Raw genomic sequence first — 57,043 nt, 5'->3', positions numbered from 1 at the left:
CCGTCTCTTCCTTCGCCTCCCGGACCATGGCATCTGCTGGCAGCTCTCCTAATTCGATCGAGCCGGCGATTAATCCCCACTGGGACTCCCGGTGCTTACGCCCAAACAAAATATGACCTTGTTCATTCCGGATAATACCTGCCACGCTTGGCATAAAAATCAGCTGGTTCCCAATCTTCTCTCTCAATGCTTTGTAATAATCCGACATTCCCATTGCTGTGTTCAGCTCCTCTTTTGCAAGTTAAGATTTCTCCTCGAAAAACACGCTCAGAATAAGGACGGATTAAACACCGTTAACGGCAATATATTACCAGCCAGAAGATTGTCGGAAATCTGCCGCATTACCCCCGCGTCCCGATAATCGATGTGTCCACTAGTAAGATCCTGCAGTCGTACCCAGCGGCTATCCTGAATCTCATCCGGAGCAGGCCGAAGAGCCTCCCCTGCCATTTCCCCGACAAAGTGAAACAGGACGACATGACTGTTCAAGCTGCTAATAAACTCATATACGCCGGTGGTTCCCGTCAGCCGGACATCATATCCGGTCTCTTCCTTGACTTCCCGTACGGCAGCCGCTTGAATAGGCTCTCCCTTCTCGATTCGACCGCCTGGAAAGCTCCACTTATGCCTTACTAAAGGTTTATTCTCCTGAATGAGAAGTACCCTGTCTTCATGGACGATGGATACGTTGACCACCATTACTCTCCCGTTGTCTGCCATGTCTGATCCTCCTAGCGGCCTCATACCATAAAAAAACCGCCTATGGCCAAATGTCACGGGCGGGTTCTGAGGTGAGTTTTCATTATAATTGTTCGTCAAACTTCCTAGTTCTAAATAATTGGATGGATATCGCCAGTTTACCTTTAACAAACATGAATCGCAAGCATTCTCTCGATCCCCTATAGGAATCGGGCAGCCCCCGACCCTTCTTTCCTTTCCCCTCAGATCGTCTCCTTCTCACGAAGGAGCATCCACTTCCGGCCGAATGGATCGATTACATCCAAAAACCAGGCAAAGCCTTCATCCCGGCTCTCCTCAACCGCCGCACCAGCGGCTGATAGATAAGTGCGCAGCTCCTCGATTTCCCGATTGGTTTTGAAAATAAATGAAGCCTCGTAGGATGTGGCATTGTTACCCCGGGGAGCACATTCCAAGATCAGATTTGGACTGTTATATAATGTGAGCATGTAAAAGCCCGGTTCTTCCATTAATGTCTTGAAACCAAAGTATGTACGATACCAGTCCGCAGCAGCGTGAAGCTCCGTCTCAGGAAAGGTCATGCGGATATCCTCTAAAGTCTCAAGAACAGGCTCATCCGTTTCTTCCTCCATCGCATATGACAGAGGGATCGGCTTGAATCCCCCCTCATAGAACAGGGCCTTCACCTCGCCTGCATGAAGCGCTCGATTGTAAATACGAAGATCGTCAATACTGCCCCGAAAGAAGAAGTAAGGTTCGTCCGTCGATTTTCTGCCAATATACAACGGCTCTTGATGACAAGGCGTAAAGCTTCCTGGTCGTTCTGAGCTCAGAATGCCGTTTACGTACATCCGATACCGGGAGACTGAATAGGTAACCACCACATGATACCACTGATCCTTTACAATCTTGGCCGGGAATGAGAGATCCGGCTCACGCAGGAAGCCGTGTAAGACGATGCCCGTATCCTTCGTGCTAAGCTGAAGAACCCGATTCCGGTTATGCCCGTCCTGAGAGAGGATAGCGCTATGCCAGCCCCGGAACACGGTCTGCTCGTCATAACGACACCACACGGAGATCGAGAATGCTTCCTGAGGAAGAGTCGGCGGCTGCCTAATCTCAACGAAACTTCTCTTCCCATCCAAAGTCAAGGCACTCTCTTTTCGACCGAACCGATCCGGGCCGTAGCTTACCTCTGACTGCAAACCATGGTGCCCGCCGCCGCTGCTATCCTTAACCTCCTTGTTAAACAGATATTCAAGGATAAGCCCGCTGCGCAAATCAATGGCATATTCCGACCTGCCGAATAATTCATCAATCGTGATGCCAAACAGATCAGCAAGCAGCGGGATGAGCATAATGTCCGGACAAGACTGTCCATTCTCCCACTTACTGACCGCTTGATAGGTAACCCCGAGCCTCCCGGCCAGCTGCTCCTGTGTCAAACCGAGCTGTTTTCTGAGTCTGACAATATTTCCGCTTATCACATTGTACGCCTGATCCATCTTGCAAGACCACCACACTTTCCTTTGATGAATCCACTATTACCAATGCCTAATCGAAGGTGTATAACGCGGAAGTAGAGCAATCGCTCTCCCCTTCTCAACTTCCGGTTGAACTGTTGCAAACAAACAGCCGCCCACAGGTTCCCTCCTTCAAAAGCTCTCATACCTGTTCCAGCAGCTCCGGCAGCATGTCCAAATGCTTCGCAAGCCAGTCCATTTCCCATGCAAAACGGGCAGGCGGCCCTTGATGCTCAAGAATGTTAGCGTTGACCCACCACACGCTCTCCATATACCACAGCCAGCGAATGCCTTGAACGAGATAGCCTTCCGGCACTTCCCGTTCTTCACGGTAGCCTTCCATAAAGGCGGAAACCAAGACTACATCCAGCTCCGAATGGAGCGCGCATGATAGGACGGCGCGTGCGATATCCAGCTGCGGATAATCGTAGTTGAGCCGGTCAAAATCAAGAATGGCCGCCACCCCTGCAGGTCGAAACAACAAATTATCGACCCACACATCGCGATGAGCCCATCCGGGCTGCATGGGGTTCAACTCATCCCGAAACCGTTCCGTTGCAGTATACTGGGTTTCCAGGGCCGTGAGTACTTCCGGGATCTCACTCTCCGCGGCTTGCTCCATGACTCTCTTCCAATAGTCAAGACGCTCCATGCGGCTAGGGGGAACGAATTGCGGCTTGTCCTTCACTCCGAGCGAGCCATCGTTCAATACCCGATGCATGAGGGCGACCTCTCTCCCCAACGCCCGCATTTGATCGGCATTCGTTCCCCCGGGAGCAACCAGCTGCCCTTCACAGAATTCCATAACCATGAAACGCTCGCCCTGATCCGACTTCAGGAAATAACGTCCCTCATTCGTAAGCAACGCCGGGCATTTCACCCCTCTAGTTCGCAAGCGGATCTGCTGTGAGAACGCCATCAGCAGCACTTCCTCATCATACAGCTTAAATCGTTCCCGGTTATATTGCTTCAGAAGATATGTCCCCTGATCCGTCTCCAATTTCCATTTCAGATTCAGCCAGCCCCGGCGAATCGAAATCGCCTCATGAACGACAAGACCCATGTCGCGTTGAATCGAAACAAGTAAATCCTCCAAAATCATCCTATCCGCTTGAACCTGCTCCACCGTTATAACCAACTCCTACCGAGCATGTTTTTTTATCACACAGGACCTATTCTTCATGGAGACGTTCCGCTCCTTCTGATCATTAACGTACCTGCGAAGCTTACAATATATAAAAGCGGTCAAAACCTAAAAAAATGTAAATACGACGCCCCGCCAACATGGGTTATGATAAGGGCGAATAAGAAAGGAGGTGGGCCTTCGTCATCGGAGTGATCGAACGTCCATAAGATAAAAGGAGGAAGAGGATGAATGAAGTGGGCAAGGAGGATAACCCCAATTATGATCGTGCTCATGTTACTTTCGACCGGATCGCTGGCTGCAGCAGGAGAACCGTATGCAGCGGAAGATACAGAAGCTTCATCTGGCCCCTTGCGGATTATGAGCTTTAATCTGCGCTATGCGGCCAATGACAGCCAGCCTTGGGAGAAGCGGCGTCCCGTTATGAAGCAACTGATTTTGAACCAGCAGCCGCACATCATCGGGACCCAAGAAGGCCTACACCGACAAATCGTCGATCTTGAGTCTGACCTTCCCGGTTATGACTGGATCGGCGTTGGACGGGAGGGCGGAAGCTTAGGGGAGTATATGGCGATTTTTTATAACAAGGAACGGCTGAAGCCCCTGGAGCAGTCCCACTTCTGGCTGTCGGATACGCCTCAGATCATCAGCTCGGCAAGCTGGGGCAACCAAATTCCGCGCATGGTCACTTGGGTTCGTTTCCAGGACCTGCGCAGCGGCAAAACCTTTTATATGGTGAATACGCATCTTGACCATCAATCGGAGAACTCCCGTCAGAAAAGCGCTGAGCTGATCATGGATAAGCTTGCAGCCTTTGACAAGGACATCCCGGTTGTGATCACCGGGGACTTCAATACGCGGCCGGGCAGCGAATCGCATTCGATATTTACCGGCAGCGGACTGATGGACGGTCATCTCAGTGCCAAAAAACGGACCAACGATCACTTGGGAACGTTCCACAATTACAAGGATCCCACCGGTGGAGGCAGCGATAACCGCATCGACTGGATTCTGCACAGCACAGGGTGGAATGTCCTGCACAGCACGATCATCGACGAGCACGAGAACGGCCAGTATCCAAGCGACCACTATCCTGTCATGATCGAAGCCATCCTGCAAAAAGCAAGCAAAACAACCGAGGATACGGTGCCGAAACAGCCCTTGACGCCCCCCCTTCACATCACCGAGGTGGTTGCGAACTCGAACGAGCAGGGGAACTACAATTATGTCGAGGTGTTTAATCCGACGGACCGTACCATCGATTTGGAAGGATATCAAATCTATTACTACTACGATCCTGCCCGGCCATTCGATAAATCCAAATCCAATCGCTGGACGATCACGAAGGATCAGTACAGTACGGACACGACCCTGCGCCCAGGTGAAACCAAGGTCATCTGGATTAAGAAACAGCCCTGCTGTTATGAGCTGACGATGCAGGATTTTCTAGAAAACTACGGAATTACCGAAGAGACATTGGACCCGTCGCAGCTGCTGGCCGTCTTCACGCCCGGGAATAATCAAGGTTTGAACGGTACGGCTACGAACGGCCGCGCATTAGGGATTGCGTCCCCGGCAGGCACTCATCAGATTGGGATTATGTACAATAACGGAGGGCTCGATGTCGGAGTCAACGAATCCGTAACCTATCTCGAGCCCGAGTCGCTGTCAAGCCTGATGCAAAAAGGCGCAACGCATCAGCTTCCTACGCCGGGAACACCATAATCCTCCCGGATACGCCCTGTCCGAAGCAGGCTTCAGCCTTTCCCTTTTTAAAAGGAAAACATCCCTAAACTTTCAATCCCTGCAGGGGAGCTAAGGGAAAGCGGATCCTTAATAAGAGCCTAATAATGACTAAAAAGCAGGCTAACACAAACCTCCCCCTCAGCGGTCGAATCGACCCGCTGCAGGGGGAGATAAGTGTTCCAAGCCATCCTGCCGCCAGCCATTCATTGCATTGTTCAACCCGCATTTAAGGTTTTCATAAAGCCTCGTTTGGCTCCGGCAAATCCGATCGACTCATAGAAGCGATGGGCATCCGCCCGCTCGTTGCTCGAAGCCAGGATCATATAATTGCACTGATGCTCTTCGGCAAAACGCTGCAGTTCCTGCATTAATCCTTTCCCGACTCCTTTCCCTTGGGCATCTGGTGAAACGACGACATTCTCAATGAGCAAGAACGGTTTGCAGTTCCCCACAAGATCTATGCATACGATACCCATGGCAGTCCCGACCAGCTTCTCATTCCGATAAGCGCCGGCTACATAATATTCCGGCTTCGCGGATAGTCGTTCGATTTGCTGCTTCATCGCTTCTATATCGGATTCCTTCCCGACAAATTCTGTGAACAATGCGGATAAAACCGCTGCATCTTCTGTCGTTACCCGATGATACGCTATTGTCATAGTTTCATCCTCATTTCGCATCAATCTAGTTGTCCTTCGATTCATTTCCAGCGCTCAGGCTGCCCGAAAGATCAAGCTTGGCCACAACCTCCCCCATCGACCAAGGCATGATTCCGATTTCCTCGAATCCCGCTTGCGCATAGAGTGCGCTGGCATGCTTGTTATCCGGGTGATAGCTCAGCATGATAACATCGGTTCGGTCTGGTTTCGATCGAATTTGATCGACAACCTGATGGAGGGCTTGCCTGCCATACCCGCGCCCTTGGTATTTCGCATCGATCATCAATCGATAAATCCAGTAGTTACCGTCATCCTCATCCGGTCCATACATCGTAAATCCGACCATCGTCTCTTCCGCATAAATAGCCATCGCCACAAATCCCTCGAGAAACTGAACCTGGGCGATTGAATAAAGATTAGAGGCAATAAAGCCGGCCTGCTCCGGCTTGGCTTTTAGTTGAATACACGCTTCCCAGTTGTTCGCATCCACCGGCCTAAGCTCGATATTCATGGAATCCCCCTTGATATGCGATCATGTGTTTCAGCCGCGATCACGTTCATTTATTCCAATGAAGGAAATCGGCCTTTAAGCACATCATAGCATAAGGGAGCCCTTCAAAGCCGGGATCAAACGGTTTAAAAGATACCTAACCTGTGTGCAAGGAGAATGAAATATCCAGGGTATCTTTTCAACAACAAACCGATAAATCAACATCTGGCCAAAATACATCGTTCCGTCCCTCTGCAGATCTAATATCGTCGTGTTGTTTGTTCATGATTATCCAATTTCCACCCTAGCGTAGCACATCTTCTATAAACCTCTCATTTAATATATGGAAATCCTATTTTCATATATTGAGGTGAAGCCAATGAGTCAAGTCAATGCCGTTCCTCAGCCAGACCTGGTGCTGATCAGCTGGTCAAGAAACCCTCTGGTTCCCGGCTCCGCCCGCCGAATCGTCGCAGCCCGCGTGATCGGCAGCGCTGCCCCTTGCCGCAGCGATTTGAGACCGAATGCCCTGCTTCGTACAGCGCTGGCCTGCTTACTGGATAACGATGTAGGATTTAAAATCGTATTCCGCAAGCAAACCTCCCCGATTAGCGGGTACCTGTTGTTACAGCGTGAAAGATAATCACAGAAGGAGCAGCATGATGCTGCTCCTTCCGCTGTTTAAGGCTGCAATCCAATAGACATCCAGGGACGATGCAAAGGAGGTCGTGAGCAACTCCTCCTACCTCAAATAAGCGTTCGCCTCATCAGGCAGAGTCAGTTTAGGAGGCTCGTTCGTAGGCCTAGTCGACATTTGTTCATGGAAATCTCTGAGCTATTCTTTACGATTCAAATCCTGCAGTTGTTGATTCAGCTGGTCAAGCGAACGCTGCATCCGCTCCATTCGGCGCAGCCCGGAATATTGGTTGCTTATGATGCCTGCCAATCCTACGAACAATAAAATAACAATTAAAGTCATCATTTCGCATTCATATCCTTTCTATCAATCGTTTCTATTAAAATACTAAATTTACAACATTATGCAAATTCTACCCTTCCATTACATTACATCATATCATACTTCCTTCCCAAATTTGATTCAGATTGCCCAGGAAATATTACGTCAAAAAAAGCCTGCAAGGCTAACCGTTTCAGGTGCTTGCAGGCAAATTTTCTCCATTGAAATGGGTCTCCGTTATTTCGTTTTGACAACATGGACCGCAATCTTTTCCAGCTGCGATTGACTTAGAGAGTGATCCGGAGAGCTAAGCGTGACGAATCGGTCATCCAATTGAAAACCGAGCAATGCGGTATCGTCCGGTGTATACCATTTTGCCTTCGTACCGTTGGATAAAGTGACCGGCTTGCTATCATAACCGTGCGAATAGTCTCTTGGCGAGATATTGACCGTCATGTGCTCGAACATGATGTTAACTCCATCCCCCGAGGCCCCCGTTTTACGATAGGCGTCCCCTTTCACCATTTGAGCAGGAGCATACGCTGTTTCAAAGCCATCGAATTTTGCGAACGCATTCCGGATTTCCCGCAGCTGCGTTTCACTGTATTGTACAGGTACAAGCTCGTTGGACTGACCTTGATCCGTCCCGGTCCCGATCACCACTTGCCGGTTCATTGCATCATACCGAACCGGTACGTCCAGCACATCCGCAATCGCCCGCACCGGCAGATAGGTCGTATTTTTATACGTGATTGGCGTCATATTTTTGCTCGTATCATAGACCTTGCCATCCACTTTGATGCTGATGCTGTGGTTCAAGTACGCAGTAATTTTCTGCAGATTTGCCCCTGCAAATACGCCAGCAGCTCCACTTAAGGTCATTCCCAATACAGCCAGTGTTATGATCGATTTTTTATGCTTCATGATCTCATCATCCCTTTCTGATATAAATATAATCCATATTTTTACATTTTTTTATTTTGGAACAATCATCTAAACTCAACAACCTGTGTCACCAGCAAGCTCTCCTTATCCTCCGTCGTAATTCCAAGTTTCTTTCCGGAGGGGCTCCAGCTGAGTGGGTATACAGGGTGCGCTGCCGGATGAACCGATGAATAGTAAGGGGCCAGCCAAGTCACCTTCCCGGAAGCCGTGTCGAACACATATACGCCATTCATCCCGCTCTCATTCTCGGAATACACATCGAAGGCAAGTTTTGTTGAATCCGCTGACCAAGATACATAGGATATCAAGTTCCCTTTGCCGATCAGGGAGCCCTGCAAGCTGCCGGACGCGTCATAGATCAACAGCTCACTGCCCTCATCCCCAGCGGACTCCGCCGTCGTCGTTACCGCGATATATTCGCCATTCGGGGAGATTTCGAAGCTCCACACATGATCGATCAAATGCACCGGCTCCGTCTGACCAGGTTCAATAACCTTAAGAACATGGTTCATATCCGTGTAATAGATCCGCCCCTTGCTCGCACCGAACGAAAGGTAGGATTCAACATGCTCATCCTCAATTTGCATGACCGAATAGGAGCCGTCTGATGCAATAAGCCGGACATCCCCTCTCCCTTGCATTGAACCGGCAGCCAGCACGTACGTATCTGAATCCAGCCAGCCACCGATCTCCATGTAATTGTCGCCTTTGATCGTTATAAGCTCTCCTGTTTGCAGATTCTTGATAAAATTGTCGGCCGTGTACTTATCCCTCCACTTCTGGATGAAGCTGTGTTTTCCATCCGGCGAAACTTGTTCTTTGACGAGTTGTGATGCGGGCGGCTGTATCTCCCGCTTCGAAAGCTCGCGGTGTTCACCGGTACTTAAATTCACGGTCGCCGAGGTGTACGCAAATTCCGGCTCCTCCGTTTCGGCAGCCTCCTTTACCATTTCCGTCACTGTAATTCGAACCTCGTCCTTCGACAGCCATGCTTCGATATTTGCAGCTGATATCCGATGCGTTCCGTCCACTATTAGCTGCTGATCATTTGGCCCGGACGATCCCTCCACGACCGTAAGTTTACGATCCCCTTGCCTGCCTCCCGAATCCGGTGCGCTCTGCTCTGGAGGTTGACTGCCGCCCGGTTCGACAACGGTCAGCCGTCCCTGCGACTGGCATGCTGCGATCAACGACATGACGACAAACGTGGCGAGCAGCCTCAAACCAAGTGGTCCTACATGACGCTTCATAAGCTGGTTCCTCCTATGCCCTTTGCCAAGGAGCTCGGCGCTGTCCTCTTAATCCGGCAGCCGCCGTATGTTTCCCTGCCTGAGCTTAAGTATAAAGAACGGATATCTCCAAAACATATCCGGCTTGTAACGAACTTGTAAACATCGCTGATCATCCAGCGGTAACGATCCAATAAAGATAAAAAAAGCCCAGACCTTAATACAAGTCTGAGCTAACTCTCGAGCAAATAATCCGGTGCTGTATCGGGCCGGTGAATCGGAAGGGTAACGGCAAAGGCAGATCCTTCTGGGCCTGAATGCATCAGCTGCACGGTGCCGTGCTGTTTCTCGGCCAGGCTGCGTACAAGCGACAATCCTAACCCCGTCCCGCCGCGGGCTCTCGACCGGTCGCTGCTTACCGTGTAGAACGGATCGAAAATCCTGTCCTTGGCTTCCTCCGGTATGCCGATTCCCGTATCTTTGATCGTAATGACCATTTGCTCCGCGCCTTGCGGGTCCACAGCGCGGTGATTGGCAATCGTTACGGTTCCGCCGGGCTTGTTGTATTTCACCCCGTTATCCAGCAGATTCAGCACGATATGCATCAAATTGTCCGGATCTGCCCAAACCGTTCCTTCCGTCAGCGAGGTATGAATGGTCACGCTCAGTTGCTCCGCCTTGGCTTGAAGTCGTTCAGCAGCCTCATGCAGGATGGGCACGATCTGAACGATTTCGGCCTTTGTTTGAAAATCATAAATATCCAGAGACGACAGCTGAAGCGACTTCTCCACCAGGCTGTACAGCCGGCCCGCCTCCTCGCGAATCCGCTCCCTCGCTTCCTCCAATAAATCCGAATCGTCCCGGTACATTTCAAGCAGATCCGCGTATGCGATAATGGAGGTGAGCGGGGTTTTCAGTTCATGGCTGATGTTCCCGATAAATTGCTTCTGCTGCTGTTCCAGCTCCTCCAATCTTGCAACGGCCTCAAGCAGCTTCTGCTTCTCCTCCGTCAGCTGACGGACCGAGGAGGAGATTCTGCCGCTCATCTCGTAGATGCCTTGAGCCAGCTCGCCAAGCTCATCCCCCCGCCTTACCGTCGGTTCGTTCAGATACTCTCCTTCGCCGATCTTCTGTGCGGCCCTATTCAGCTTGCCGATGATATGCGCCTGACGCCATACGTACAGATAGCCGATGAGGAATCCGGCAATCAATACCGCCGCTCCGGTGACGACAAACAATCTCTGGATCCGATGATAGAATGCATGCTGCTCCGCAAGGGAGGCGTGAAACTGAATGGTACCGATCTGCTCGTCCATCAGATAGAGGGGGGCCAAGTATAATAGCTGGTCGCCTTCCGTTATGTAAGCCGACCTTCCTTTCGCCGTATAGGTCAACGCATCCTGAACATCCGCCTTCGGCTGAAACGGCAGCGACGTGCCGGCAAGCGTACCGTCAAGCTTATACAGCGTGACCGCCATCCCGCTTCGGGCGCCGAGATCCACCGCCAGCTGCTGGCCCGACAGCTCCATATAGTCGTCCGGCGAACGGTTGGCGTTCACTAGATAGTCCTGATGCGTCCGTACATTGGCCGCCTCCGCTTCCTGAGCGAATGTATGCTCCAGACGGACGCGCTGGTCCTCCCTTATGCCTGCGAGCACCAGCGAGCTCAGCACGACGAGAATCGAGATGAGGAGCAGGGCAAGCAGAAGCGCCGCCTTCCATTTCAGGCCAATGCGCAGCCGGGCTTGGCTCATGACGGGTTCTCCGTGCTTTTGTAGCCGATCCCGTATACGGTCTGAATGACTTCATGCCAATCGCCCAGCTTTTTCCGAAGGCGCTGTACATGAATATCCACCGTTCGCGTTCCGCCCGCAAATCCCATATCCCACACCTGCTCGAGCAAATCTTCTCTGGAAAATACCCGCTCCGGATTTCGCGCCAGCAATGCCAGCAGGTCGAACTCCTTCGGCGTCAGCTCCAGCTGCTTGTCATCGGCCTGAACGGTACGGCTTAACAAGTTAATCGACAGGCCGGCAAGACGGACGAGCTTCTCTTGAGAAGCAGGCGCTTCTGCCGTTTCATGCGCTCGGCTGCGCCGGGACAAGGCTTTAACCCTGGCAATAAGCTCCCGCATATCAAACGGCTTGGTCATGTAATCATCGGCGCCGAGCTCCAGGCCCAGCACTTTATCGACAATGTCATCTTTTACCGTCAACAGCAGGATCGCCGGCCGCTGACGATCGCCAAGCCGCCGGCATACATCATATCCGTTAAGCTTCGGCATCATGACATCAAGCACCATGACATCCGGATCGAACGATTCGACGCGATCAAGCGCCTCCTGACCGTCTCCGGCCGTTTCAACCGTGTGGCCTTCCCTGCGCAATGCATAAGCAATCGCGCTGGCTATACTAAATTCATCATCTACGACAAGTATTTTTGTCATCAGCTTAATGAGCTCCTTTTTACTCGCCTTTCGTTGCTCTATGTATAGCATATTTGTGAGCGGATTTCATCTTTCGTTTGTTACGCATCCTTTGACCCACCAGACAATTCGACATACAGACGGGTTCCGCGTACAGCAATAAGTCCTTTCTCCACACGATCAGGATATCCCCCGTTTTCGGTTGTTGGCATGCTACTCCCCTCCGATATCAAGCTGGCGCACCCAATCCGAATCTTGCCTGGCCCTCTCAATGACGGAGCGGATAAAATCATCCTTCCCGTTCGTATAGCTTACCCGGTCATGCTTAAACTGTGCCTCAAGCTCCTTTTTTAAGTTAAAATACTGTTCGCGCGTCGCAGTATCCTTTTTCAAATACTCCCTAAATAAAAGTTGATCAGCCCAGTGCTTCCCTTGATACCGGTAGATATGCAGATGATGCGTCCCGGCCCGCCACAGGCCCCGTCTAAAAAACATACGCTCAGGGAACTCCGGTTTGGGGACATATTCGTAACCGATCTGCTCCAGGCGCCGAATATAGCGCTCATCCACTAGCCCCAGTTCACTAACGCCTGCCATGATATCAATCGTCGGCTTGGCTCCCAATCCTTGAACCGCTGTACTGCCGATATGTTCGATGCGGACCTCAAGACCTGTCATAGCGGACAATATCTTTATTTTTTCTTGCGCAAAAGCATGCCGCCATTCCGGCTCGTAGTCCATGACTACAACCTCTTCCATATTAGTCCTCCTATATTAAAGAGCGCTTGATTCGATCACCATCATTCTGTGAGCTCCTGACAGCCCAAAAAAATTCTTCACATCCGCCTCCGTCGTATCTTCAACCGCCTCCAGACACACCCTTGGACATTCCCTTGGAACATAATAGTGCGGAGCGTGATGGGCATCGATCGCCCAGGCTCATCGTGCTGGCTGTATAGGACTCTCGGTTCGAACCTCGTAATACCCGAATCCTCACTGAAATGATAAAGCACCTCATTCCCCCTCTTCTTCTGATTGCTCTTCCTGCTATTTTAAATCGTACGCTTTAGCTTCATTTCAAATGACGGCTTCGTTATGTATTCCATATAAGCGATCGTACCGGTAAACTCCAGATAAGCTTGGAACCGTGTACGGATCGCCGGTGCCGTTATGTATTGGAGAACGTCCGATTGCGGTACCCAGCGGCAGTCCGATGTCTCATCCGATGTGCACAATTCCCCTCCGCTATAGGTACACACGAAATCCATCATGACTTTTGTCGGTACCATGTCCACCCCGTTGTATCCCGGGTAAGTTGACGTATTGGAATACACACCGATCAGATGGGAAACGGTGATATCGATACCGCTCTCCTCCTTGATCTCCCTCATTAATGCTTCGATCAGATTTTCTCCGACTTCGACTTGCCCTCCGGGAAAGACCCAGCCATTTCGGACCTTGACCAGCAAAATCTCGCCTTTCTTATTCTCAACGATTCCGCCAACGGCAACAATATGGGTTGGCATGATCATGGCATTCGCCTCCGCTCGTTATTCTTGCTTATCATCAGCTTTTCGAGGAATAAACCTCATTGTAATTCACGATGGCTCCAGGGGAATGCTCTTCATCTAAAATGCGAAGCAGATGTTCTCCAATCTCGGCAGTAGACAGCAGCTGCCCTGATTCAAAGGCCTGGGAAAATGCACCGGCCAGCTCAAACTGCTTCTCATCCTGTCCTCTGGCCATGCTCTGCATTTCCGTATCCACCATGCCGGGATTGACGGCAATAATCTGAACCGGGTTCTCTCGGCTTGCTTGCTCTGCCCCTACGCACTGCGTGAACATATTCAGCCCGGCTTTTGCGGTACAATATGCGCTCATGGAAGGAGCGGGGTATACCCCCGAACCCGAAGAAATATTCATTATTTTCCGCCGTGCCTTATACCTGTTTGTTTGGTTCAAAAAGCAAGAGGTTAGAATCATCGGCGCAATAAGGGTGATTTGGACATTCTTCGCAATCTCGGCTGCGCCGCATTGTTCAATTTTCCCGAGTGGTTCCAGCATCGAGGCATTATTAATGAGGTAGAGCGTATCTGTATCCGCAAGCTCAATGCTTCTTATGATATTCTCCATGAGCTGCTCGAGACCCGAGGGGTCACTCAAGTCATACACATAATGAGTGTAACGCTCATAACGATCCAGTGTCATCGAATGGTTTCTCGCAATTCCGTAGACGGCATGTCCCTGCTGAAGAAGCATCAGTGCAAGCTGTCCTCCGATCCCTCTCGACGTGCCCGTTATAATATAGTGTCTTTGGCTCATCTTTCGCACCTCCATTTTATCTCATCCAACCGCCTTGCATGCTTTTCATCAAACATGTTGCCCTCGCGCTGGATGGAGACCTTCTGATTGGATGAATATTCCACACCATATGGATTTCCAGTTTCAATTGCTATTCTCCTGCCTGTGGCCTTCGTAGATTTCGATGTCGCCCTTAATCTTGGGCACCCTGCGAGATACATTCTTAGCAATTTAGAAGAAACCGCCGTGCTGCGGCTATGGTACGATGGGATCAGTAGAAACCCATTCCCGTAGATTCGAAAGGAGCTGCATCTGATGAATCCCACCATTCAGAGGATATCGCCAAACCTGTGGTTCAACAACGAAGCTGAGGAAGCGGCACGTCATTACGTTTCAATCTTTAACGATTCTAAAATTACAAGAGTTACGCGTCACGGGTCGGAGCAGAACGAACATCACCCGGTGGAAGAAGGCAGCGTCATGACGGTGGAATTCCAGCTGGAGGGCCAGCAATTCGTCGCTTTGAACGGGGGGCCCCAGTTCCATTTTACAGAGGCGATTTCATTTATCGTCCATTGCGAGAGCCAAGAAGAAATCGATTATTATTGGGAGAAGCTTGGGGAAGGCGGAGATGAAAAAGCCCAGGTATGCGGCTGGTTAAAGGACAAATTCGGCGTGTCCTGGCAGGTTGTCCCTGCAAATCTGAGCACGATGATCACCAATCCGGATCGGGCGAAAGCGGAGAGAGTCATGAGCGCGCTGCTGCAGACCAAAACCAAAATTGACCTGCGAGCATTAGAGGAAGCTTATGAAGGGTAAGCGATGAGTAAAGGGTGCCGAGCGGCACCCTTTACTTTTCCAGATCATATTACGGAACGCCTGCAGCTGGCAAACGGCCCATGGCTTGTCATCGATTATAAGTTTCGATTGTGTAGAATCGGTTCCCTTCACTTTGAAAATATTCGCAAACGAGAGCAATCGTTCCGCATCAGCCGCTGTAATCATCTTGTCTCTGTCCTCCCAGCTTAAGGCAATGGGTAATGTTCAAGTGCTGCGGAGATTCTGAGAAACCCAAGCTGATGTAGAAATCCCCGGCCTGCGTCTGATCCGTTCGCAGAACCAGCCAGCTGTAATGATCAGCGGCCGCTTGGATGACTGCTTGCATCAGCATTCTCCCGACCCCCTGTCTCCGAAATTCCGGCAGCACATACATTCTCCGCACCCTGCCGGTGTCCCCGCCCGAATCGGGCGTTTGATTCAGCCCGCAAATGCCGATGATTCGACCTTCGGATCTGCATACGAACAATGCTTCATGATTGCGGTCAAACCGGTTAACACCAGAGATATACTCATCCACGAGCCGGCGGATATGCCTGAAACCTTCCCTGCTGCTTTCGGATACCAGCTCATCTAATTCACCAGGATGGAATCCCTGAACTTGATAGACCTGCATCTGCTTCCCTCCTCTAATCAGCCTTATGTAACCGTCCATGGTTCCGCCCCCTGTTCCATCTTGATCTGCAACGGTGAATCATCCAGAGCACACGTGTATACGGTATTATTATACTTCTTCTTTAATTACGAAATGGCTTCCGATATCACTGCCAGGTCAATCGCTTGTTTTTGAAAAAAAACTCCTCCAATAAACCTGGCGGGCAGCCCACGTTTATTGTAAGGAGTGCTCTTCATTTCTTCCGGTCATAGCCGGATCTTTAGCTCATGAATATTCTTCCGCAGCCATCGCGGCTGCCTTCGTCTCATGCACGGTGCCAAAGGGATGCTCCGGAGGCGCATAGATTACATAGACTTTCAGAGGCTTATTGCCTGTATTTGTTACGTTGTGCCACTTTCCGGCCGGGATCATGATCGCATCATCGTCACGAGCTTTCTTCACAAAGCTCAAGTTGTTCCTCGTATCCCCCATTTGGACAAGCGCTTCGCCCTCTTCGATTCGAATGAATTGGTCCGTCTTTGGATGGACCTCAAGACCAATGTCACTGCCAACATCTATACTCATCAAGGTGACTTGAAAATATTTCCCCGTCCATATCGCTGTACGAAACGTGTCATTTTGTTTTGTAATTTTTTCAATATCGACAACGAAGGGTTTCATGCCCTGATCCGTCAATACCTCCTCGTGCATAGCCCCAAACCGTTCCGCATACTCGATCTCACTGGTGGCAGCGTGCACAAACACCTCTTGAATAGCAGGGTTACGATAGGATGATCCCTGCTCCTGGTATGTTTTATACCCCTCGATTCCCGACTCGTACGCCATGTTCAACCCTTCTAAATAATGACCAAACGCAGCGTGATTAATGATCTCGCCATCAGGCTGATTGCCGGTAAGCGCAACATAAAGATTCATAAATTGATTTAGCTGCCTGTTTCTGTGCTGTAAAGCCTGAGCAATCTGCCTCTTATGGTTGGGAGTCGGCGCTGCTTCTGCCAATTTCGTATACAGGTCAATCACGGCGCGCTCTCTTCGTACACTCGAAAGAATTGCCTCCGATATTTGATAGAGCTGATCGGATTCGATTTTATTCATAATGTGATTAATTCATTCCTCTCCGCGGGTGTTCATAAACCCATCGTATGCCTAGTTTTTGCAAATGTTCCTTGAATTTCAGGTTCCGACGGGCATGGCCATCCATTAAACGGTTGAAATTTGTATTTTCATACAGAATGTTTGTAAAATTTCGCATAGTCATGTACTATAGGCTTGATTGCCAAAAAGAGAAAACAAAGGAGGTCTTCAATGGACGACATGATGTTTGAGGTTGGAACCGCTTTAATTTTGGTTGCCATCGCCTCCGTTATTGCCGGAAAGCTTAAATTTTCCATCATCCCCTTCTTGATTGTTCTCGGTATGCTGGTGGGTCCGCATGCGCCGACCATCGGTATCCTCGACTTCAAGTTTATTGACAGTCAAGGCGTTATTGATTTTTTAGGACAAATCGGTATTTTATTTCTATTATTCTATCTGGGACTTGAATTCTCGGTTCAGAAATTAGTGAAATCTGGGCGAAACATTGTGACTGGAGGAACAATCTATGTCACGTTAAATTTCGTGCTGGGGCTTGCTTACGGTTTTTTGGTCCAAATGCCGCTTTATGAAACGCTGATCATCGCAGGGATGCTCTCCGTTTCTTCCACGGCGATCGTCGCCAAAGTACTGGTTGATTTGCGCAGGACCGGTAACGCGGAGACGGAGCTCATCCTCGGCATGATTTTATTTGACGATATTTTCCTCGCTGTGTTCTTGTCGGTCATGTCCGGCTTATTGCTCGGGGGAACGGCTTCGATCGGAGCCACCATCTTGTCCGTTGGCATCTCCATCGGATATATGCTGCTGTTCTTCGTGATCGCAAGGAAAGGACCGCCTATCCTAAACAAATTGCTGCGTATTACATCGAATGAAATTTTTATCATTGTTGTTTTCTCGACCATGATCTTTATCGCAGGCTTCTCGGAAAAGCTTCACGTTGCAGAGGCAATCGGCGCGCTGCTATTCGGGCTTGCGTTATCGGAAACGGAGCACAGTGAACGGATTGAACAGCTCGTCGTTCCGTTCCGCGATTTTTTTGGAGCGATATTTTTCTTCAGCTTCGGGCTCAGTATTGATCCGTTATCATTAGGCAATGCGTTCTGGCTTGCGATCGGCGCCGTGATTCTAACGATTATCGGCAACCTGATTGCCGGAATGATCGCCGGGCGGAAGGCGGGACTGTCGCATAAATCTTCGCTTAACATTGGACTCACCATCATGGCGCGCGGCGAATTCACGATCATCGTAGCCAATTTGGGTGTGGCCGGCGGATTATCTGCCTTGATCAAGCCATTTTCCGCACTATATGTTCTCGTTCTCGCTATTTTGGGACCGCTCTTGACGAAAGAATCGAAGCGGATCTACCGCGGCGTAAACCGGATATTCAAATGGAGCGAGCCGGTGGAGAAAGGGAAGAAAAAGCATTCCAGCGTGAGTGAGGTCAGCGAGGTCAGTGAAGACTCGAAAATCAAACTGGATCAATAAACATGGAAGGAGGAACTCCATATGAGTTTCATTCGTGAGTCCGAACTGCCGGGCATCGGGAAAAAGTTTCTCATTCAGACCCGATCAGGAGATAAATTGGCTGTCATTATTCATAACGACGGCCGAAGAGAGATGTATCATTTTGAGGACGATGATCCTGAAGAAACCCTCTCCCAGATTTCTTTGGACGATGACGAAGCAAGACAAATCGCTGCGATCGTCGGGGGGATGGTTTACAAGCCGAAAGAGCTTGAGACTATTGAAGTGTCGCTTCAAGACCTGATCATCGAGTGGATCCGCGTAGAACCGCATTATCAAGGAGCGGACAAATCGATTGAGGAGCTCGAAATACGTAAAAGGACGGGGGCCAGCATCCTTGCGATCGTCAATCGCCACCAGCAAAAAATAAACCCCGGGCCGGAGCACATCCTTTCCGTCGGTTCCACGCTCGTACTGGCTGGAGAAAGACAGCAAATCCGGCAGTTCAAAGAGCTTCTGATGGGCAAACGAACCGGCGAGCCCGATCAAGTATAACATCTGCACTCATTCTATATGATCATGTAATAAGGAATCTTCCTTAATCTAAAAAGCACCCTTCGGATGGACACCGGGTAATCCCAGTCGTGCATCACGTAAGGGTGCTTTTTAAAATTGCGGGCTTCAATCCAAACTTGCTTTTCCCTGCATCAGGCAGGCTATTGTCCCCGCGCTGTAGGCCCTGATCTTGATCAGCTAAGCTCAGCTCCAATGCCCTGAGCCTCAAGCAAAGGTGCAGCTCCGCCTGCCGCCTGCAATCATATTATGCATGTGCCTATATCAGCTTTTTGACGATAATATCCACGATCATGAATACCAGTGCGGCGCCGACACCAAACGTCCAATACAGCAAATGCTCCGATTGACCGAAGTTTACGGAAGCATCGGAAAAGATCAGCATCGAGACGAGCAGGCCGAGTACGCCATACAGCGCCACCGTTATCAACGCCCGAACGATGGCCTTCCGGGGTCGTATCCGTTGCAGAATTAGCTCGATACCAATCGAAATCGGGACCCCAATGAGCAGCATAATCATTACGCTGTAGATGCCGACGACAACAATATAAAAGGTAAATCCGTAATGTAGGTTCATCATGACAAGCGCCATCACGGATGTAAAGATAAAGGACGCAGCGATCCCCGAAATGCATTTTTTGATCAGCATACTCAGCATTCTATCGCTCCATTCCTTCATGAATATCGGCCTATCCTTCAATTGGCTTCATTTGCAGCCAGGTTACCGGCTTCCATCGCTCCGTAAATCGTGAGCGCCTTCTCCATCTTCTGAATGTACGCTGCCGAGCCGCCGGAGCACAGCAGCTTCACATCGTTCCGTCCGCTGCTGCCAAGCAGGCCGCGTTCTCTCAGCACCTCGACTAGTCGTTTGACGGTCCCCATGCTGCCGTCGATGATCCGAATGTGCTTCGGCAGCAAATCGCACAAGATGTTCCTGTAAAAAGGATAATGCGTGCAGCCCAGCACGACGGTCCCATATTGCGACAGGTCGAACCCTTCCAGCTTGCTCCTGAAATACGCCTTCATGACTTCCGGGTCAAAGTTCAGGGCCTCGCAGTGCTGGACGAGCTCAGGGAGCGGCAGGGAATCCACGATATGCCTGTCGTCCACGCGATGCACGAGCTCCCGGTATTTGGCTTCCTTCAATGTAAGCGGCGTCGCCAGGACTAGGATTCTTTTCCCGGTGTCCCGGTTGATTTGTACGGCCGGTTTGACGGCAGGCTCCATGCCGATAATCGGAATGTCGTATTTCTTTCTTAGATCTGAAACGGCGAGGCTCGTCGCGGTATTGCACGCAATAACGATTGCTTTGACCTCTTCTTCCATGATGGTTTCGATGGAATGCTGTATATAGGTCTTCACGTCTTCCGCCGCCTTCGAGCCGTACGGTACATGAAGCGTGTCGGCATAGAACAAAAAATCCTCCTGCGGCAGTCTCTTCATGGCCGTCGATAATACGGTCAATCCGCCCAGCCCCGAGTCAAAAAAAGCAATTCTCATGATTTTCACCTTCGGTATGTTCGTTGTGTTCGTATCGCCACCTGGTCGAATACGTTCTTAAGTAAACCATATTCGCGGGCGGTTTGAAAAGCCAATTGGCCCAGGTCCGAGCGGAAAAGTAGCCATACTCCAAAAAAATCTTCTTCCCTCGAAGCCCGTTGACAGCTCATCTATGCGAATGAAGACATGAACAATCCTTGTTATGTGAACGCTCTGACATCGTGGTCTCCCGACCTTTGTTGCCACATTTACAGAACCATCTTTTCGATCAGACCGCCGCTCTGGAATACAGCAGGGCACCGCCGGAGCCGAGGATCACGAAATGTTTGCCGGATGGGGAAAATCCGCACCTCACGTTTCCGTCCAATCGGTTCAGATCCAACATGACGGTGTCCTTCAAGTACTCGTAACCCTGCCTGAAGACGTTGTCCAATACGACGGAGGACCTCGGCCACCATGGATAGATGACCTCCAGCATCCATCCGTCATTCGTAAGCCGAATGCCGTCCCCGGATTCGAATCCGAATATCGTGATCAGCTGCTCATCATGCGGAATGCGGAAGGTCAATCCATCCGGACCCATTCCTTCCTCCGTTGCATTCTCATCCCGGTTTCGATGAAGCAGCTGCCCTGTTCCTGGCTGCGTTACGCTGTAACCCGAGCTGCTGATCAGGACGAGATTTTCTTCCTGATCCCAGCCGCAGGCCGTACAGCCTGAAGCAGGAACGACGATCTCGGCTGCCCATGGGTGCGGAGGCTTTGCAGGCTCCATGGCTTGCGCGCGCTGAAGCAGCTGAAGCTCATAAGATGTGCGGATTTCTTTCTGAGGACTTCTTCCAAATTTCATGCATGATTCTCCTTCATTCGGTATGATAGGCACCTTTCCCTCATTCCCTCAATATAGTGTAAAAGGGAAGGACGGGATGAAGTATGGAACTGAACTCGGCGCAAGCGCAGCGGGCGATTTTTCTGGCGGCCGTCTGCAGTCAGACGTATGCGCAATTTTCGAATCCGGACGGATCGTTTGTGCTTCCGGCGAATTACTCGCTCTACGATACCATTGAAGCCAGATCCTTACTTAGCGTATGGGAACGGTTCGGGTTTATTCTTGAGTCGGACGAAGAGATCGTCATTGCCTTCCGGGGAACCAGCTCGACAAGCAACTGGATCGCTGACGCGATCGCCTCCCAAAAACGGTTCAGCTATATCAAGGACGACGTCCTCGCCCACCGCGGGTTCACGGGTATCTATTCTTCCGCCCGCAAGCAACTTACGGCTGCGCTTCGGCGGTTGGATCCTGACAAGCCCTTGTTCCTGACCGGGCACAGCCTGGGTGCAGCCCTTGCAACGTTATGCGCAATAGACGTCGCCGCGAATACGGAACGCGCTCCCTTCCTGTTTACGTTCGGGTCGCCGCGCGTTGGGGATCACGCTTTTTCGAAAGCCTTTGCCCAATATGTGCCGAACAGCTACCGGATCGCCAATCTGCTCGATGTGGTAGCCCATGCCCCGCCTCCTGTCTACAAGCTTCCGAAACGGAACAAAACCTATGACTACAGCCATGTTCCCTCCCCCTGCGCGCTTAACTTTCAGAACGGCTCCGTATCCGCCAATCATATCATCGGGAATTATTATGCCGAGCTTGCCAAACGGGAGCCTGAATTTGCCGGGTTATTGTCTGAGACGAATCCCGGCTTCTGCCCGGGTACGGAATTCATGATCCCTCAAATAGCGGGGAACTAGTACGCTGCATCACGGTATCCGGCCATAGTGGGGCATCAATTCTCCCTAAATTTGCATTATGGTCGCTTCCGGTTCAGGGGAGTGATTCCTCGGATGGCGTCAGCATCGGAAACAGCCGCTTGATTTCATCCGCGCTCGGCCTCCTGCTATAATCCGCTATCTCAAACGGCTCTGCATATTGGATCTTCGCGGCGTGCTTCTCACCGTACCCCTCCACAATCGCAGGGATCATCTCATCCGACACGCGCAGGAAGGTTTCCCAATGCTTCAAAATAAATTGACGCTTCTCCTCCCAGCGCTCCGGAACATCCTGCAAGAAGCCTCCTTGCCATGGCGCAAATTCATAAAACTGGGAGGCATGCGCGTCACACGCCAGCAGCTTACGCTCCATGACATCCCCGGCGTCGATAACGATATCCGGCTTGTACGAACGCCTTGCCGCATAATCCGGCATGAGCAGATATAGGGGCGACTTCGTCAGCGCCGGAACCTCCGGAACGGCGTTAGGCACATTGGCAACGAAATCCGCTGCATCCCGCACCGCCCTGCCCGCATTCCGATTGTCCGCATGGCCGGGACCTTCCGGATGGAAGGTGATGACGATATCCGCCTGCCACCCCCGGATCAGTCGGATCACTTCTTTGCGCACCTCTACGGTCGGCATCAGCTCCCCGTCCGGGATGGGAAGCACGGTATATTCCTGAACACCGAGATGTCTGGCCGCTGCGTAATAATCTTGGAATCGAAGTTATCCTCGATATAACGTTCCGAGAAACCCAGAAACACCGGTATGACATGCTCAGCATATGTCTCCTCCAACTCCTTCACATGCCGCGGCAGTACATAACAGCCTTCAATGATCAGATGCTGTCGGTTTTCAATGGCCGTCATGATCATCCCTTTCACGATGGGCCATAGTTTGCTGCCGATCTGCTCCGTGCTGTCGAGCGGTGTAAATCCGCAGTCCGGATTCCCCCGATATAACCCCATTTTCAAATGATCGATTGATACATAAGGAATATGGTACGTCTCAAGCAAGGTTTGGGCCAGCAGCGTTTTTCCGGTACAGCTGCTGCCGCTGATCAGGATGATCATGTTATCGTTCCTTTCCGCTTATCCTAGTAAATCAACCGTTCGTATGACTGACCTGGATCGGATCAAGAGGCTTCCACTGTTTTCAAAATTCAAAATATTCCCTGTTCATTATACCACTCTATCAACTGACGAGCGGCTCTCTATTCGAAATTAAAATCGTCTTTAAGGCTTCTTAGCTTGTGATCCCGGTTTCGAAGTGTTATTTTTATTAGGATAACATTTGGTTATGAATGAGATGAGAGAGCAGGAGCGTTTATGTCAAGAAAAGTATCGATCCGGGTCCTCGCGGAGGAGCTCGGCTTATCCAAATATGCGGTTTCCCGGGCGCTAAGCGGAAAGTCCGGAGTCAGCGAAGCTACGCGGCAGCGCGTAATGGAACTGGCTAAAACGCTGGGATATCAGCACCGGCAGCAAGCTCCGGCCTTGCAGATCGGGGAACGGGAACAAGCATCGTCCGCCCCGTACATCCTCGTGTGCATGAGTCATGCCCATTCCGCCAACGCCGTTTATTGGCAGCGGGTCTTGAACGGATTGCTGCGCAGCTGCGACGAGCTGGGATATCCGACGATCATCGTGTCCCCCGAGCCGGAACCGGCCCGGGCCGACCAATCGCCGCAGCAAGCGATCGCTCCCCATCTCGATTGGTCCCGGTGCGGCGGCATCGTGGTGATGGGCAACCTTCCCGAGGCGGTTCTCAGCCTCATCGCCCGCGCGGAGCGTCCGTACGTGCTTGTTGATCATACAGATGACCTGACCTCCTGCGATAAAGTAAACAACGATAATATCGAAGCCGGAGCGGCTATCACAAGGCATCTGCTCTCCCTGAAATGCAGGCATATCGCCATGATCACGGATGAGACCTGGTCGCCCAGCTTCGAGGATCGCCTTACGGGTGCCAGGATAACGATAAGCCGCCAGCCCGAAGGGGCGGTCAAGCTTACCGAATGGAGAATCCGTTACGGAGCTCCCTGGGAGCAGTCATTATATGAAAGGATGCTGGAGCTTGGGCCGGCATCGCGCCCTGACGCGTGGATCGGCGCTAATGACGATATTGCGATCCGCTGGATGCGCAAGCTTCAATCGGAAGGCCATGCCATTCCAGCGTTTACACGGATCGCCGGCATCGATAACGTGGAAGCCGCAACCCTTGTCACGCCTTCGTTGACTACCGTCAATCTGTGCAAGGAGGAGCTGGGACAGCGGGCAGTCGAAGCGCTGATACGCCGCATGGAGCGTCCCGGCGCTCCTACGGAGACGATCCATCTATCGACCCGGCTAATTGTCCGGGACAGCGCCTGAATGTTCTTGAGTAATGTAAAGGTGCCCGTCATCCCATGACGGTTGGGCATTCCTAACATATGCTTCAACAGACAAAGAAACCCGCTTCAAGAAGCGGGTTTCTTTGTATTAGTACTGGTCCATTCGGAGCGCCCTTCGTTACACCAAGCCCTTCTTCATTCCTTGCAAAACAAGCTGCGCAAACAGGCTGTTGGACCAGGCAAACCAGGAACGCGTATACTGATCCGGGTTATCGGCGTGGAAGCCTTCATGCATAAACCCGGTTCCTGCATCGGTAGTCTCCAGCATATCGATCATCGACCGGAGCTCCTCATCCGTCGAAGCCGTTAATCCCTGCATGGCGAGGGCCATATGCCACACGTATCCGGGCGGCGTATGCGGACTCCCGATCCCCTTGGCGGCTGATCCTTCATAATAATAAGGATTTTCCTTGCTCAGGATGAAGCGGCGTGTATTTTGATAGATCTCGTCGTCTTTGTCCGCGAAGCCCAGATATGGTATGGAAAGCAGGCTCGGTGTTCCGGCATCGTCCATCAGGCAGTAATTGCCGTAACCGTCCGTTTCGTAGGCGTACGTAGATCAGGCCATATTCGGGATGCCGGTAGGTGCCGTATAACCGGATTCCGTGCTCCACCTCTTCTTCAAGCTTCGAGATGGTGTTAACCAGCGCTTCGTCGCGGAACACCCATTTAGCGATGTCCTTCATTTGCCGCAGGGACACGACCGCGAACATATTCGCCGGGATATTAAAATGGAATTCGCAAGCGTCGTCGCTGGGCCGGAAGCCGGACCAGATCATTCCCGTATAATTGACCGGCATGCCCATGCCCTCGTTCCGGAGCGTATCGATCGACGGGCAATTCCGGCGCTCGAAGCGGTAGGCTGAACGCTCGAAATGCCGCTGCTCAGTCTGCCAGAGGCGTATGATGCCTTCCATGACCCCCTTGAACCGCTCGTCGAAAATATCGCTCCGTCCCGTTTCCTGCCAGTACGCATAGGCAAGGCGGATCGTAAAGCAGAGGGAGTCGAGCTCGAATTTACGCTCCCACACCCATGCCGACATCTCGGTCTCGTCATTGGCATCCCAATGCCAGCCGTTGGCGGATTCGTTAAATGCATTCGCGTACAGGTCATGGCTTGCATACATCATATGCCGCTTCACAAGCCCTCCGATGATCCGCTGCAGATCCGGATCCTCCTTGGCCAAAGGCACGTAATGGATCACCTGCTCGACGGAATCGCGCAGCCACATCGCCGGAATGTCGCCTGTAATAACGAATGTGGTGCCGTCATCCATCAGCTTCGTTGTCGTCTCCAGGGTGTTCGAGAAGCAATTCAAAAACTGCTGCAGCAGCCTTGGGCGATGCGCCAGCTTGACTCTGGCCTCCTCCATCGTCGCCTGAACAGCAGCCGGCAGCTTCATGTCCGGGATGTCAATCTTCGGGAGTTTGTATTGAATCAAGGTTTGTGATCCTCCTCGTTGTCATAAATTTCTTCCAGTCGCTAGCCTTCAACCCGTAAGTTCACGGCTTCTCCCCGCTTCGAATCGGGACCGACCCGAATGCGGAATTCTCCCGGCTCCACAACGGCCTTCATGTCGGGACCGATCAGCTCCAACTGTTCGGGTCCGACCGTGAATGTCACCTCCCGGGATTCCCCGGCTTTCAGGAACACTTTGCTGAAGGCCTTCAGCGCCTTCTCCGGCCGGGTTACCGACGCGGCCAGATCGGAGACATACAGCTGAACGACTTCAGCGCCATCCCGAGGGCCGCTGTTGGTTACGACGATCCGGACCGCAGCGGAGCCGTCAGCCGGAATAACGGCAGGCTCTACGTTCAAATTGCCGTAATGGAAATCCGTATAGCTTAACCCGTAGCCGAACGGATATCTCGGCTCCAGATCCGTTTCGAGATAACGCTTGCCACGGGTCCGCTTCGCATTGTAGTTGATCGGCAGTTGGCCGACCTCCTTCGGAATGGTCAGCGTCAGGCGACCGGACGGGTTGACGTCACCGAACAAAATATCCGCGATGGCGCTGCCACCCTCCTGACCGGGATACCATGCTTCGAGGATCGCCGGAATATGCTCGTCGATCCACGGCTCGGTAATCGGTCGGCCGTTGATATAGACGACCACCACCGGTTTGCCGAGCTTATGGATTTCCTGCAGCAGTTCCAGCTGCACGCCCATTAAATGCAGGGTGGAGCGGTCGATGCCTTCTCCGCATTCCATATCGCTCTGGGCAAGCCCGGTTACGACCGAAGCGCCGGTTCGGAGATCGATCGTGCCTTCCCCGAAATCTCTCGCGCTGGAGCCGCCGATCGCCATCACGATGACATCGGCCTCCGCCGCGCATGCCAGCGCATGGGAGAAGCCCTCTCGGGAATCGCCTTGGATTCGGCATCCGGGCGCGTACAGAACGCGCGAGTCCGCATCCTCGCCAATGTATCTGCGGATCCCCTCCAGCACGGTTATGATCTGACCCGGCGGCTGCGGGGAGGTATAATCGCCGAGTTGGTTGTATGGCGCATTGGCGTTAGGTCCGATGACCGCGATTTTACCGGTCTTCGGGTTCAGGGGCAGGACGTTGCCTTCATTTTTCAGCAGGACAATCCCCTCGGCCGCTACGCGGCGGGTTAACTCAATATGCTCCTCGCACCCGATGACCTTCTCCGCCCGTTCAGGGTCCGTATAGGGACGGTCGAACAAGCCCAGCCGGAATTTCATCGCAAGAACTCGGCCAACCGCCGTGTTCAGGTCGTCCTCGGTGATATGTCCCTGCTCCAATGCCTGCCGTAGATACACCTGGAACATCGATCCCGACATCTCCATATCGACGCCGGCCGTGAGAGCCTGTGCCGCGGCTTCCTCCCCGGAAGCGGCTGTATTATGGCCGCTCTTCAGCATGTCGATCGCGCCGCAATCGGTGATGACGAAGCCGTCGAAGCCCCACGCTTCGCGCAGCACGTCATGCAGCAGGTACCGGCTGGACGTGCACGGCACTCCGTCGATTTCGTTATAAGCGGTCATCACCGATTGCGCGCCCGCTTCGACGGCTTTCCGAAACGGCAGCAGATCGATTTCGTGCAGCTCGCGAAGCCCCATATGGACGGGCGCCCCGTTGCGCCCGCCTTCCGAGGCGCCATAGCCCGCGAAATGCTTCAGCGTAGCCAGCAGGCTGTCCTCCGCATCGAGGCGGTCGCCCTGCAGCCCCTGCACGGCTGCCACCGCAAACTCGGCCACCAGATGCGGATCCTCGCCGAACGTCTCCTCGGTGCGGCCCCAGCGGGGGTCACGCACAACGTCCAGCACAGGCGAGTACGTCGCTGCGCCGCCTTGGCTGCGGGTTTCGGCGGCAACGGCGCGGCACATGCTCCGGAACAGCTCCGGATTCCAGGTGCTTCCGATCGTAAGCGGAACCGGGAATACGGTCGCGCCGATCGCCATATGCCCGTGGGAGCATTCTTCCCCGAACAGAATCGGAATGCCGAGCCGCGAATGCTCGATGGCATAGCGCTGGATCACGTTGACCGCTTCCGCCCCTTCCCGCGGGGATAACCCGTTTTCAAGCGTCACCTCAGTCCATGGATCCACCCGCAGCGTTCCGTATAAAGAGCCGATGCCGCCTTCCGCAAGCTGCTGCTTAAATTCGTCCGTCACCCGAATCGTACCGTCATCGCTTCGGGTATAGGCTTTCCAGCCGAACGGCTGAATGAGCTGACCGATTTTCTCCTCGACCGTCATTCGAGCAAGCAAGTCTTCGACACGCCGCTCAATCGGCAATGAAGCGTTCTTATAATCCATCGCGCACCTTCCTTATCATGAATGATTGAATGTCATAAGAATGTCTTAGTTACTATCGTTATTTTTGTTAGGTTAATGTATAATAACGTTATTACCGACTAGTCTACGTTCTTTTTTATCAGCCGTCAATGCGGGATTTATAATAGCTGCACCTCAAGCCAACCAAAGCTTGGGAGCATGAATAAAGAGGCTCGCCGGCACGAGCGAATCGGCCGGCGAGCCTCCCTTGGACGACGGACAGGTCTTTAGCTGCCGAAGCCGCCTCCCCTATCTACAAAAAGCCCCCTCATCCCGATTAATGATTAATGGTATAGCATGGGCATGCGGTCCAGGTCTAATATCAGGCCTGTTGATGCTGCACGATCCGCACCTCTTCCGGACGATATACGGTCTGTACCTGCCCTTGGGAGTCGGCCGTGAACATAACGGTTCGCTCCCGTTCCAACGGAAACCGATAGGCCGCTCCGGAATCAGGGTCTCGTACCTCGATATCCGTTGTAACTCCATACTCGGAGATGAAGATGTACAGGCTGCCCCGTTCAAACGCCAGCTTGCGGCCGTAAATGCCCGGCAGCCCGCCTCCTTTCAGCCATTCCAGCTCCGGCGAAACGGCGGCCGCTTGAATCGCCTCCGAATACAATGCCTGAATCGGCTCCCAGCGCTCGTTCAGCTCGACCGGCAGCGGACACCAGATGAACCGCCCCGAACCCAAAGGAACCGTAATCGGCGCAAGCTCGCCGTCCGGCTGCCCTGCGGGGCGATCCACCGCCAATGTGCCGATCTTCCGCTCGCCGAACGAAACGGCATAACGATCTTCCGCCAGCTGCAGCGTCTCTTCCCGAAGAACGTTCGCATGAATCGTCTCTCCAAGCTCCGACTGCAGACGCTGGTGTGCCGGTCCCCAGTACGCATCGGTACGGAGCGGTCCGCTCCAGAGAACGGTGCTGCCGGCTCTTGCCAGCCCAAGCAGTTCCTCGAACGCCGCATCGTCGAAATTATGGGCGCTCGGCACGATGATCAGCTTGGCCGGATGCCGCTTCAGATCGGCCAGCTGATATTCGCCGATGCCGCGCGGATGCACATTCATGCCGAAGGTAAGAGTACGCATGGCTCTTGTCGTTGCTTCATACGCCAGCTTTCGGCTCGAAAAATCGTTCGAATACGGAAATACGACCGCGATCTCCTCCAGCTGCCGGTTATCGTCGAAGATGCCCGCCGCTTCGTTCATAAAGCGTCCGAAATCATAGGACACGTCAGCCTCCGGCTTCTGCGTGCCGTCAGCCCGAAGCGCTCCGATGTTGGATTCGTTGGCGTTATCCATGAAGTAATTGATATTCCAAATCCACTGCACGGCCCCCGCTCCCCCGGTCGAAAAAGCGTAGGCATATTTGCGCTCCAGCATATTGCGCAGCTCCTCTTCCGTCCGCTTGGCAATGCCGTCAGGACGCTGCACGTGCATGATACCGGTCTCCTGGACCAAATTCGGCTTGTCCGGCGTCTTCGTGAATATGCCGTCCCATGCGAGATGATCGTTCTGCCACCAGGAATGGACCGTCGTATAATCGACGACGGGGCCGTAGAAGGACGGCGACGGACGCTGGGAGCAGATGCCCTCATCCTGCCCGACCGTAACCAGCTGGTTCGGATCGCAGCGGCGGATCGTCCCGATCAGCTCGGAGGCCCAGCGATTATGCATGTCCATCGTGAACAGCGTGAAATCCAGCCACGGCCCCCATTTCTTCGGCTGCAGCACGCTATTGAACAGCTTGTCGTCCGGACTCGGAGCCATAGCTGCTTCGAACGAAGGGAGCTCGCCCGGCGTCATGTTCCAGCGCTCCTGGAGCAGCGCAATATCGCTGCCGTGCCGCTGCCGGAGCCACTCGGCCCATGCCTTCCGCTCGAACCGGTCTCCGATCGTGACGGGACCTTCAAAGATCCGCTTCGGATCAAATAGCGACGGCTCGTTGATCAGATCCCAATGCACATTGGTCGTCCCCTGGTGTCTTGTCACGATGGAAGCCACAAATCGCTTCTGTGCCTCTACCGAGCGCGGGTCCAGGTACGGGTTCACGCCTTCCCAGGCTTCCGGTGCAAACGAGAAGAAGGTAAAGGTCACCTCCAGCTCATGCCGTTTGGCAGTCAGAATAAAGGCGTCGATCGCCCGCATCACATCCTCGGCCGCATGGCCGTCGGCGAACATGATCATCCGGTATCCGGTCCATATCCCCGTCCGGATCAGATTGATGCCGGCCCGCTTCATCTCGGCCATATCCGCATCCCACCGCTGCACGTTCGGCAGATGGAGGAACTTGCGCGCAACGTCGGAGGTCATATACGTCATACCGACAATCGGGACGGTTCGGCCGCCGCGGCGGAAATAGTCGCGTCCGCACTCCAGCCGATCTCCAGCCTGCAGCAGGGAGCGGTCGACGCCCCATACCGCCTGGGTCAGATTGCGCTGTTCACCGGACTCGGAGACGGCTTCGCACGTGATCCGGTAAAGGCCCGGTTCCAGCCGCACGGGGATGGATAAGCGAAGCTGCTGTAGATCCCGCTGCAGCGCGCCGGCTTCGGACCTCGCCTGCCCGGACCATACGGGCTTCCCGGAACCGTCCTTGATGAGGCGTACCTCGAACTGCCATGCCTGAGCCGGAACGGACGTCCGCGACAGCGCCTGCAGCTGAATCGTCACTTGCGGCGATTCGCCCGGCTCATATGCGGCATAGTTCGGCTTCAGCCAAAGCTCGGTCACGCCTCTGCCGGCATATTCAGCCAGCTCCCGCAGCGCGGCCGCACCTTCCGATTCCCAGAATATGGCCTGCAGCTGCTGGTTGATCAGAATCCAGCGGCCCCCGGCATAGTCGCCCTTGTGCTGCTCCAGCATCACCACCGGTGCGCAGCGCTCCCGCTGATCTCCGTCCTCGCCGATCAAGAGCGGCGAGATAACGGCGTCCATGGGACCGCATGCCCCCATCTCGGCGGGAATATCGCTTGCCTTGGTTGGATGCAGCGTCAATCCCCACGTCGGTTCAATGCCGAACAGCTCCTCACGCCCCTGCAAAATCGGAAATTCGGCAGATGCCTTCAGCTTCCTTACCCGCGACACATCCACCGCCAGCGCGTCGTGAATATCCATCCGCTGATGATAGGCCAGCTGCTCGCGTTCGGCATGCCACGATCCGTTCAGCTCGCGGACCGGCCGCCGAAACGGCACGCCACCCGCATGGACCAGACCGCCGCCGTCCTTCAAATGGGATTCGATCGCCTCCCAAGCCGCTTTTGGAAAATACGGCCCGTGAAGGTGAATCAACGTATCCCAGCCGCCTTCCGATAACCGACCGGCTAACGTCTCGGCGCTTGCGACCTCCGTCCATTCCTTCATCCGCTCCAGCGCGTCCGCGGTTGGCCGCTCGCCCGCATACGGGAACTGCTCGTCGTAAAATAACAGCGTTCTCATCATCCTTTACTCCTTTCCGGCTCCGTCTCTCGGCTGGCCGTCGGCGTAGACGGATGTCCCGCGCGTTCTCGCCCAATCGGCAATACGGGATGGATCTCCCGTCCACAGACGCTCCCGTCCCCACTGGTTCGTCTCGGGCCTGCCCTCGCATTCGATACGGATGACCGGGAACAGCTCGGTCGGACGCTCCTTCGGCAGTCCTTCGATCCAGAGCACGTCACGCTCCTGCCGGAAATCCAGCTCCTGTCCTGTCGTCAGCAGCGTTACCCGGTTTACGGGCGTGATGAGATCCGCCAGCCGCAGCACCGGTCTTCCGTCCCAGAACCGGATAATGAGATACAGATGATTGTCCTTCATGGTCTGCCGTCCGTAGGTAATAAACTCGGTCAGGTTTCCGCCGTCCGAGCCATAAATCGCCTCGCCGTGCACCTCCAGCCATTGCCCGATCTTGAGGGCACGCTCGACGAACGCAGGAGGCAGCTGCCCATCAGGCTGCGGCCCGACATTGAGCAGGAGATTGCCGCCCACCGTGCCGCCCTTCTCCGCGCACTCGCACAGCATGTCGAGCAGTACATCGGCCGGACGCCAGCGTTCGCCGTTCGTATAGCCCCACAGCCGCCACGTCGTCACCTGGCTGGACTCCCAGAGCCGCTTCTGGTCCGGGACGATGACATGCTCGGGAGAACCAAAGTCGCCCAGCACCTCGGAATCCCCGGATCCGCCGCCTCCGTCGGCATGCAGCTTCTCCTCCTCGGACAGCCCTAGACGGTTATTCACCAGAATGTCGGGCTGAATCGACTTCATCCGCTCCACCAGCTTCACGCTGTCCAGGTCCTCGGCCGTTCTCGGCCACACCCCGTCGAAGAAGAAATGATCGATGCGTCCGTAATTCGTAACGAGCTCTTCCACCTGGGTATGCAAATAGCGCTTCATGACCTCCCAGCCTTCCGGATCCTTCTCCGGTCCGTCGAAATAGGCCGGGATCCGCCAATCGATCCAGGAGTAGTATAAGCCCACCCGAAGCCCCTCCGCTCGGAAGGCGTCGGTGAATTCCCGGACAAGATCCCGGCCGGGAGCCTGCTTCGCGCTGGAGTAATCCGTCGTGGCTGTATCCCATAGGCAGTATCCGTCATGATGGCGCGTCGTCAAGCATGCATACTTCATGCCGGCCTTCCGGGCCGTGTAGGCCCACAGCTTGGCGTCAAAAAACTCCGGATTCCACTCGCAGGCCCTCCGTGCATATTCGTTCTGGTCCAGATGCTCCCGGAACAGCACCTGCTCGCCGCGTCCGTATTGGGCATATGGCCCGAAATGAATGAACATGCCGTACCGGCTTTCCGTAAACCATTTCCACCCTTCCCGGATGGCTGGCGCCTGATTGGTCATTCTTCATGTCCTCCTTAAGGCTGATCCGCCGCTTGGCAGGTCAACCGCGATTATGATGGGTTCGCCTCGATAAAGAGGCTTGGTATGAGCTTTACTCTATCCCGTAGAGGCCTGTCTTGAACACTTTACTTTTGAGGGAAAACTTCGAAAATGGCCAATATCGATCGATTGAAGTCTCATTTCCAGGCAGCCTGCTTCATGATTCGCACCAACCAAAAAACAATCCCTCGTCCGGCTGAAGCCGGGCGAGGGATTGCCTTGTTTCTAATGGATGTATCGCACCCCAGGTGAGGAGCGATTATTGCTGACTCGCTCTCCATTCATCGAATTGCCGCTTGTATTCCGCCACGACCTCGTCAAGACCCGCAGCCTTCATGGAAGCAAGCATTTTGTCGTAACCGTCCTCGTATTTCACAACCCCGTGCATGACCGGATAGACGCTCGTCTTCAGCTCGGCAATGCAGTTGGCGTACTGGGAGGCGACATTCGTCGGATCAAAGGTGAAGCCGATCGTAATACTGTTCACGGCATCGTCCGCGATGGTTGTACGGCGTTCCAGGCGCGCCGGGTCGGTATTCGTCGGATACCGGTTCATCTGGACGTGACCAAGCAGCCAGTACGGCAGCTCGTACGTCGGAGAACCGTTCTCGTTCTTGGCGAGATAATCCTTGGTATTCTTGCCGGTATCCTTCCAATGCACGTCCTTCACGCCGCTCTGCACGAGATCCATGTTCTCTTGGCTGCTGTATACCCAATTCAAGAACTGAATGGCGGCTTCCGGGTGCGGAGACGTTGCCGATACCCCGTTCGAGTTCCGGATCGCATACGATCTGAACTTCGGCTGGTCAGCCAAATAGTAAATATCCAGCTTGGCATCCGGGAAGGATTGAAGGATGGCGTCGCTCAAGCCGACATCCCCCGGACGGTACAGATAACGTCCGGCCAGCTCTTCCTGGTTGATGACTTCCGTAGGCGTCGTCAACAGATCGCTCATGATCAGTCCGCGCGCATAGGCTTCGTTCATGTACTGCACGTCTTTTTTGAACTCCTCGGTCTCAAGCCAGGACTTCACGATCCCTTGCTGGTCGATGTAGATCATGTTGTCGGCCACCGTAAACGGATAGGTGTCGTAGGTCGTGTGCAGGAAGTAGGCAGGCTCCTCCAGCATTTTGATATATACGTTCTTGTTGTCCTGCGGCCAGTTCTTCTGCAGCGTCTCTGCCGCATCAAGCAGCTCCTCCGGCGATTTCGGCGGCGTCAGGCCATTGGCCTCAAGCAAATCGGTCCGGATCGTGAACATGCCGTCATTATAAGCGGTGTCCGCCCAGAAGTTCGGCACGTAGGTGATCTTGCCGTCGATTTTCGCGGATTCCCAAATCCAGTCCGGCATGGAGGCTTTCAGCTCGGTGCCGTATTGGTTCAGGAGATCGTCGATCGGAATGATCCCGCCCGTCCCGGCAAGCACGGTCGGCCCTTTCGTATCGTGCATGATGGCGATCAGCTCGAATTCTTCGCCTGTGGACATCATGAGGTTGGTCTTCTGATCCCATACGTCCCATGCGATGTACGTCGGTTCATACGTAAGGTTCAGACCGTCGGCCTCAAGCTTTTCGTTAATCGCTTTAACCGCGGTATCCAAATCCTGCGGCGCGGTGCCCGGGAGCAAGTACCGGACGGGCAGCTTCTTCTCTCCGCCGCTCTCCCCGTTTGCGGAGCCCTTCTCCCCGCCGACATCTCCTCCGCCGGAGCAGCCCGCGATCACGGAAATGATGAACATCGCGGCCAACCACATTGCTAGCGCTTTCCTTTTTTTCATGCCTGTCTCCCCCTGACTTCATTTGGTTTGGTCTTGCGGTACGATTCCTATCTTAAGGAGACATCGGCGATTGCGTATACTTCAAAATGATCGATTTCGCCATTTTAAAACGCTTGAAGAGAGGCTGTTCAATAAGTCCTCTATCCATCATGAACCAGGTCAGGAAGCAGCCTGAACTTCAAAATTTGAACACGCGTATTAACTTTCCGTCACTGCGCTTTTTTCGTCTCAATCGCATGCTGGCTTCGGAACTGCGCAGGCGAGATTTGGTAATGCTTTTTAAACAGCGTATAGAAATAAGTCGTATTCAAAATGCCCACCTTCTCGCTGATCGATTGCACCGACTCCTCGGTGCTCACGAGAAGCTCTCTGGCTTTCTCCAGGCGGACGGCATTCAAGTAATCGTTGAACGACAGCTCGCAATGCGCCTTGAACAGCTTGCCGACATAGCTTCGGGACAGCTTGACCTCGCCCGCCACCTGCTCGAGCGACATATCCGGCCGTGCATAGTGCTTTCGCACGTACATCTGAATGAAGTCCACGACCTCGGCATGCCGCACCGCGCCCGACTCCTCGGACAGGCTGCAAAGCCGCAGGGCGAGCTCCTTCAAGGCATCCGCGGTTTCCTGCAGCGTCTGGAAACGGGTAATGCGCCGCGTGAAGCCAAGGAACAGCTCCGCACTCTCCCGGCTCTTCACCGTGTGGACATTGAGCTGCTTGTACAGACCGCCGATGAACTGATTCATGAAAAACATTACTTCATGGTAGTTGTAATCCCGGATCTCCTTGATCCACAGGTCGATTTCCTTCTCCAGCTTGTCCCGCTGCTGCAGCTTGATGGCCTCGATGATCCGCTTCTCCCGCTTGTCCGGATACTGCGCATCCGACCGCTCCTTCTCCGCGGCGACGACCGGATCGCAATGGAACAGCCTGCCCTTGCCTTCGAAAAACCGCTGCCGGAAGCAGGACTGCGCGTAATCGAACGACTCACGCAGCTCCTCGTACGTCTGCGCGGCCGTTCCGATTCCTACCGTGACGGATACGCGGAGCGTACGGAGCATTTCGCCCTGCAGCTCCTCCAGCATGCCGGTTACCCGGATCGGCGGACGGTTCTGCTTGATCGGCAGAATAACCGCTACGACGCCTTCCCCGACCGCGGCCACCCACGCTCCCTCCGGCTCCAGCATCTGCTGGGCAGCCCGGGCGACGGCGGCGCAGGAATACGATTGCAGCTCCCCGTCCTCACCGCCGGGCGAGCCGTCTTGGCTATCGAGAAGGAGGGCTGCCGCCAGGAAAAACGGCCCCTTGCCGTCTCTGGCCAAGCGCCGGAATGCCGTCTCATCGCCGCCGCTGAGCAGCTGCAGCACCTGGGCCTCTCGGGCGACCGAAGCTTCGGATTCCATCGACCGCATTCGTTCCGTCATCTCTGCGTAGGTCGTATCGAGGATAGCGAATTCGTTGATTTGACGGCGGTTTTCCTTCATTTTCGGAAGGGGGATCATTTTCTCCAGCAGGTGGCGAATCGGATTGTACGCATGATGGGTCAGCCAGATCGACAGGAAGATGCTGACGACAAAGCAGGCCAACGCAAGGATCAACGCAGTCGTTCGCAAGGTCTGCATGTTGAACAGCAGATTTTGATATTGGCTCACGCTGATAAACGTCCAATTCATATCCTTCGATTTGACGTAGGTGACGATGCTCTTGCTGCCGTCGATGGAGCGGGTGAAATAGCCGCTTTCCGAGGTGGAGGACAGAATGGACTGCACATACGATTCCTGCGAAATATCCTCCATGAAGCGGGCCCGGTCCGAATGTGTAATGATCGTTCCATGATCATCAATAACATACAGCGAATCCACCGCTTCGTTCCGGTATCCGCCAATGAGCTCCTGAATGGTGGAGGTGCTCATGTTGATCACAATGGCGCCTTTGGAGCTAAGCGGCGAATAGTAGCTCGGAAGAAGGACAAAGGTTAGCACGTCTTCGCTACGGCTTGGCGAACTGGCGACCGATATCCTGCGCGGGAAGAGGTGAAAATACGTCGTATTCTTGCTGTTGATCTCCTCAAGCAGCTCCTTCTCCTGCTCCTTGGTAATCCCTTTCGTGTTGAGATACGTATTGTTCGAGCCGTTATAGATTCCAATGGAATGAATGAACGGGTAAGTGGACTGAATTCGGTTCAGCGTGCCGAACACGCCGTACTGCTTGAGCGGATCGGCTTTTTTATCCAACAAGGCGTTCACGATCTCCTTGTCGCTGAGCAGCAGGTTGCCGACATTATAGATCTGATCGCGGATGACGCTGGATACGGCGCTGTTCTGCTTCAGCATCGACTCGGAGATTTTCCCGACCTCTTTCGCGGTGCTCCAGGAGAACATCGTAAACAGGACGACGGTTACAAGGGCAATCATGGCTGCCGTAAGCAAAACAAAACTGAGAAACATGTTGCGGTACACTGCATAACGGAACAATCGCTGCCGGATCATATTCTCCCCCCTTGCCATTTGTCTTTTATGAAGCATCGCTGTCATTATATGTAATATCTATGTCAGATTATTGAAGCAATCAACCCACCGGATCGCTGGGTTCGGATCCGCATTTTACTCTCATCTTACATTTGCAGCGTGCATTCATCAATATGAAAACGCATTCTTATATTTCAAAGCTTTCCATTCCATCTTTGGCCTCCCTACTCAAACCCCTTATAAAATCAGGCTTTTACCGCTATTCTTTCAATCTGGAGGCGCAGACCTGAATACGAAAATTCGAAGTTTTTTCCCGTTTTTAAAGTCCGCTTCTTGCCTTCCAATCCGCTCAAACCCCATTTTCATAGTTTACGGGTCACGGCAACTCTCTTTACACTCGAAACAGAACTGCTGACGCTTGCAGCCCCATCATAAACGAAAGGACGTGCCTCCTATGAAAAAAAGCCGCTCCGGCTTTCTGCGTGAAATCCGCTCGAACGGCTCCGCGTATCTGCTCATCGTACCGGCCGCCATCTATACGCTGGTCTTCGGCTATTTCACGCTCCCGTACATGCTTATCGCGTTTCAGAAATTCAACTTCAAGACCGGGCTCTTCAACTCGGACTGGGTCGGCTTTGACAATTTCAAGTTCTTCTTCTCGTCGCCCCGGGCATGGGAAGTCACCTTCAACACCCTGAAGCTCAACTTCTTGTTCATTATCGTCGGCACCATTGCCGCTATGGCGCTGGCTATCCTGTTCAACGAGCTTCGCAGCCGCTGGTTCTCCAGGGTGACGCAGTCCACGATTTTGTTCCCCCATTTCTTGTCCTGGGTCATTGTCAGCTACATTATTTACAGCCTGCTGTCGACGGACTACGGCATCCTGAACCGGATCCTGGCGTTCTTCCATGTCGATCCCGTCAACTGGTACGCATCGCCGAAATATTGGACCTGGATCCTCACGATCGCGGCGGTCTGGAAGGACCTCGGGATGAACCTCGTCATTTATTTGGCCGCCATCACGGGCATTGACGACAGCTATTACGAAGCCGGGCGGATCGACGGCGCTACCCGCTGGCAGCTCATCCGCCATATCACCATTCCGCTCATGCTGCCGACCGTGTCCATTCTGACGCTGCTGGCGCTTGGCAAAATTATGTACGGCAGCTTCGATATGATTTATGCCATCGTAAAGGACAACGGCCTCCTGTATCCGACCGTCGATGTCATCGACACGTACGTATTCCGTTCCCTTCGCACCATCGGGAACCCGGCACAGGCGATGGCTGTCGGCCTGTACCAGTCTGTGGTCGGCTTCATCCTCGTGTGGGGCAGCAACAAAATCGTGAAGAAGGTGAATCCGGACCATGCGTTGTTCTAATACGAGCCGGAACCGTTCGGAAAGGAGCGAATACCGATGACGTCCAGACCTAAATTGTTCAACACCGTAAACGCCGTTCTGATCGGCATCATCTCCATCCTGTGCATCTTGCCGATGCTGCTCGTGCTCATGGTGTCCTTCACCGATGAAGCCAGCATTAAACAATTCGGCTACCAGCTGTTTCCGACCGAGCTGTCGCTCGATGCCTACAAATTGCTCCTGTTCGGCAGCACGCCGCTGTACCGGAGCTATATGATCTCGATCTTCGTCACCGTGGTCGGCACCATCCTGGCCGTAACGATCACGTCCATGGCCGGATATACGCTTGCCGCCAAGCACATCCGTTACCGCAACCGGCTCGGATTGTTCTTTTTCATCACGATGGTATTTAACACAGGGCTTGTCCCTTGGTACCTCATTAACCTTAATCTTGGATTGAACAACACGATCTGGGCGCTGATCATTCCATCGCTGGTATTCAATCCGTTCAACCTGTTTCTTGTGCGCAATTATATGTCCCAGATCCCGGCATCCCTCACGGAGGCTGCGAAGATCGACGGCGCCAGCGATTTCTATATCGCGTTCCGGATTTTCTTTCCGCTGTGCATGCCCGTCCTTGCGACGATTACGCTGTTCTACGGCATCGCCTACTGGAACAACTGGTTTAACGCCATCATGCTCGTGGATAACGAGAAGCTCTACCCGCTTCAGTACCTGCTGTTTAAACTGAACTCGGAAATCAGCATGATCCAGCAGATGCAGAGCAGCGGTGCCATTCTCGGCACCCAGACGCTGCCGCAGGAATCGGTCAAGATGGCTACTGCCATTTTGACGATCGGTCCGGTGGTGCTGTTCTATCCGTTCCTGCAGCGGTATTTCATCAAAGGCCTGCTGATCGGCTCGTTGAAGGAATAGGGCAGTGATTGATACAATGCTGCTCAGATGCAACAATAAAGAGGCTAACCGCTATAGCGGTTAGCCTCTTTATGTCGTATTGAATGAGACGGGATTGAACAGCGAGAGACGCCTCATCCTGTTTCGATCTCATTTCCGCACTTCGGACAATATTGGTACAAATCATTGTCGATGGATCTTCCGCAATAAGGACAAAAGTTGAAATCACCTTGGGGAACCGGCAAGTCGCCCTTATGATCCTGCCTCGAATCTTGACCAACATATCGATCGAAGGGATCTGGTTCGTTATCCGTAATATCGTACACCGACATGCGGTTAGCGCCCGTCGCATTTTTATAATGGAAAATCCCTTGCACAATTGCGATGCCGACAAAGACAATCCCGAAAATGACTATGAATACAGGAGCCCCCATGTTCGCGGCCGAGATCGTCCAGAACACGCCGAACAGCCCAACAACAACGCTTCCAGCCGCTCCCATGGCTGACGGCCCACGTCCTGGCTTTATGCTCCGCATCTATCTCCCCCCCTCTCATCGACACGCCTCACTTCATTAAAAAGACAAGGTAATCCGTCATTACCCCCTGATAACCGAAGGATCGAAGCATGGTCGTTATATTGCCTCTGTGATAGGTTCCGTGATTCACGACATGCTGAAGGATCTCGGCGATTGAATTTTCCATTTGCCGTCCACTTGCCATCGTATACGAGACCTTCTTCTCCGCATCGGTCAGCGATGATACGTAATCGCGAATTTGCGACTGTAATTCGTCCATCTCCTGGCGCGCTTCCTTAAGATCCGTGAATGCTTTCTTTGCGAAGGTCGAGACCTGTTCTTCTTTGATTCTGTTTAACCATATGTTATCCGCAGAGACGAGGTGACTAACCACTTCGGCAATGGATTTAAACCCTAGATCGACTTCCCTTAAGAAGACTTCGCTTGGCAGCGTGTCAAGATGATCCATCACTCGCTCGTTCGCCCATACGTTGTAGTCATATAGTTGGATCAGTTGTTTGTTCATCACTATCACTCCTTGGTGAGAAACTATTAACATTCCAATCATTACCAAACCACCCCGACCTTAAAATGCCCTTATCTTGGGCGGAGGTGGTTGTGGTTAGAGCTTCTTCCATGATTATACATCTTGAAGGGCGCCGAAGTATAGACAGTGGAACATGGACTTCTCACAAAAAAAGACCAGGTAAATCGGTTTCTTTCTACTACTTCTATTAAGCAAATCAGCCATCGTTAAAGAACGAAGGATGCTAAAGTCTAAGCACCATCCATTCCTCATCAAAGTATTGGCCTTCGAACTTAAGGGCATTTCGCTCTAATCCAAACGTCTGAAATCCGATGGACTGATATAATTGCTTAGCAGGATGATTATCGGAGACGACCGTTAAATTAATCTGTTCGATCCCTTCCGCCTCCCTGGCTCTTCGAATCAGTTCCTCCATCAATTGTCTTCCGACCCCCATTCCCCGCTTCTCGGGAATCACATACATTCCAAACACATTGCCCTTATGTAACGTCTTCATGCCGCTCTCTCGCATAAAGGTTACGATTCCAACTAGTGATCCATCCTCCTCAAAAGCCCCTAAAACAAATTTATCCCGACTCGGTTGTATTCTTTCCGTTACCGTTTCCAGAGAGAACTTCACTTCCCGATCGTAGGTGGAGCCAAACGCATGGGGATCCCTTCTTAGCCCGTCTAGTCGAACCTCTTGATATGAGGGAGCATCCGCTCCATTTAACACGGAAATCTTCATGATCTTCTGCCTCCTTGCTTTCTACTTCTCGCAGCGTATTCCAGAAAGGATCGGCTCTACTTGATGGAGCCATTGATGCTTATTGTCGGCAAGTAGAGTGTTCCAGCCGAGCTTTATAGCGGGGATCAGATTCTTTTCTTGATCATCGATATAAAGAACCATGGGATGGGAGGCGCCATAATCATCAAAATATTGTGCTACATGGTGATATATTTGGATGTCTGGCTTCGATAAGCCTACTTGATTAGAGATGGTGATGCTTTTGGTATGAGGCTCGATTTGGTCAAGAATCGGTTCCAGCCATTCCTTACAATGATTGCTTAAAACATGAATATCTGCGATCTGGCTCCACTGCCCTAAGGAGTGAATGGCAGGAAGCGGCTCCAGTGACTGAATCAGCAGCTTCCGGGCCTCTTCTCTATTCACCCATTTGATGCGGTTGCATAACCAAATCCAAAAATCGCCCTCCCTGAGCTTCCCGGTCCAAAGATCTTTTCGCACTTCGTCAAATTGCTCCCGAATACGCTGAAATGAAAGTCCTGACTCTCCGAATATCGCTGGCCAAAAAGTCGATGAAAAATTGCTCACCAATACCCCCGCTAAATCTAATACGAGCTGAGGCTTACCATTCACGGTTTCTGCCCCCTTTATTTTATATGTAACCTTTGAAAAAGATTGGGGGGCATGGAGCCTGCTAATCTTCGCCTCCCTCTAGTTCCGCTGCATTGCGGTCTAACTATAGTCCTCGATGACCCTTAGCTTGTCATCCTGCACAAGAAACATTGATCTTCCTGTAAGTTTCAAAGATTCCCCGGCTTTCATCCCATTCGGCAGATCCACAGCCAATACCCCTTCGTAATCCACCTCAATCTCAGCTTTATCACCTGTAATCGTGATCTGCTTCATGGTCTGGCATCTTTGTGAGAATATCGTCAGCGACTGTTCAGCTAAGGCACGAAATTGCTCGATTCCTTTCGTTTCCGTATCCACTACACCGTTATTGACGTTTCGAAATTCAATGTCATCATGCAAGAGCCTGATCATTCCTTCAATATCAAAGGAGTTATAAGCATTCAAATAATTTTCAATGAGCGATTGAATTTGTACGTCCCCCATAAGAATATCCCCTTCCCCTATCAAATAACATTTGGAATATGTTTCGTTCTGTGGCGGAGGCGGAGCCCCCATTGGGCACCTTCCTTAGAGCTCCAGCTTTAATGCCTTATAATTATTTCTCATGTACATATATCCTGAATATACGGTTAAGATAGCTGCCATGAGCATGATCGTATAATCAACCCGAAAGCTCGTGATGTATGTAAATGGATCATTGCGTAACAGCACAGCTGCAATTCCAATAACCTGAAGGACTAGCTTGAGTTTCCCATGCTGATCAGCGGCGAGCACGATTCCTTTCGCAGCAGCCATGATGCGAATCCCGGAAACAAACACCTCTCTCCCGATAATAATCAAAGCAATCCATGCCGGGATCAACCGCTGTGCGACCATCACGATCAAGGCAGCTGATACTAATAGCTTATCTGCGAGTGGATCCAATAATTTTCCTAGATTCGTAATCTGGTTATATTTGCGGGCAATATCCCCGTCTAATTTATCCGTAACCGATGCAATAATAAATATGGATACAGCCCAGTAACCCCCATACTCGTTCAAATATTGAAAGACTACGGATTGATTCACCAACCAGGAAGGATACGGCTGGCAGGCCAAGAAGAACAGAGGGATCAAGCCAATCCTTAATAACGTTATTTTATTGGCAAGATTCATGTCCCAGCCTCCACTTCAACGATGCCAACGGCCGAATAAGGATAGTCAATCTGCTTTTTTACCCTATCCGCAGCTTCCGTTCCAGCGAATAATTCAATGACATAGACCCCTAAATCGATAGATGTCGCTACGCCTCCTGCTGTTATAACTTTACCATCCTTCACAATCCGGGACTTGACTACTTCCAAGCAGTAAGGTTCCAGTAGGCCATAAACATTAGGATGGGTGGTGGCTTTCTTATTCTTCAAGAACCCTGCTGCCCCCCACAACAAGGATCCGGTGCATACCGAGACTTTGTACTCAACGGATTCGGCGGTCTTGATCCAATCCATGAAATCCTTGTCATGTATGAGCTTTCTGGTTCCCATTCCTCCCGGAAGGAATACGAAATCATATTCAGATAAATCAGGCCTGATGACATTCACCTTTACCGTCATTCCAAGTTCATCCGTAACCTCCTCGGTCAAGCCGCAAATATCCCACGTTGTTCCTTGGGACGAATCAAACTGATTAAGACGATAAATCACGTCATAGAATCCAACAAAGTCTAGAAATGTAACGCCGTTAAATAACACTAAGGCGATTCTCATCATTCCCACCCTCTCTTATCGTCCGGCTGCCGGAGCAGACCAAGGCCATATGGATTGCTTTTGAACACATCAGTGCCTGGAATCTAAGCTTCATCATCCTGCATTATTTAATGGTGTCATATAAATCAACTTCAATATCACTGATCCGATCATGTCCCCATTCATCTGATATCTCCAGATGCCATGCCCGATGAATCCGCTCGAACTGATGATCATTGATCCATCGATGCAGCTGCTCATAGGTGCTTCTGATTTGATGATTGGGTCCTTTATGAGTGATAACAGCATATTTTTGTTTGGGGACCACTAAAGAAACCATGCCTTCAGGGATCTCTTTAACTTCACTTACCTCGACGCATACCCAGTAACCATCTTCCTCTTCGGAGTAATCTCCAACAATAAAAGCCCCTACAAGTTTCGCCGGATGAATAACTTCCTGGATTTCGCCCACTGTGCTTGAGCATAACAGAAGCTTTGGGGATTTCATTGGCATATTGATCACCAGGACAGACTACCCGTATTCCTACCAGCTTTTTTTCATCGAGCTCGACTACTTTCATAGAAATGACATCTCTCCTAAACGTATTGTTCAACCGGACCTTTTGCCTGATCGATCATGTACATTCCTTATTCCATTTCTATATTCTCGTAATGTTCAACGACCGGGAAGGGATCATAATAATGGTGCAGCAATGCTTTCCATTGTTGGTATTCCTGCGACTCTCTAAAACCAACGGTATGATCCTCCAAGGAATCCCATCTAACGAGCAATATATATTTGTTCTCCACTTCCAGACATTTTTGAAGCTCGTGATAGATATAGCCTTTCATACCAGAAATAATATTTGATGCTTTTCTAAAATCTGCTTCGAAATCCGCGCTGAGTCCTGGTTTTACGTTTAACATAGCTACTTCAAGGATCATACTATCCCCCCCTTTTTACTTCATTGGACCTCGTTTATTCACTTCAGGAAGCCGTTAAGTCGCTCATTTTATTGTTCTTCACAAAACATAATCCGATTTCCTTCACTATCATTGACCGCAAAGAACCTTGGACCATTAGCTCCTTCAATAGGCGAAACAATATCTACTTTCTTGGACTTCATAAACGCATAAGTTGCTTCAATATCATCCGTATCGAAGAAGAATAGATGATTTTCGCTTGGCTTGATCTCATCCCGATGTATGCTGTCGAGCAACAGGCTCGTATTTCCTAATGGAATCGAGTAGATCGTTTTTACATCAGGATCCGTATTCCGGGTATACTCCTCATCTTTGGGTAACCCCAGGATTTCCCGATACCATTCAACCGCTCTAGGCATATTATGTACAATGACAAATACCGCTCCAATTTGTTTTTTCACCGGACTCAAGGTCTTCATATTTATTCGCTCCCTATGTACGTTATTTAATAACTGTTCCCTTAACGCGCCTTCTCACCACACTGCAGCTAATCCAATTGAATGTTTTCTTTTAATTCTTCGTATGCATCAGCCAACCAAGGATGAATCACCTTCAAGGTTTCTTTTCGTTCCCATAAGTAATTGATATATGTAAATGCGCCGTGTGTTAGGGATTCCTGTAAATTCTTTTTCAGTTCATTTAGATAAGGAGGCGTTCCTTTCTGATCCCAGGAGATCTTGTCGGCGACAAACAAAACCTGGTCAAGCAACGTGGAGTTGGACCTCAAGGTTGTATGGCAGCCAACTGCATTTAATATTTCCTCATCTGTAACATGAAAGACTTGTTCCGCCATGACCTTCGAGATTTTCTGGTGAATAATCATCGGATATTTTTCTTCTTCAGGTAATACGTCAATGGCTAATTGTCTAGCTGCATCGATTCTGGCATGGTTCGGAAAAACTACGCTAATGTCATGCAACCAACCTGCCGTCTCGGCCGCGACCGGATCGGCATCAAACAATAATGCAAGCCTCCTAGACTCTGCCCCAACATCCGAGCAATGCTTAGCGGTTTCTGAACACTGATTGAGTGTAAGGAATTGCTGAATATCTGTCTTCAAATTCCCTGTAAAATGGATATGTTCCGTCAATGGCTTGAAAATAGAATGCATCGTTGGAATCCCTCCCATGGTTTACTTTGTCCAACAGACCTGATGTGTTTTCCTTCGAATAAAGCATTACCAGAAAATCAATCTCCTGACCCGAAACCTTACTCTTGAAGGACTGGCCTTTAATGAACCCAACACGTTCATACACTTTAATGGCTCGTTCATTGAACGCTACTACAACTAATTGGACATCCGATTTATCATATTCTTCTTTGATAAATTGAAGACTGCTCATTAAGAATTGTTCACCGTATCCCTTCCCCGTCAGTTCCGGTTTTAGACCTAAGCCCAAATCGATGTATTGCTCGTCATTATAGATGCCAATTAGGTAACCTCCCGGTACACGTGCCGAGTTTCCAGTGCATATATATCCTACTAATTCATGTGTGTCATCTAATGCATAGTAGTAGTCGCCATTCATAAGCTCGGATATATCGTCCAAACCTCCCTCCATGCTGTATAGCGAGTAAGGTTCTTCATATGTCCACCCTGCGATTAATGCGGCGTATTGCTCCGTCATTTTAAAATACTGAAATGATGACATGATTAAGCTTTGCTCCTTCACATATATTTCCTGATTACTATTACTTCCTCATCCCACACTTGCACTTCAATATATCTTTCCGGCCCTTTATCTCCATCTGGATTCCAGGCTTGGGGTAATCCATATTCATCAATGATTTTCATAATTTCATAAAATGTATAAATCTGCTCTCTATACGGTTTACCATCTTTATACCTCATGGTAGGAAACAGCTATTTCTTGAATCATAATCCCTTCGATTTCCCTAATCATTGAAATTTCTACTCGATCTGTCGTTGTGATAAATCCTAACTGCTCGTGGGCTGTCGTCAGTAACCATACTTCTTTGTTCTTAAAGAAGCATAAATCCTCTAGCAAATCAGGATGTCTCCATCGATATAGTCCCTTCGCTTTATTGATTAACAGTTCTTCCAATTCGGGCTTGCAATTGAAATAATATATGTCCGCATGGTGTCCCAATAATCGCGTTCCCGGCCATTCCTCTTGTTTCTTCACCGTATTAACGTATGGCTTTAGTTCTTCGATTAGTATTTTCGTCTTCTCCGTTAACTCCAGTTGCTCTCTTTTAACTAAAATGAACTCATCACATATTTTAAATGCCAATGATATAAGCTGCTTATAAGTGCTTCCAACGGGTTCTTCAAGGATCTGTATCATTTCAATATCTCCTATGATCTTAATAAAGTTGTTACTTGTTGCTTTAGGTCTTCAAATAAAGGTCTTTGTACTGTGCTTATTTCTTCAATTTCAATGTCTTCTATACTTTTAAATTCTAATTGTAATGATTCTTGGTTCTGGTCGTGATAAATTAAGGTTTTATTGTCCGAGGCAATTCGCCATTTGAAATCTACTTCTGCATTAAAAATGAACATTACAAATACAACTTCATTCCCGTCTGGATATTTATATTTCATGCGTGAGCCACTATAAATCGTATAAAGTTCATGTCGTCTAACCTTTAGTCCTGTTTCCTCAAACACTTCGCGGATCATAGTTTCTTCAATGGATTCACCTGCTTCCATTCCACCTCCTGGAAGCCCCCAGTCTCCATAATCTGATCTTCTTTGAAGCAATATCCTGCCTTGGTTATCTCGTATGATGGCTCCTCCAGTTACGATTATCCTCAATCTCGCTACTCCTTTCTCAGATGTTTTGTAGAAATACCGACGTAATCTCCTTTTTACATAGCTTCCTCACCTAGCATACTTTGTTTTCTTGTATCAAAAAAATAACCCAGCCATAGATAACTCATATCTTAGGCTGGGTCATTGGTTGACTATAATTCTTTTAATTATACATCTGACTTAACTCATAACCAAGCGTTATAACAACAAAACCTGGATGCGTGTAATTTCCACAGTTACTACGTTTGATTTGTTGGAAGACAGGATTTATTCTAACCCCAATAATCTTCCATTAATTTCTTAGACCATTCCGGCTGCTTCACCTCGCGGTGGGGAAGAAACTCCTTCATAACCGGTTTAATATCAATGATGGGCGTACCATCAATTGCATCTAAATGTTTTACGATCAATTTTTTATGATGATGCTCCAGCAGTTCGACTGTAGTCAAACCTAATTTATTGGGTCTGTTCTTTCCACGCTGGGCAAATATCCCCACCATGGGAAATTCCTTATTATTTCGTGGATGTCTCGCCTCATATTGAATTTTGTCATCCGCTACTTTATCGAAGTAAAAAATAATCTCCAAATGTGAAAAATCGTCTATTCCTTCAAGCGATGACCCATTTAAATCATCTATCAGCTCAATTTCAGATACAATGGAGCCCCATTGATCATCTTCCATTTCCGTTCGTGAATTACGTACATAGGCAATTGGTTTAATGATGAATTCCATAAGTTAGCCCAACCTTTTGATTTGAATTGAAATGATTATACCATGTTTTGGAATTCCATATCGACATCGTTTCAGCTTATGTACTACGGCACCGAACGGATGGTCTTTAAGATTCCAGTGTCTCGAACACGCTATATTTCTTGAAATCATTGGCAATGGGATGCGGCAGGTAGTTCCTGAGCTCAGAACTGGTTACCCACTTATAATCACTATGTTCGTCTGAGAGTTTGATTTGATCATCTGTTGTCCTGCACAGATAGGTAAGAAGCACGATCTGTCTGAGCGGGTCTGTAAAAAAAGTAGTTGCAAACAATAACTTCTCAACGTTCACTTCAATTCCGATTTCTTCTTTCACTTCACGAATCAGGGCTTCTTCCAACACTTCACCAAATTCAATTTTCCCGCCGACCGTTTCCCAGCTTCCCGCATCTACCTCTTCGGTTGATGATCTTTTTACGATCAATGCCTTGCCGTTTTTAGCTATCACGCCTTTAACTACAACGATGATTTTATTCTCCAAGCTGCCCCCACCTCGACCATTCCCTTTCTTATGCACGATTTATGCTAGATCTCTTGGCGAAATATATAGATAATACATTAAATTCAATATGAAGCAGACAAGACAACAAAATCGAATGCGTCACGTCTGTAATAGCGCCAAAGAATATCCCTCCGATAAAAGCAAACATCATATATCGAATACTCTGTGAAGATAGCTTGTAGTATTGCAAATGAGAAATCGCAAACAGCAGCGCTGATATAACTACCGGAATCGTTACGGGCAAAAACATGACTTCCATAATTTCTGCGGAATGAACGGATTGCTTCAAGATCGGAAGGATCAGCCCTCTAAAGAGAACTTCCTCAATAATCGGATAAGTAATGGCGAAATTGATTATATTGTATCTACCGATTGGATGATATCCCGAATATCGTGAGAATATATAATTTCCAACCAAAAGAATGGCAAACACAGGCATTATCGCAAATATATTTACTGGCGGGCTGTAAACATTATTTTCTGTAAAAAATGGCACTGCGATTAATATGCCGACTGCCCAAAAGTATAAACTGTACTGTCCCAGCTTGTGAGATTGAAAAGTCCTGAACAAGATCTCCATGATCTTATAAGAGAAAGATAAAATGAATGATAACCCTAACGATAAGAACATCATTAAGCTCCTTGTTAATAGAATTTCACTTCATGAAGCCTAATAAAACTCAACATAGGTTATACCTCTATCCAAAATCGATTGACGATGTTTCCATCTTCTTCAATATAATCATGATCTTGAATTCCGCCGTTCTTCATAATCGTTTTCTTGGAAGCAATATTATCGGCATCACATACGACTAACACTTTACGTATTCCCAGTTCTTTGGTTTTCTCTAACGCTAAGGATAATAATTGGGTTGCGTACCCTTTACGACGTTCAGAAGGCCGAATCCCATATCCAATATGACCGCCACAATTCAATAGCTTCTCATTTAGCTGTATTCCGAATTAGCTGTCTATATTCCCAAGCTTCCGCTTATATTTTCGTTATAAAAAGATTATACCATGTTTTGGAATCCTCCCTTCTTCAGCATGTAAAGTGACAAAACGTTTGAATAGCGGGGCGATGGACAGCTGATAATTTAGGACTCAAAGGGCTCGAATACGTTGTATTTCTCACAACCCCGAATCTATCACCGCTTATCATGGATTTTAGATATCATAGTCGTATGCACAGTTTTATGCGTAGGATGCGAACGGTTCGACTCAGATAATCGTCAATTAAATAGAAGGAGATCCTAACAACAAGGAAGTGACAAAAGTTGGATGACAGGCAACTGTTTGAAACGTATAAGGAGACGGTGTATCTATTTTGCCGCTATATGGTGCAGAGCCGGGCGGATGCCGAGGACCTCTGCCAGGATGTTTTTTTCAAAGCGATGATTGCTGACCGGACAAACGTGCAGAACACGAAAGCTTGGCTGCTACGGATAGCGGCTAACGAGTGCAATACGTTCCTAAGGAGGAGACAAAACGGGTGGGCCAAGGAGCTCCGCTCCTTCATGTTGGGTATGCCGCTGCGGACCCCAACCGTCGAGGAGACCTTCGAGCATAGGGAAATGGTACATACTCTGCATCTGCAGCTGGACAAGCTGCCTAAGAAAACCAAGCTCGCCTTTGTGCTGCATTATTCCGCTGAGCTTTCGCTGCCGGAAACAGCCGAGGTGCTTAATGTGCCCCTGGGCACGGTAAAATCTCGGATTAACCGTGGTCTTAAGAAAATGAGAAAAATGCTGAAAGAAGACCCATCGGGTAATTGGAAAGGAGAGGAGACGCATGCCGGAGCTAAAGGATGATTTTGTAAAAAAGCTGTCTCGCTACCCGGAGGAACAACCGGATTTCGAAGCCATGTTTCATACATTGGAGGAGCGTAAGAGGAAGTGGAAACGAGAAACAGGAGGTCAGGCTGTTCACGCGGAGATCCCATCCTCCAAGACTCGTTACAGGCCGGCGGTTCTACTGGCGAGTGTGCTGGGCATTGCTGTACTTGGCATCACCGCGCAGCAGGCAGGACTGTTGAACTCACTGCCGCAGATGATAAATTTTCAAAATGCGGCCGTGGGACAAACGTTAAATGAACACACCGAACAAAGCGGTGTCAGCTTGCATTTGAATCGCGTCTTTAGCAGCCCTTCGACGTTGAAAAATGATCTTACTGATCTGGAATTCCATCTTTCTCTGGAGATTCCCGATCGTTCCGGCTACGATTATGCATTTTTTGACACCGGAACCCTGACCAATCTGGATACTGGAGAGAAAGAAGCGTACATTGCCAACCAGATCAATTTTACTCAACGTGAAGGTAAGCTTGCCTCTTATTTCGTAGCCCAGGGCAAAGAGCCGTCCAGCATCTCGGGGCGCTATCAGCTTGAGCTTCAAGACCTGTATTTGCGGAAAACAGTCAAAATGCCTCTTAACGGGAAGCTCGATGAAATGAATGGAAGGGCTTATGATTTGAAGGGAGATCGTTTTCCTTCCGTAACGATCAAGTCCTCGGCACGTGTAGGCAATGATTGGGTCGTTCGTTATTCAATCCCTGGGAGTATGAATTCACACAAGGAATTCCTCAACGAATGGAGAAATTCGACCGAGCAGGACAATTATCAGATGGTGCTCGTGACAGGAAATAAAACAATCGAGCCTACAAACAGAGGAACCGCTTCGGGGCTGCGTTCAGAAACCTTTGATATCTCAGGTCTCGACGACCGGGAAATTGCTGAAGCAAAACTGTATTTCACCTTTCCGGAAACGGTAAGGATGGTTGAAGGTGACTGGGATCTGACGTTTACTGTTGATGAGAATCAGGCTTCCCAGCCTTTGAGCACCATTCCCCTTCAGATCGATCCAACCAACGTGAAAGGGTTTGATTTTGTACCGACAAACTTGATTTACACGCCAGCCAGCATCATTGTCCAGATTTCAGGATATTCGGCAGAGCCCGTTTCGGGTCGGTATTTGCTTGATGATGTCAAGCTGAGCGTCGGAAATGTTACCCTCAATGGATTTGTGGCAGACAATAATCGCCTGATGTTTATGCTGGACCAGCCCTATCAGGACTATTCTAATGAGCCAGTTATGCTTGAACTGGATAAAGCCCGGATTGTTCATGAAGACCTGTCACAGAATTGGACACGGCTGAAGGAACCTTCAAGCCAAGGAGCAAATTGCGGAGTATAAGCTGGATGCTAATCAGGTGATTCAGTATAAATATTACCGGAAAGGCGATGGGTTAATGGTCATAACGAAGCTAAAGAATGGCAGTACTTTCAGTTTCCTAGGAACAAGTCTTAAAATTAACGGATACAAGATTCAACCTTCTGAAAATCAGTCAAGGAACTCCGGAGAAAGCAAGCGATTTGATTATTATGACAACATACCGGAAGGTGCCGAGCTTGAGATTAATCCAGGCTTGTATATCGTTGAAAACGACAGCTACTCACAAAAAATCAAACTGAAGTAATCCTTCTGGTTCAAGGATGATAGCACTAGGGACGTTCCTCATGAGAGGAGCGTCTTTGCTGTTCTCACTCACACTGCTCATCATTTACGGAAGTTCCCGATGCAGAAACGGAAATATGCGATCCTTGGTTTGCAATAAATTCACAGAACAAAGGAGCCCCAAGAGGAGCTCCTTTGTTCATGACTTAAGTATCATCATATATCAGGTGTTACGTCATTTCATTGCTCAATCCTAAAGCCGGAGAAAACGCCTTTGGAGTTGAAGTAACCTGTTACAGTTGGAGAGCCCTTCTTGGTAAAGATGACGGCATCATGAAAAGCAGATGGGGCTCCGCTATTTTCCTCACGCGCTGCTTGGTACCCCGATAAATCCAGATTCATGATCTCCTTGGCCTGCTTTACGGCTGCTATTTTTAACTTGTCCAGGCTAAATGAATTTACCTTCTCGCGAATGGCCTGCGTTTCTTTCTCAGGATTTTCCACGCTTACTTCGGACAGCTCTTTAACCAGAGATAAAGCTTGCAATTTGATCCCGAGCAGTCGATTGGTTGATTCTTCAATTTCAAGCTCAATATTCCCTTTATTCGTCTTGTACTCTAACGCATACACTTTTTTCTTGTTCAGCTCGATCACGAAGCTTGCTCTCGGGTTATCTTTACCTTGTTTCGCTCCAACTCGGGAAAGTGCTTGGGCTGCCGCTTTTTGGATCGGAGCTGGGACCTCTTTCAACTCCCCTCCGCCACGAGCCGCCTTCCCATCCACAAGGTTAACAAAATCATTATTACTGTAAGCGATGATATCCGTAGAGCCGCCTTCTTCCAGATAATGAACATTCAGTCGTGTATAACCATCTGCAGATTTATTAAAGATCTGTTTCCAGGCGGCATTCAGCTTGGATTTTGTGGAATCATTCAGTTCTACGAGCTTCGGATTCACATAGAGCTTCACTACTTTGCCGTCAGGCTTTACCAAGACCTCGCCGGCCAAAGTACTCTTCTTCTCCCAGGAGAAGCTGATCACTTCACCACCATAGTCGACGGTTTCCGCCTTACTGAAAGAAACAGGGGTCATAATGAACTCCTTTAGCTTCGCCTGCGCGGCATCAACCAGCTTCTGATCCGATGTCAGCTGGTTAACTTTGTTCGAACTGACCGCATTCCCAGCCTGTTCGACTTTACCGCCCTTCCCCGCCTGAACCGCTCCTACTGCTCCTACACCGGCTAGAACTGCAGCCAAGGCTGCCGTGCTTACTACTTTGTAAATTTTGTTCATACCTATCTTCCTCCAAAAAAACATTTATTCGTGTCTAATCCCGAAATATGGGCGACACAATAATATTGACTAATAACAAGGAGGAAGAGTTCCCTATTTTAATCCTCCCTCCAATTCCTTGACCGCCTTTGCTCATTCATCATAGCCTTCACGTTCCTCCTTATGCTCTTAAATTCAGATTCATCCAGGATCTTTGCCAACGCCTTGAACGAATTTAAATCTGTGGTTAAGTTAGTATAGGTTTTAAATGGATAAGGCCCTTATCTGCCGAGGTTTCGATATATCCGACGATTTGGTCAAACGTAAATACATGGAGCTTTTCATCTAAAGCGTCCTGATCATACTCCATATCGCCCAGAGCGGAAGGAATAAATTGTTCAACTTCACTTGCCTTCACTTCCTGCAAATCCATGATGGTCGGTTGTATGCTAAGCCAATTCCTTAACTCATCCTTGACACCATAGTATTCTAGTAACTTCCCGTTTAGTAATCGAAAATCATGATGGTATAACTTATACAATCCTTCATCTGCTTCCATTCTATTTTTCAGCCAAGCAAGATTAAATCCCTGCAACCAAATATCATCGGCGATTAAATGCGTAAAATATCCTAGTACATAATAACTTTCTCTCTGTGAACGGTATGTATGTAAGAACCCTTGATAATCAATGTATCTTGTATAATTTTGAACTTCGCCTTTGAAGAAGTGGGATGTGTCTTTGGCGGGGACCGCGTCAGGAGCTATGCCACCTATTAAAAAGGACGCCTTATCTTTAATTGCTAGACTGTCTGCAATTTTATTAGCAATAATCAAATGCATAATTCTAGAGCCCATGCATCCACCACCATGTATTTTTTGTTGGAGCTTAGTTACGGAAATAACTAGGCTCTTAAGTTAAATCTTTATATAGAAACTCTCTGTATTTCTTAAAACCTTGCTTATGATAGAACCTTCCAGCAGTTTCGTTGTTGACCCAGTAATCAAGCTCAATTTTGGGGATTCCGTGTTCAAGCGCAAATTCGCATACTTTATCCATCAGAAGCGTACCTAATCCCTTACTCTGAGATTCTTTAATTATGCTTAATTGGTGCACATAAATAGATTTGAATGATTTCTTAAAAGCACTCTCATGATACTGTTTTATTTCAAACAAAATGTACCCTAATGCTTGACCACTCTCATGAAGAAGATAAAAGTAATGATTCGACGTGTTATCTGCCATCAATTTTTGAAAAAATTGATTAATTTCTTCGTAATTGTATGCTTTAAAATACTCAGGAAATAAAGAGTAATGTAGATCATGAACGGCTTTATTCAGACGAGCGATCGTACTAGAATCTGTAGACCGAACCACTTCCATGTTGAGTTCCTCCATCTTTACCTCAGTAACATGCGCAAATATTTTTTTGTTATAGGAACCGGATTCCTCCACTACTCCCCTGCCCCTAATGGCTTCATAAGTAATCAAAGCTCTCCATACGAGCGATACATAATCGTACTCTCCTTCAACTCTTACTTCTCAATCAGTTCTTTAATAAATTCCGATATGCTGGAGAATTCATAATCAGGCTTTATTAAAAACTCGCTGCTATGAGAATTGTCGAGCCAATTCACTCCTACAGTCTTCACCTTGGCTCTAACTCCAGCTTCAATATCTGCCTGACTATCTCCGACAAATAACGTTTCTTGAGGTGAGCATCCCAATAGCTTCATTGCCTTTATAATCCCTTCCGGATGAGGCTTTGGATCAACAACATCGTCACCGGTTATCGACACTTTGAACAGATCATCTGGAAATAGATGCTTTACGGATATGTCGTAGCTTCTTCTTGCCTTTCCGGTTACGATACCTGTCGAGATCCCTTTGTGGTGAATGTGATTTATCAATTCGAGGATTTCTTGGTTACCGGATACCATTCTGTCGTGTTCTCTTTCGTAGTGCAAATAGTAATCATCAATCGCTTCATGAATCCGATCTTTACATCGTAAATTCTGCTGAATGATACCAACCTCGGATGGTCCGAACATGGCAACAATATCTTGATCCGATAATGTTCGCTGATCATAGGTAGCAAAGACCTTTTGAAACGAATAAAAACAAATAGGCAATGTATCTGCCAATGTACCGTCAAAATCGAACAAAATTGCTTTATACTTCAAAGTGGTCACCTCAATTAAATCTATATTTTAGATCCGTTATTAGTCTTAAGGTTTTTTCTCTTGTTATTTACGACTCCAAATGGAACATGATTTTCTGGCTACTCCCTCGATATGACCTACTTGATCGTCAAAGAATATATGTGGCATAAAAACATTCAACACCCTTATTTTTTCGACTCCTCCAAGAAAAAACGCTTCATCCACTCGAATATCAAGCTTTCTAAGTGTAGTAATCATTCTTTCATGGGCAGGCGCATTCCTTGCAGTAACAATAGCTATTCTAATTCTAGGTTTATAGGTGGGATCATTTTGGTTCTTATGTATCTCTCGTTGCTGAAGTTTGGAGATTTCTGTGAAGAATCTTAATAGCGGCCCCGCAGGCAAAGGCTCACTAGCCATCTCCTTCTCATGTGAATGAAATTTATCTAAAGCACCACTTTGAAATATAGACTCAGCCGAGTCATCAGCAATGATACCATCGAAATCAAATGCTAATCGTATTTCATTATCCTGTTCATCATCGACATAGTCCGAAGGATAGATACATCCTGCAGGGTACCCATGTTCAACAGCTTCTTTAACGTCATCTGGATTACCGGATAGAAAAAGGGTTGCATTAAAGGCTGCCATATATTTAAAGGGATTGCTTCCTGCCACAAAAACAGCTCTACTAATGGTTAATCCATAACGTTCGATAGACTTGAAAACGCGCAAACCCGTATCAGGATCATTTCGAGAAAGAAGGATAACTTCAACGATTTGATCTTGAGGAGTATTTATGCTTAATAGCCTTTTTATTAGCGGATATGCAACACCAGGCATTAGTATTTCATTCTCATGTTCTCTTTGGTACGCTCGATAGGCTTCTTCTCCTTCTTCGCTAAATACACGATGGGACTCTGTTAAATCAAACAATGCACTTGAAGCCACCGCAATTACAAATTTACTCTCAATATCAAATGGCATAGTTCTTTCGCCCTTTCTGCTTCCTGCTGTAATACTAAATTTTTTTAATTTTATAATCGCTTGCTTGTGAAATGATAACTGGTCACCTACTTCATGGGTTTAATCCCAAAATTCCATTGCTCTATGATTCTCTCGATCTCGAGCAAATCTCTGACCATTCCATCATAATCAACCGGCTCTGTATAAAAACCATCTTTCTTCCAGATCCCTTTCATTCCCGCGTTCTTGCTCGCAGCAATGTCATTCCAGGATGATCTCCTACATAAACGCAGGCTTGAGGTTGTACCCCCATCCGTTCAGCTGCCCTAAGAAATATGGCTGGATCGGGTTTTCGAATGCCTTCGATCTCGGAAATCAGAATCACTTCAAAATACTTTCGAATGCCAAGAGCCTCAATATTACTTGACTGGAAGTCCCCAAATCCATTCGTAATGATTCCTAG

Annotated in this window: 62 protein-coding genes and 3 pseudogenes (2 of these 65 running past the window's edge); 12 read left to right on the top strand and 53 right to left on the bottom strand. The window is 49.9% G+C overall.

Translation table 11 applies throughout. The annotated features are described in order from the left end of the window. From NST44_RS14910 to NST44_RS14895, 4 genes are all read right to left on the bottom strand, one after another. Positions 1-214: the 5' portion of an NUDIX domain-containing protein gene (locus NST44_RS14910; protein WP_210094743.1), read on the bottom strand. Its footprint begins 152 nt before the window's first position; only the first 214 of its 366 coding nucleotides appear in the window; its start codon is at positions 212-214; its stop codon lies off the left edge, out of view. A 53-nt stretch (positions 215-267) separates the two neighbouring features. Continuing rightward, a complete protein-coding gene (locus NST44_RS14905) occupies positions 268-720 on the bottom strand; it encodes an NUDIX hydrolase (protein ID WP_210094744.1) in 453 nt (150 codons plus the stop codon). Positions 721-941: 221 nt separating this feature from the next. Next, positions 942-2,204: a LamG-like jellyroll fold domain-containing protein gene (locus tag NST44_RS14900; protein ID WP_251537427.1), complete on the bottom strand. Its 1,263-nt coding sequence runs from the start codon at positions 2,202-2,204 to the stop codon at positions 942-944. A 160-nt stretch (positions 2,205-2,364) separates the two neighbouring features. Beyond that, positions 2,365-3,348: a phosphotransferase gene (locus tag NST44_RS14895; RefSeq protein ID WP_251537425.1), complete on the bottom strand. Its 984-nt coding sequence runs from the start codon at positions 3,346-3,348 to the stop codon at positions 2,365-2,367. Between the two features lie 279 nt (positions 3,349-3,627). Here NST44_RS14895 and NST44_RS14890 point away from each other — a divergent pair, with 279 nt between their 5' ends. Continuing rightward, positions 3,628-5,091 carry an endonuclease/exonuclease/phosphatase family protein gene (locus NST44_RS14890; RefSeq protein ID WP_340900020.1) on the top strand — a complete coding sequence of 488 codons (1,464 nt, stop codon included), beginning with the start codon at positions 3,628-3,630 and terminating at the stop codon, positions 5,089-5,091. 236 nt (positions 5,092-5,327) lie between these two features. Here NST44_RS14890 and NST44_RS14885 read toward each other — a convergent pair whose 3' ends face one another. Both NST44_RS14885 and NST44_RS14880 read right to left on the bottom strand, forming a co-directional pair. Next, positions 5,328-5,771 (bottom strand): GNAT family N-acetyltransferase, encoded by a 444-nt coding sequence (locus NST44_RS14885; RefSeq protein ID WP_210094747.1) that lies wholly within the window; start codon positions 5,769-5,771, stop codon positions 5,328-5,330. A gap of 25 nt (positions 5,772-5,796) precedes the next feature. Beyond that, positions 5,797-6,282 carry a GNAT family N-acetyltransferase gene (locus tag NST44_RS14880; RefSeq protein WP_340900019.1) on the bottom strand — a complete coding sequence of 162 codons (486 nt, stop codon included), beginning with the start codon at positions 6,280-6,282 and terminating at the stop codon, positions 5,797-5,799. A 358-nt stretch (positions 6,283-6,640) separates the two neighbouring features. On the opposite strand from NST44_RS14880, the gene NST44_RS14875 reads away from it, so the two are divergent. Next, complete coding sequence (locus NST44_RS14875) at positions 6,641-6,904, top strand: hypothetical protein (RefSeq protein WP_007127941.1); 264 nt, start codon at positions 6,641-6,643, stop codon at positions 6,902-6,904. A 192-nt stretch (positions 6,905-7,096) separates the two neighbouring features. Here the strand turns inward: NST44_RS14875 and NST44_RS14870 are convergent, their stop codons facing one another. From NST44_RS14870 to NST44_RS14835, 9 genes are all read right to left on the bottom strand, one after another. Beyond that, positions 7,097-7,243 carry a hypothetical protein gene (locus NST44_RS14870; RefSeq protein ID WP_007127940.1) on the bottom strand — a complete coding sequence of 49 codons (147 nt, stop codon included), beginning with the start codon at positions 7,241-7,243 and terminating at the stop codon, positions 7,097-7,099. Between the two features lie 213 nt (positions 7,244-7,456). Beyond that, the gene (locus NST44_RS14865; protein ID WP_007127939.1) at positions 7,457-8,143 is read right to left on the bottom strand and encodes a stalk domain-containing protein; all 687 of its coding nucleotides are present in this window, start codon (positions 8,141-8,143) and stop codon (positions 7,457-7,459) included. Positions 8,144-8,208: 65 nt separating this feature from the next. Continuing rightward, positions 8,209-9,414 (bottom strand): WD40 repeat domain-containing protein, encoded by a 1,206-nt coding sequence (locus tag NST44_RS14860; RefSeq protein ID WP_340900018.1) that lies wholly within the window; start codon positions 9,412-9,414, stop codon positions 8,209-8,211. A gap of 212 nt (positions 9,415-9,626) precedes the next feature. After that, complete coding sequence (locus NST44_RS14855; RefSeq protein ID WP_340900017.1) at positions 9,627-11,147, bottom strand: sensor histidine kinase; 1,521 nt, start codon at positions 11,145-11,147, stop codon at positions 9,627-9,629. Further along, positions 11,144-11,839: a response regulator transcription factor gene (locus NST44_RS14850; RefSeq protein ID WP_007127936.1), complete on the bottom strand. Its 696-nt coding sequence runs from the start codon at positions 11,837-11,839 to the stop codon at positions 11,144-11,146. Before NST44_RS14850 ends, NST44_RS14855 begins: the two co-directional genes overlap by 4 nt. A gap of 192 nt (positions 11,840-12,031) precedes the next feature. Then, on the bottom strand, positions 12,032-12,577 hold the full coding sequence (locus NST44_RS14845) for a GrpB family protein (RefSeq protein WP_210094753.1): 546 nt from the start codon (positions 12,575-12,577) through the stop codon (positions 12,032-12,034). 15 nt (positions 12,578-12,592) lie between these two features. Next, the gene (locus tag NST44_RS31070) at positions 12,593-12,748 is read right to left on the bottom strand and encodes a DUF6886 family protein (protein ID WP_373872039.1); all 156 of its coding nucleotides are present in this window, start codon (positions 12,746-12,748) and stop codon (positions 12,593-12,595) included. A 122-nt stretch (positions 12,749-12,870) separates the two neighbouring features. Further along, the gene (locus NST44_RS14840) at positions 12,871-13,350 is read right to left on the bottom strand and encodes an NUDIX hydrolase (RefSeq protein ID WP_144870211.1); all 480 of its coding nucleotides are present in this window, start codon (positions 13,348-13,350) and stop codon (positions 12,871-12,873) included. A gap of 34 nt (positions 13,351-13,384) precedes the next feature. Then, positions 13,385-14,140: an SDR family NAD(P)-dependent oxidoreductase gene (locus NST44_RS14835; protein WP_144870209.1), complete on the bottom strand. Its 756-nt coding sequence runs from the start codon at positions 14,138-14,140 to the stop codon at positions 13,385-13,387. 294 nt (positions 14,141-14,434) lie between these two features. Between NST44_RS14835 and NST44_RS14830 the strand changes: the two genes are divergently transcribed. Next, on the top strand, positions 14,435-14,938 hold the full coding sequence (locus NST44_RS14830) for a VOC family protein (RefSeq protein ID WP_210094755.1): 504 nt from the start codon (positions 14,435-14,437) through the stop codon (positions 14,936-14,938). Positions 14,939-15,107: 169 nt separating this feature from the next. Here the strand turns inward: NST44_RS14830 and NST44_RS14825 are convergent, their stop codons facing one another. Together NST44_RS14825 and NST44_RS14820 are read right to left on the bottom strand one after the other, a co-directional pair. Continuing rightward, the gene (locus tag NST44_RS14825; RefSeq protein ID WP_210094756.1) at positions 15,108-15,572 is read right to left on the bottom strand and encodes a GNAT family N-acetyltransferase; all 465 of its coding nucleotides are present in this window, start codon (positions 15,570-15,572) and stop codon (positions 15,108-15,110) included. Between the two features lie 264 nt (positions 15,573-15,836). Continuing rightward, complete coding sequence (locus NST44_RS14820; protein ID WP_210094757.1) at positions 15,837-16,667, bottom strand: cupin domain-containing protein; 831 nt, start codon at positions 16,665-16,667, stop codon at positions 15,837-15,839. A 210-nt stretch (positions 16,668-16,877) separates the two neighbouring features. Here NST44_RS14820 and NST44_RS14815 point away from each other — a divergent pair, with 210 nt between their 5' ends. Further along, a complete protein-coding gene (locus NST44_RS14815) occupies positions 16,878-18,152 on the top strand; it encodes a cation:proton antiporter (RefSeq protein ID WP_028404659.1) in 1,275 nt (424 codons plus the stop codon). A gap of 21 nt (positions 18,153-18,173) precedes the next feature. Continuing rightward, positions 18,174-18,686 carry a cation:proton antiporter regulatory subunit gene (locus NST44_RS14810; protein ID WP_007127928.1) on the top strand — a complete coding sequence of 171 codons (513 nt, stop codon included), beginning with the start codon at positions 18,174-18,176 and terminating at the stop codon, positions 18,684-18,686. Positions 18,687-18,963: 277 nt separating this feature from the next. On the opposite strand, the gene NST44_RS14805 is transcribed toward NST44_RS14810, so the two are convergent. The 3 genes from NST44_RS14805 to NST44_RS14795 all read right to left on the bottom strand — a co-directional run bounded on the left by NST44_RS14805 (position 18,964) and on the right by NST44_RS14795 (position 21,051). Next, positions 18,964-19,362, bottom strand: coding sequence for a hypothetical protein (locus NST44_RS14805; protein ID WP_007127926.1), 399 nt, complete (start codon positions 19,360-19,362; stop codon positions 18,964-18,966). A 38-nt stretch (positions 19,363-19,400) separates the two neighbouring features. Continuing rightward, entirely contained in the window at positions 19,401-20,204 is an 804-nt protein-coding gene (gene murI, locus NST44_RS14800) for a glutamate racemase (RefSeq protein WP_210094758.1), read from the bottom strand. Positions 20,205-20,472: 268 nt separating this feature from the next. Then, on the bottom strand, positions 20,473-21,051 hold the full coding sequence (locus NST44_RS14795; protein ID WP_210094759.1) for a hypothetical protein: 579 nt from the start codon (positions 21,049-21,051) through the stop codon (positions 20,473-20,475). 83 nt (positions 21,052-21,134) lie between these two features. On the opposite strand from NST44_RS14795, the gene NST44_RS14790 reads away from it, so the two are divergent. Beyond that, positions 21,135-21,947, top strand: a complete 813-nt coding sequence (locus NST44_RS14790) for a lipase family protein (RefSeq protein ID WP_210094760.1) — start codon at positions 21,135-21,137, stop codon at positions 21,945-21,947. A gap of 73 nt (positions 21,948-22,020) precedes the next feature. Here NST44_RS14790 and NST44_RS14785 read toward each other — a convergent pair whose 3' ends face one another. Beyond that, complete coding sequence (locus NST44_RS14785; RefSeq protein WP_340900014.1) at positions 22,021-22,638, bottom strand: PIG-L deacetylase family protein; 618 nt, start codon at positions 22,636-22,638, stop codon at positions 22,021-22,023. Beyond that, positions 22,611-23,042, bottom strand: a complete 432-nt coding sequence (locus NST44_RS14780; protein ID WP_340900013.1) for a 2-phosphoglycerate kinase — start codon at positions 23,040-23,042, stop codon at positions 22,611-22,613. Before NST44_RS14780 ends, NST44_RS14785 begins: the two co-directional genes overlap by 28 nt. 255 nt (positions 23,043-23,297) lie before the next feature. Here NST44_RS14780 and NST44_RS14775 point away from each other — a divergent pair, with 255 nt between their 5' ends. Beyond that, a complete protein-coding gene (locus NST44_RS14775) occupies positions 23,298-24,341 on the top strand; it encodes a LacI family DNA-binding transcriptional regulator (RefSeq protein WP_210094763.1) in 1,044 nt (347 codons plus the stop codon). 138 nt (positions 24,342-24,479) lie between these two features. Here NST44_RS14775 and NST44_RS14770 read toward each other — a convergent pair. From NST44_RS14770 to NST44_RS14745, 6 genes and pseudogenes are all read right to left on the bottom strand, one after another. Beyond that, positions 24,480-25,803 (bottom strand): annotated as a pseudogene (locus tag NST44_RS14770) (glycoside hydrolase family 125 protein). A gap of 41 nt (positions 25,804-25,844) precedes the next feature. Continuing rightward, a complete protein-coding gene (locus NST44_RS14765) occupies positions 25,845-28,145 on the bottom strand; it encodes a glycoside hydrolase family 3 N-terminal domain-containing protein (protein WP_340900012.1) in 2,301 nt (766 codons plus the stop codon). A 340-nt stretch (positions 28,146-28,485) separates the two neighbouring features. Beyond that, positions 28,486-31,602, bottom strand: coding sequence for a glycoside hydrolase (locus NST44_RS14760; RefSeq protein ID WP_340901444.1), 3,117 nt, complete (start codon positions 31,600-31,602; stop codon positions 28,486-28,488). A gap of 6 nt (positions 31,603-31,608) precedes the next feature. Then, positions 31,609-32,988 carry an alpha-L-fucosidase gene (locus NST44_RS14755; protein WP_340900011.1) on the bottom strand — a complete coding sequence of 460 codons (1,380 nt, stop codon included), beginning with the start codon at positions 32,986-32,988 and terminating at the stop codon, positions 31,609-31,611. Positions 32,989-33,286: 298 nt separating this feature from the next. After that, positions 33,287-34,804 carry an extracellular solute-binding protein gene (locus tag NST44_RS14750; RefSeq protein ID WP_210094767.1) on the bottom strand — a complete coding sequence of 506 codons (1,518 nt, stop codon included), beginning with the start codon at positions 34,802-34,804 and terminating at the stop codon, positions 33,287-33,289. A 209-nt stretch (positions 34,805-35,013) separates the two neighbouring features. Then, a complete protein-coding gene (locus tag NST44_RS14745) occupies positions 35,014-37,293 on the bottom strand; it encodes a helix-turn-helix domain-containing protein (RefSeq protein ID WP_210094768.1) in 2,280 nt (759 codons plus the stop codon). A gap of 433 nt (positions 37,294-37,726) precedes the next feature. Between NST44_RS14745 and NST44_RS14740 the strand changes: the two genes are divergently transcribed. Beyond that, positions 37,727-38,653, top strand: a complete 927-nt coding sequence (locus tag NST44_RS14740; protein WP_007127911.1) for an ABC transporter permease — start codon at positions 37,727-37,729, stop codon at positions 38,651-38,653. A 36-nt stretch (positions 38,654-38,689) separates the two neighbouring features. Continuing rightward, on the top strand, positions 38,690-39,568 hold the full coding sequence (locus NST44_RS14735; protein WP_144872022.1) for a carbohydrate ABC transporter permease: 879 nt from the start codon (positions 38,690-38,692) through the stop codon (positions 39,566-39,568). A 113-nt stretch (positions 39,569-39,681) separates the two neighbouring features. On the opposite strand, the gene NST44_RS14730 is transcribed toward NST44_RS14735, so the two are convergent. From NST44_RS14730 to NST44_RS14640, 19 genes and pseudogenes are all read right to left on the bottom strand, one after another. Then, positions 39,682-40,083, bottom strand: a complete 402-nt coding sequence (locus NST44_RS14730; RefSeq protein ID WP_210094769.1) for a zinc ribbon domain-containing protein — start codon at positions 40,081-40,083, stop codon at positions 39,682-39,684. Between the two features lie 28 nt (positions 40,084-40,111). Then, positions 40,112-40,588, bottom strand: a complete 477-nt coding sequence (locus NST44_RS14725) for a DinB family protein (RefSeq protein ID WP_007127908.1) — start codon at positions 40,586-40,588, stop codon at positions 40,112-40,114. 244 nt (positions 40,589-40,832) lie between these two features. Next, the gene (locus NST44_RS14720) at positions 40,833-41,336 is read right to left on the bottom strand and encodes a GNAT family N-acetyltransferase (protein WP_213614527.1); all 504 of its coding nucleotides are present in this window, start codon (positions 41,334-41,336) and stop codon (positions 40,833-40,835) included. Positions 41,337-41,357: 21 nt separating this feature from the next. After that, on the bottom strand, positions 41,358-41,969 hold the full coding sequence (locus NST44_RS14715; RefSeq protein ID WP_210094771.1) for a haloacid dehalogenase: 612 nt from the start codon (positions 41,967-41,969) through the stop codon (positions 41,358-41,360). 99 nt (positions 41,970-42,068) lie between these two features. Continuing rightward, positions 42,069-42,452, bottom strand: coding sequence for a nuclear transport factor 2 family protein (locus tag NST44_RS14710; protein ID WP_210094772.1), 384 nt, complete (start codon positions 42,450-42,452; stop codon positions 42,069-42,071). An 84-nt stretch (positions 42,453-42,536) separates the two neighbouring features. Next, positions 42,537-43,124, bottom strand: a complete 588-nt coding sequence (gene pgsA, locus NST44_RS14705; RefSeq protein ID WP_210094773.1) for a CDP-diacylglycerol--glycerol-3-phosphate 3-phosphatidyltransferase — start codon at positions 43,122-43,124, stop codon at positions 42,537-42,539. Next, positions 43,121-43,714, bottom strand: coding sequence for a DJ-1/PfpI family protein (locus tag NST44_RS14700; protein WP_210094811.1), 594 nt, complete (start codon positions 43,712-43,714; stop codon positions 43,121-43,123). The genes pgsA and NST44_RS14700 overlap by 4 nt, the downstream gene beginning before the upstream one ends. A gap of 103 nt (positions 43,715-43,817) precedes the next feature. Then, a complete protein-coding gene (locus tag NST44_RS14695; RefSeq protein WP_245255957.1) occupies positions 43,818-44,201 on the bottom strand; it encodes a GyrI-like domain-containing protein in 384 nt (127 codons plus the stop codon). A 140-nt stretch (positions 44,202-44,341) separates the two neighbouring features. Then, entirely contained in the window at positions 44,342-44,638 is a 297-nt protein-coding gene (locus tag NST44_RS14690; protein WP_028404678.1) for an antibiotic biosynthesis monooxygenase family protein, read from the bottom strand. A gap of 68 nt (positions 44,639-44,706) precedes the next feature. Next, positions 44,707-45,096: a VOC family protein gene (locus NST44_RS14685; protein WP_210094774.1), complete on the bottom strand. Its 390-nt coding sequence runs from the start codon at positions 45,094-45,096 to the stop codon at positions 44,707-44,709. 68 nt (positions 45,097-45,164) lie between these two features. Beyond that, on the bottom strand, positions 45,165-45,638 hold the full coding sequence (locus tag NST44_RS14680; RefSeq protein ID WP_312889600.1) for an HD domain-containing protein: 474 nt from the start codon (positions 45,636-45,638) through the stop codon (positions 45,165-45,167). A gap of 43 nt (positions 45,639-45,681) precedes the next feature. Continuing rightward, on the bottom strand, positions 45,682-46,329 hold the full coding sequence (locus tag NST44_RS14675; protein WP_210094776.1) for a GNAT family N-acetyltransferase: 648 nt from the start codon (positions 46,327-46,329) through the stop codon (positions 45,682-45,684). 17 nt (positions 46,330-46,346) lie between these two features. Beyond that, complete coding sequence (locus NST44_RS14670) at positions 46,347-46,529, bottom strand: hypothetical protein (RefSeq protein ID WP_245255958.1); 183 nt, start codon at positions 46,527-46,529, stop codon at positions 46,347-46,349. Further along, positions 46,519-46,986, bottom strand: a complete 468-nt coding sequence (locus NST44_RS14665; protein WP_210094777.1) for a hypothetical protein — start codon at positions 46,984-46,986, stop codon at positions 46,519-46,521. Before NST44_RS14665 ends, NST44_RS14670 begins: the two co-directional genes overlap by 11 nt. Before the next feature lie 11 nt (positions 46,987-46,997). Beyond that, positions 46,998-47,456, bottom strand: coding sequence for an NUDIX domain-containing protein (locus NST44_RS14660; protein WP_007127895.1), 459 nt, complete (start codon positions 47,454-47,456; stop codon positions 46,998-47,000). A gap of 269 nt (positions 47,457-47,725) precedes the next feature. Beyond that, positions 47,726-48,187, bottom strand: coding sequence for a tRNA (N6-threonylcarbamoyladenosine(37)-N6)-methyltransferase TrmO (gene tsaA / locus NST44_RS14655; RefSeq protein WP_210094778.1), 462 nt, complete (start codon positions 48,185-48,187; stop codon positions 47,726-47,728). 106 nt (positions 48,188-48,293) lie between these two features. Then, a complete protein-coding gene (locus NST44_RS14650) occupies positions 48,294-48,707 on the bottom strand; it encodes an NUDIX hydrolase (RefSeq protein WP_007127893.1) in 414 nt (137 codons plus the stop codon). Positions 48,708-48,735: 28 nt separating this feature from the next. Further along, positions 48,736-49,167 (bottom strand): CPBP family intramembrane glutamic endopeptidase, encoded by a 432-nt coding sequence (locus NST44_RS14645; RefSeq protein ID WP_245255979.1) that lies wholly within the window; start codon positions 49,165-49,167, stop codon positions 48,736-48,738. Between the two features lie 251 nt (positions 49,168-49,418). Continuing rightward, positions 49,419-49,679 (bottom strand): annotated as a pseudogene (locus NST44_RS14640) (GNAT family N-acetyltransferase); the annotation flags it as partial. Between the two features lie 326 nt (positions 49,680-50,005). Between NST44_RS14640 and NST44_RS14635 the strand changes: the two are divergent. Genes NST44_RS14635 through NST44_RS14625 form a run of 3 tightly spaced genes read left to right on the top strand, consistent with a single transcriptional unit; the run spans position 50,006 to position 52,203 of the window. Continuing rightward, positions 50,006-50,539, top strand: coding sequence for an RNA polymerase sigma factor (locus NST44_RS14635; RefSeq protein WP_007127891.1), 534 nt, complete (start codon positions 50,006-50,008; stop codon positions 50,537-50,539). Further along, positions 50,520-51,920, top strand: coding sequence for a hypothetical protein (locus NST44_RS14630; protein WP_007127890.1), 1,401 nt, complete (start codon positions 50,520-50,522; stop codon positions 51,918-51,920). The genes NST44_RS14635 and NST44_RS14630 overlap by 20 nt, the downstream gene beginning before the upstream one ends. A gap of 16 nt (positions 51,921-51,936) precedes the next feature. Then, positions 51,937-52,203 carry a hypothetical protein gene (locus NST44_RS14625; RefSeq protein ID WP_040737888.1) on the top strand — a complete coding sequence of 89 codons (267 nt, stop codon included), beginning with the start codon at positions 51,937-51,939 and terminating at the stop codon, positions 52,201-52,203. 218 nt (positions 52,204-52,421) lie between these two features. Here the strand turns inward: NST44_RS14625 and NST44_RS14620 are convergent, their stop codons facing one another. From NST44_RS14620 to NST44_RS14595, 6 genes and pseudogenes are all read right to left on the bottom strand, one after another. Then, positions 52,422-53,474: a hypothetical protein gene (locus NST44_RS14620; RefSeq protein ID WP_007127888.1), complete on the bottom strand. Its 1,053-nt coding sequence runs from the start codon at positions 53,472-53,474 to the stop codon at positions 52,422-52,424. A 226-nt stretch (positions 53,475-53,700) separates the two neighbouring features. Then, a complete protein-coding gene (locus NST44_RS14615; RefSeq protein ID WP_007127887.1) occupies positions 53,701-54,309 on the bottom strand; it encodes a zinc dependent phospholipase C family protein in 609 nt (202 codons plus the stop codon). Between the two features lie 55 nt (positions 54,310-54,364). After that, positions 54,365-54,835: a GNAT family N-acetyltransferase gene (locus tag NST44_RS14610; protein ID WP_007127886.1), complete on the bottom strand. Its 471-nt coding sequence runs from the start codon at positions 54,833-54,835 to the stop codon at positions 54,365-54,367. A gap of 152 nt (positions 54,836-54,987) precedes the next feature. Continuing rightward, a complete protein-coding gene (locus NST44_RS14605) occupies positions 54,988-55,644 on the bottom strand; it encodes an HAD family hydrolase (RefSeq protein ID WP_423803609.1) in 657 nt (218 codons plus the stop codon). Between the two features lie 11 nt (positions 55,645-55,655). Further along, positions 55,656-56,601: pseudogene (locus tag NST44_RS14600) on the bottom strand (5'-nucleotidase). Between the two features lie 211 nt (positions 56,602-56,812). Beyond that, positions 56,813-57,043: the 3' portion of an HAD family hydrolase gene (locus NST44_RS14595; protein WP_007127882.1), read on the bottom strand. 327 nt of this gene lie beyond the right edge of the window; 231 of the gene's 558 nt are visible here — the last part of the coding sequence; its start codon lies off the right edge, out of view; the stop codon is at positions 56,813-56,815.

The organism is Paenibacillus sp. FSL W8-0919 (assembly GCF_038003785.1).
GTDB classification, from domain to species: Bacteria; Bacillota; Bacilli; order Paenibacillales; family Paenibacillaceae; genus Paenibacillus_AQ; species Paenibacillus_AQ lactis.
This window is presented reverse-complemented; position numbering and strand designations above follow the sequence as displayed.

Bases quoted from the DNA above. Each gene is read 5' to 3' on its own strand.
- NST44_RS14805 (WP_007127926.1), bottom strand. From the start codon at position 19,362: ATGCTGAGTATGCTGATCAAAAAATGCATTTCGGGGATCGCTGCGTCC.
- NST44_RS14880 (WP_340900019.1), bottom strand. From the start codon at position 6,282: ATGAATATCGAGCTTAGGCCGGTGGATGCGAACAACTGGGAAGCGTGT.
- NST44_RS14830 (WP_210094755.1), top strand. From the start codon at position 14,435: ATGAATCCCACCATTCAGAGGATATCGCCAAACCTGTGGTTCAACAAC.
- NST44_RS14765 (WP_340900012.1), bottom strand. From the start codon at position 28,145: ATGGATTATAAGAACGCTTCATTGCCGATTGAGCGGCGTGTCGAAGAC.
- NST44_RS14620 (WP_007127888.1), bottom strand. From the start codon at position 53,474: ATGAACAAAATTTACAAAGTAGTAAGCACGGCAGCCTTGGCTGCAGTT.
- NST44_RS14875 (WP_007127941.1), top strand. From the start codon at position 6,641: ATGAGTCAAGTCAATGCCGTTCCTCAGCCAGACCTGGTGCTGATCAGC.
- NST44_RS14815 (WP_028404659.1), top strand. From the start codon at position 16,878: ATGGACGACATGATGTTTGAGGTTGGAACCGCTTTAATTTTGGTTGCC.
- NST44_RS14790 (WP_210094760.1), top strand. From the start codon at position 21,135: ATGGAACTGAACTCGGCGCAAGCGCAGCGGGCGATTTTTCTGGCGGCC.
- NST44_RS14780 (WP_340900013.1), bottom strand. From the start codon at position 23,042: ATGATCATCCTGATCAGCGGCAGCAGCTGTACCGGAAAAACGCTGCTG.
- NST44_RS14610 (WP_007127886.1), bottom strand. From the start codon at position 54,835: ATGGAAGTGGTTCGGTCTACAGATTCTAGTACGATCGCTCGTCTGAAT.
- NST44_RS14760 (WP_340901444.1), bottom strand. From the start codon at position 31,602: ATGAGAACGCTGTTATTTTACGACGAGCAGTTCCCGTATGCGGGCGAG.
- NST44_RS14745 (WP_210094768.1), bottom strand. From the start codon at position 37,293: ATGATCCGGCAGCGATTGTTCCGTTATGCAGTGTACCGCAACATGTTT.
- NST44_RS14795 (WP_210094759.1), bottom strand. From the start codon at position 21,051: ATGAAATTTGGAAGAAGTCCTCAGAAAGAAATCCGCACATCTTATGAG.
- NST44_RS14675 (WP_210094776.1), bottom strand. From the start codon at position 46,329: ATGTCATCATTTCAGTATTTTAAAATGACGGAGCAATACGCCGCATTA.
- NST44_RS14690 (WP_028404678.1), bottom strand. From the start codon at position 44,638: ATGATCCTTGAAGTAGCTATGTTAAACGTAAAACCAGGACTCAGCGCG.
- NST44_RS14860 (WP_340900018.1), bottom strand. From the start codon at position 9,414: ATGAAGCGTCATGTAGGACCACTTGGTTTGAGGCTGCTCGCCACGTTT.
- NST44_RS14670 (WP_245255958.1), bottom strand. From the start codon at position 46,529: ATGAGGTATAAAGATGGTAAACCGTATAGAGAGCAGATTTATACATTT.
- NST44_RS14850 (WP_007127936.1), bottom strand. From the start codon at position 11,839: ATGACAAAAATACTTGTCGTAGATGATGAATTTAGTATAGCCAGCGCG.
- NST44_RS14775 (WP_210094763.1), top strand. From the start codon at position 23,298: ATGTCAAGAAAAGTATCGATCCGGGTCCTCGCGGAGGAGCTCGGCTTA.
- NST44_RS14840 (WP_144870211.1), bottom strand. From the start codon at position 13,350: ATGATCATGCCAACCCATATTGTTGCCGTTGGCGGAATCGTTGAGAAT.
- NST44_RS14750 (WP_210094767.1), bottom strand. From the start codon at position 34,804: ATGAAAAAAAGGAAAGCGCTAGCAATGTGGTTGGCCGCGATGTTCATC.
- NST44_RS14870 (WP_007127940.1), bottom strand. From the start codon at position 7,243: ATGATGACTTTAATTGTTATTTTATTGTTCGTAGGATTGGCAGGCATC.
- NST44_RS14735 (WP_144872022.1), top strand. From the start codon at position 38,690: ATGACGTCCAGACCTAAATTGTTCAACACCGTAAACGCCGTTCTGATC.
- NST44_RS14730 (WP_210094769.1), bottom strand. From the start codon at position 40,083: ATGCGGAGCATAAAGCCAGGACGTGGGCCGTCAGCCATGGGAGCGGCT.
- NST44_RS14695 (WP_245255957.1), bottom strand. From the start codon at position 44,201: ATGAAATCCCCAAAGCTTCTGTTATGCTCAAGCACAGTGGGCGAAATC.
- NST44_RS14810 (WP_007127928.1), top strand. From the start codon at position 18,174: ATGAGTTTCATTCGTGAGTCCGAACTGCCGGGCATCGGGAAAAAGTTT.
- NST44_RS14700 (WP_210094811.1), bottom strand. From the start codon at position 43,714: ATGAGAATCGCCTTAGTGTTATTTAACGGCGTTACATTTCTAGACTTT.
- NST44_RS14615 (WP_007127887.1), bottom strand. From the start codon at position 54,309: ATGGGCTCTAGAATTATGCATTTGATTATTGCTAATAAAATTGCAGAC.
- NST44_RS14845 (WP_210094753.1), bottom strand. From the start codon at position 12,577: ATGGAAGAGGTTGTAGTCATGGACTACGAGCCGGAATGGCGGCATGCT.
- NST44_RS14890 (WP_340900020.1), top strand. From the start codon at position 3,628: ATGATCGTGCTCATGTTACTTTCGACCGGATCGCTGGCTGCAGCAGGA.
- NST44_RS14820 (WP_210094757.1), bottom strand. From the start codon at position 16,667: ATGAATAAAATCGAATCCGATCAGCTCTATCAAATATCGGAGGCAATT.
- NST44_RS14835 (WP_144870209.1), bottom strand. From the start codon at position 14,140: ATGAGCCAAAGACACTATATTATAACGGGCACGTCGAGAGGGATCGGA.
- NST44_RS14645 (WP_245255979.1), bottom strand. From the start codon at position 49,167: ATGCCTGTGTTTGCCATTCTTTTGGTTGGAAATTATATATTCTCACGA.
- NST44_RS14885 (WP_210094747.1), bottom strand. From the start codon at position 5,771: ATGACAATAGCGTATCATCGGGTAACGACAGAAGATGCAGCGGTTTTA.
- tsaA (WP_210094778.1), bottom strand. From the start codon at position 48,187: ATGGAATTCATCATTAAACCAATTGCCTATGTACGTAATTCACGAACG.
- pgsA (WP_210094773.1), bottom strand. From the start codon at position 43,124: ATGAATCTTGCCAATAAAATAACGTTATTAAGGATTGGCTTGATCCCT.
- NST44_RS14740 (WP_007127911.1), top strand. From the start codon at position 37,727: ATGAAAAAAAGCCGCTCCGGCTTTCTGCGTGAAATCCGCTCGAACGGC.
- NST44_RS14900 (WP_251537427.1), bottom strand. From the start codon at position 2,204: ATGGATCAGGCGTACAATGTGATAAGCGGAAATATTGTCAGACTCAGA.
- murI (WP_210094758.1), bottom strand. From the start codon at position 20,204: ATGAGAATTGCTTTTTTTGACTCGGGGCTGGGCGGATTGACCGTATTA.
- NST44_RS14855 (WP_340900017.1), bottom strand. From the start codon at position 11,147: ATGAGCCAAGCCCGGCTGCGCATTGGCCTGAAATGGAAGGCGGCGCTT.
- NST44_RS14755 (WP_340900011.1), bottom strand. From the start codon at position 32,988: ATGACCAATCAGGCGCCAGCCATCCGGGAAGGGTGGAAATGGTTTACG.
- NST44_RS14865 (WP_007127939.1), bottom strand. From the start codon at position 8,143: ATGAAGCATAAAAAATCGATCATAACACTGGCTGTATTGGGAATGACC.
- NST44_RS14720 (WP_213614527.1), bottom strand. From the start codon at position 41,336: ATGAAGATTTCCGTGTTAAATGGAGCGGATGCTCCCTCATATCAAGAG.
- NST44_RS14905 (WP_210094744.1), bottom strand. From the start codon at position 720: ATGGCAGACAACGGGAGAGTAATGGTGGTCAACGTATCCATCGTCCAT.
- NST44_RS14630 (WP_007127890.1), top strand. From the start codon at position 50,520: ATGCCGGAGCTAAAGGATGATTTTGTAAAAAAGCTGTCTCGCTACCCG.
- NST44_RS14685 (WP_210094774.1), bottom strand. From the start codon at position 45,096: ATGAAGACCTTGAGTCCGGTGAAAAAACAAATTGGAGCGGTATTTGTC.
- NST44_RS14710 (WP_210094772.1), bottom strand. From the start codon at position 42,452: ATGGGGGACGTACAAATTCAATCGCTCATTGAAAATTATTTGAATGCT.
- NST44_RS14725 (WP_007127908.1), bottom strand. From the start codon at position 40,588: ATGAACAAACAACTGATCCAACTATATGACTACAACGTATGGGCGAAC.
- NST44_RS14665 (WP_210094777.1), bottom strand. From the start codon at position 46,986: ATGATACAGATCCTTGAAGAACCCGTTGGAAGCACTTATAAGCAGCTT.
- NST44_RS14825 (WP_210094756.1), bottom strand. From the start codon at position 15,572: ATGCAGGTCTATCAAGTTCAGGGATTCCATCCTGGTGAATTAGATGAG.